This is a genomic window from Serratia sp. KG1D, assembly GCF_037150675.1.
Classification (GTDB): domain Bacteria; phylum Pseudomonadota; class Gammaproteobacteria; order Enterobacterales; family Enterobacteriaceae; genus Serratia; species Serratia nematodiphila.
The window spans coordinates 57,672-113,867 of record NZ_JBAGIH010000004.1 but is presented as its reverse complement, the minus strand read 5'-3'; the positions used below and the strand labels follow the sequence as shown (position 1 = coordinate 113,867).

The 56,196-nt window shown below is 60.1% G+C and carries 58 protein-coding genes and 3 tRNA genes (2 of these 61 running past the window's edge); 19 read left to right on the top strand and 42 right to left on the bottom strand.

What is annotated here, in order from left to right:
• Together tamB and tamA are read right to left on the bottom strand one after the other, a co-directional pair.
• On the bottom strand, positions 1-1,047 hold the 5' end (the start) of the coding sequence (tamB, locus tag WFM45_RS18630) for an autotransporter assembly complex protein TamB (protein WP_336956790.1). 2,772 nt of this gene lie to the left of the window's left edge; the window shows 1,047 of its 3,819 coding nt (coding positions 1-1,047); its start codon is at positions 1,045-1,047; the stop codon falls past the left edge of the window.
• Positions 1,044-2,762: an autotransporter assembly complex protein TamA gene (gene tamA, locus WFM45_RS18625; RefSeq protein WP_249339672.1), complete on the bottom strand. Its 1,719-nt coding sequence runs from the start codon at positions 2,760-2,762 to the stop codon at positions 1,044-1,046. The genes tamB and tamA overlap by 4 nt, the downstream gene beginning before the upstream one ends.
• 304 nt (positions 2,763-3,066) lie before the next feature.
• Here tamA and msrA point away from each other — a divergent pair, with 304 nt between their 5' ends.
• The gene (gene msrA / locus WFM45_RS18620) at positions 3,067-3,708 is read left to right on the top strand and encodes a peptide-methionine (S)-S-oxide reductase MsrA (protein ID WP_048325839.1); all 642 of its coding nucleotides are present in this window, start codon (positions 3,067-3,069) and stop codon (positions 3,706-3,708) included.
• A 180-nt stretch (positions 3,709-3,888) separates the two neighbouring features.
• Positions 3,889-5,220, top strand: a complete 1,332-nt coding sequence (locus tag WFM45_RS18615) for a hemolysin family protein (protein ID WP_004933603.1) — start codon at positions 3,889-3,891, stop codon at positions 5,218-5,220.
• A 69-nt stretch (positions 5,221-5,289) separates the two neighbouring features.
• On the opposite strand, the gene WFM45_RS18610 is transcribed toward WFM45_RS18615, so the two are convergent.
• Positions 5,290-5,496, bottom strand: a complete 207-nt coding sequence (locus WFM45_RS18610; protein WP_004933604.1) for a DUF1107 domain-containing protein — start codon at positions 5,494-5,496, stop codon at positions 5,290-5,292.
• 330 nt (positions 5,497-5,826) lie between these two features.
• On the opposite strand from WFM45_RS18610, the gene WFM45_RS18605 reads away from it, so the two are divergent.
• A complete protein-coding gene (locus tag WFM45_RS18605) occupies positions 5,827-6,384 on the top strand; it encodes a YtfJ family protein (protein ID WP_025159587.1) in 558 nt (185 codons plus the stop codon).
• Position 6,385: 1 nt separating this feature from the next.
• On the opposite strand, the gene cysQ is transcribed toward WFM45_RS18605, so the two are convergent.
• Positions 6,386-7,126 (bottom strand): 3'(2'),5'-bisphosphate nucleotidase CysQ, encoded by a 741-nt coding sequence (cysQ, locus tag WFM45_RS18600; RefSeq protein WP_031300142.1) that lies wholly within the window; start codon positions 7,124-7,126, stop codon positions 6,386-6,388.
• 255 nt (positions 7,127-7,381) lie between these two features.
• On the opposite strand from cysQ, the gene WFM45_RS18595 reads away from it, so the two are divergent.
• Entirely contained in the window at positions 7,382-9,334 is a 1,953-nt protein-coding gene (locus WFM45_RS18595) for a bifunctional 2',3'-cyclic-nucleotide 2'-phosphodiesterase/3'-nucleotidase (RefSeq protein WP_336956786.1), read from the top strand.
• Between the two features lie 98 nt (positions 9,335-9,432).
• Here WFM45_RS18595 and fklB read toward each other — a convergent pair whose 3' ends face one another.
• Positions 9,433-10,053, bottom strand: a complete 621-nt coding sequence (gene fklB / locus WFM45_RS18590) for an FKBP-type peptidyl-prolyl cis-trans isomerase (protein WP_004933618.1) — start codon at positions 10,051-10,053, stop codon at positions 9,433-9,435.
• 267 nt (positions 10,054-10,320) lie between these two features.
• On the opposite strand from fklB, the gene WFM45_RS18585 reads away from it, so the two are divergent.
• The gene (locus WFM45_RS18585; RefSeq protein ID WP_336956784.1) at positions 10,321-10,995 is read left to right on the top strand and encodes an OapA family protein; all 675 of its coding nucleotides are present in this window, start codon (positions 10,321-10,323) and stop codon (positions 10,993-10,995) included.
• Positions 10,996-10,998: 3 nt separating this feature from the next.
• Here WFM45_RS18585 and WFM45_RS18580 read toward each other — a convergent pair whose 3' ends face one another.
• The 5 genes from WFM45_RS18580 to rpsF form a co-directional block, all read right to left on the bottom strand.
• Entirely contained in the window at positions 10,999-11,352 is a 354-nt protein-coding gene (locus tag WFM45_RS18580; protein ID WP_015376398.1) for a DUF488 domain-containing protein, read from the bottom strand.
• A 110-nt stretch (positions 11,353-11,462) separates the two neighbouring features.
• Entirely contained in the window at positions 11,463-11,915 is a 453-nt protein-coding gene (rplI, locus tag WFM45_RS18575) for a 50S ribosomal protein L9 (RefSeq protein ID WP_004933629.1), read from the bottom strand.
• Positions 11,916-11,954: 39 nt separating this feature from the next.
• A complete protein-coding gene (gene rpsR, locus WFM45_RS18570) occupies positions 11,955-12,182 on the bottom strand; it encodes a 30S ribosomal protein S18 (protein ID WP_000135199.1) in 228 nt (75 codons plus the stop codon).
• 4 nt (positions 12,183-12,186) lie between these two features.
• On the bottom strand, positions 12,187-12,504 hold the full coding sequence (priB, locus tag WFM45_RS18565) for a primosomal replication protein N (protein ID WP_004933632.1): 318 nt from the start codon (positions 12,502-12,504) through the stop codon (positions 12,187-12,189).
• Positions 12,505-12,512: 8 nt separating this feature from the next.
• Positions 12,513-12,911 carry a 30S ribosomal protein S6 gene (gene rpsF / locus WFM45_RS18560; protein WP_004933634.1) on the bottom strand — a complete coding sequence of 133 codons (399 nt, stop codon included), beginning with the start codon at positions 12,909-12,911 and terminating at the stop codon, positions 12,513-12,515.
• A gap of 453 nt (positions 12,912-13,364) precedes the next feature.
• On the opposite strand from rpsF, the gene WFM45_RS18555 reads away from it, so the two are divergent.
• Positions 13,365-13,631, top strand: a complete 267-nt coding sequence (locus WFM45_RS18555) for a DUF1471 domain-containing protein (protein WP_004933636.1) — start codon at positions 13,365-13,367, stop codon at positions 13,629-13,631.
• Between the two features lie 99 nt (positions 13,632-13,730).
• Here the strand turns inward: WFM45_RS18555 and WFM45_RS18550 are convergent, their stop codons facing one another.
• Positions 13,731-14,093 (bottom strand): hypothetical protein, encoded by a 363-nt coding sequence (locus WFM45_RS18550; RefSeq protein ID WP_250602022.1) that lies wholly within the window; start codon positions 14,091-14,093, stop codon positions 13,731-13,733.
• 123 nt (positions 14,094-14,216) lie between these two features.
• A complete protein-coding gene (gene yjfP / locus WFM45_RS18545) occupies positions 14,217-14,969 on the bottom strand; it encodes an esterase (protein ID WP_336956779.1) in 753 nt (250 codons plus the stop codon).
• Between the two features lie 127 nt (positions 14,970-15,096).
• Between yjfP and bsmA the strand changes: the two genes are divergently transcribed.
• Together bsmA and WFM45_RS18535 are read left to right on the top strand one after the other, a co-directional pair.
• Positions 15,097-15,411 carry a biofilm peroxide resistance protein BsmA gene (gene bsmA, locus WFM45_RS18540; RefSeq protein ID WP_250602024.1) on the top strand — a complete coding sequence of 105 codons (315 nt, stop codon included), beginning with the start codon at positions 15,097-15,099 and terminating at the stop codon, positions 15,409-15,411.
• Between the two features lie 122 nt (positions 15,412-15,533).
• The gene (locus WFM45_RS18535; RefSeq protein WP_033633541.1) at positions 15,534-15,809 is read left to right on the top strand and encodes a DUF1471 domain-containing protein; all 276 of its coding nucleotides are present in this window, start codon (positions 15,534-15,536) and stop codon (positions 15,807-15,809) included.
• Here WFM45_RS18535 and WFM45_RS18530 read toward each other — a convergent pair.
• From WFM45_RS18530 to nnr, 16 genes are all read right to left on the bottom strand, one after another.
• The gene (locus tag WFM45_RS18530; protein ID WP_016929354.1) at positions 15,806-16,204 is read right to left on the bottom strand and encodes a DUF350 domain-containing protein; all 399 of its coding nucleotides are present in this window, start codon (positions 16,202-16,204) and stop codon (positions 15,806-15,808) included. The genes WFM45_RS18535 and WFM45_RS18530 overlap by 4 nt on opposite strands.
• A 66-nt stretch (positions 16,205-16,270) precedes the next feature.
• Complete coding sequence (locus WFM45_RS18525) at positions 16,271-17,899, bottom strand: isovaleryl-CoA dehydrogenase (protein WP_021504938.1); 1,629 nt, start codon at positions 17,897-17,899, stop codon at positions 16,271-16,273.
• A 116-nt stretch (positions 17,900-18,015) separates the two neighbouring features.
• Complete coding sequence (gene rlmB / locus WFM45_RS18520; protein ID WP_004933653.1) at positions 18,016-18,747, bottom strand: 23S rRNA (guanosine(2251)-2'-O)-methyltransferase RlmB; 732 nt, start codon at positions 18,745-18,747, stop codon at positions 18,016-18,018.
• A gap of 61 nt (positions 18,748-18,808) precedes the next feature.
• Positions 18,809-21,283 (bottom strand): ribonuclease R, encoded by a 2,475-nt coding sequence (gene rnr / locus WFM45_RS18515; protein WP_048325821.1) that lies wholly within the window; start codon positions 21,281-21,283, stop codon positions 18,809-18,811.
• Between the two features lie 59 nt (positions 21,284-21,342).
• Positions 21,343-21,768 (bottom strand): nitric oxide-sensing transcriptional repressor NsrR, encoded by a 426-nt coding sequence (gene nsrR, locus WFM45_RS18510; protein ID WP_015376391.1) that lies wholly within the window; start codon positions 21,766-21,768, stop codon positions 21,343-21,345.
• 233 nt (positions 21,769-22,001) lie between these two features.
• Positions 22,002-23,300, bottom strand: coding sequence for an adenylosuccinate synthase (locus WFM45_RS18505; protein WP_004933663.1), 1,299 nt, complete (start codon positions 23,298-23,300; stop codon positions 22,002-22,004).
• A gap of 98 nt (positions 23,301-23,398) precedes the next feature.
• The gene (locus WFM45_RS18500; RefSeq protein ID WP_004933666.1) at positions 23,399-23,599 is read right to left on the bottom strand and encodes a DUF2065 domain-containing protein; all 201 of its coding nucleotides are present in this window, start codon (positions 23,597-23,599) and stop codon (positions 23,399-23,401) included.
• Positions 23,600-23,662: 63 nt separating this feature from the next.
• The gene (hflC, locus tag WFM45_RS18495; RefSeq protein ID WP_004933669.1) at positions 23,663-24,667 is read right to left on the bottom strand and encodes a protease modulator HflC; all 1,005 of its coding nucleotides are present in this window, start codon (positions 24,665-24,667) and stop codon (positions 23,663-23,665) included.
• A 3-nt stretch (positions 24,668-24,670) separates the two neighbouring features.
• Positions 24,671-25,921 carry an FtsH protease activity modulator HflK gene (gene hflK / locus WFM45_RS18490; protein WP_016929360.1) on the bottom strand — a complete coding sequence of 417 codons (1,251 nt, stop codon included), beginning with the start codon at positions 25,919-25,921 and terminating at the stop codon, positions 24,671-24,673.
• A 68-nt stretch (positions 25,922-25,989) separates the two neighbouring features.
• Positions 25,990-27,270 carry a ribosome rescue GTPase HflX gene (gene hflX / locus WFM45_RS18485; protein ID WP_004933675.1) on the bottom strand — a complete coding sequence of 427 codons (1,281 nt, stop codon included), beginning with the start codon at positions 27,268-27,270 and terminating at the stop codon, positions 25,990-25,992.
• 98 nt (positions 27,271-27,368) lie between these two features.
• Positions 27,369-27,677, bottom strand: coding sequence for an RNA chaperone Hfq (gene hfq, locus WFM45_RS18480; RefSeq protein ID WP_004933678.1), 309 nt, complete (start codon positions 27,675-27,677; stop codon positions 27,369-27,371).
• A 114-nt stretch (positions 27,678-27,791) separates the two neighbouring features.
• Complete coding sequence (miaA, locus tag WFM45_RS18475) at positions 27,792-28,733, bottom strand: tRNA (adenosine(37)-N6)-dimethylallyltransferase MiaA (RefSeq protein ID WP_164123587.1); 942 nt, start codon at positions 28,731-28,733, stop codon at positions 27,792-27,794.
• The gene (mutL, locus tag WFM45_RS18470) at positions 28,726-30,609 is read right to left on the bottom strand and encodes a DNA mismatch repair endonuclease MutL (RefSeq protein WP_336956767.1); all 1,884 of its coding nucleotides are present in this window, start codon (positions 30,607-30,609) and stop codon (positions 28,726-28,728) included. The genes miaA and mutL overlap by 8 nt, the downstream gene beginning before the upstream one ends.
• Positions 30,610-30,631: 22 nt before the next feature.
• The gene (gene amiB / locus WFM45_RS18465) at positions 30,632-32,428 is read right to left on the bottom strand and encodes an N-acetylmuramoyl-L-alanine amidase AmiB (RefSeq protein WP_336956765.1); all 1,797 of its coding nucleotides are present in this window, start codon (positions 32,426-32,428) and stop codon (positions 30,632-30,634) included.
• A gap of 7 nt (positions 32,429-32,435) precedes the next feature.
• Positions 32,436-32,906 carry a tRNA (adenosine(37)-N6)-threonylcarbamoyltransferase complex ATPase subunit type 1 TsaE gene (gene tsaE, locus WFM45_RS18460; RefSeq protein ID WP_025305017.1) on the bottom strand — a complete coding sequence of 157 codons (471 nt, stop codon included), beginning with the start codon at positions 32,904-32,906 and terminating at the stop codon, positions 32,436-32,438.
• A 10-nt stretch (positions 32,907-32,916) separates the two neighbouring features.
• Positions 32,917-34,431 carry a bifunctional ADP-dependent NAD(P)H-hydrate dehydratase/NAD(P)H-hydrate epimerase gene (gene nnr, locus WFM45_RS18455; protein WP_033631607.1) on the bottom strand — a complete coding sequence of 505 codons (1,515 nt, stop codon included), beginning with the start codon at positions 34,429-34,431 and terminating at the stop codon, positions 32,917-32,919.
• Here nnr and queG point away from each other — a divergent pair.
• Positions 34,430-35,569, top strand: coding sequence for a tRNA epoxyqueuosine(34) reductase QueG (queG, locus tag WFM45_RS18450; RefSeq protein WP_099982771.1), 1,140 nt, complete (start codon positions 34,430-34,432; stop codon positions 35,567-35,569). The two genes, nnr and queG, sit on opposite strands and share 2 nt — an antisense overlap.
• Before the next feature lie 311 nt (positions 35,570-35,880).
• Here the strand turns inward: queG and WFM45_RS18445 are convergent.
• From WFM45_RS18445 to orn, 4 genes are all read right to left on the bottom strand, one after another.
• Positions 35,881-35,956, bottom strand: a tRNA-Gly gene (locus WFM45_RS18445).
• Positions 35,957-36,010: 54 nt separating this feature from the next.
• Positions 36,011-36,086 (bottom strand) — tRNA-Gly (locus WFM45_RS18440).
• A gap of 66 nt (positions 36,087-36,152) precedes the next feature.
• A tRNA-Gly gene (locus WFM45_RS18435) sits at positions 36,153-36,228 on the bottom strand.
• 192 nt (positions 36,229-36,420) lie between these two features.
• Positions 36,421-36,966: an oligoribonuclease gene (gene orn / locus WFM45_RS18430; protein ID WP_004929689.1), complete on the bottom strand. Its 546-nt coding sequence runs from the start codon at positions 36,964-36,966 to the stop codon at positions 36,421-36,423.
• 244 nt (positions 36,967-37,210) lie between these two features.
• Between orn and rsgA the strand changes: the two genes are divergently transcribed.
• From rsgA to mscM, 3 genes are all read left to right on the top strand, one after another.
• The gene (rsgA, locus tag WFM45_RS18425) at positions 37,211-38,260 is read left to right on the top strand and encodes a small ribosomal subunit biogenesis GTPase RsgA (protein WP_021504946.1); all 1,050 of its coding nucleotides are present in this window, start codon (positions 37,211-37,213) and stop codon (positions 38,258-38,260) included.
• Positions 38,261-38,336: 76 nt separating this feature from the next.
• Positions 38,337-39,230, top strand: coding sequence for an archaetidylserine decarboxylase (asd, locus tag WFM45_RS18420; RefSeq protein ID WP_336956758.1), 894 nt, complete (start codon positions 38,337-38,339; stop codon positions 39,228-39,230).
• Between the two features lie 13 nt (positions 39,231-39,243).
• Entirely contained in the window at positions 39,244-42,591 is a 3,348-nt protein-coding gene (gene mscM / locus WFM45_RS18415) for a miniconductance mechanosensitive channel MscM (RefSeq protein ID WP_033631604.1), read from the top strand.
• Between the two features lie 68 nt (positions 42,592-42,659).
• On the opposite strand, the gene epmA is transcribed toward mscM, so the two are convergent.
• On the bottom strand, positions 42,660-43,637 hold the full coding sequence (epmA, locus tag WFM45_RS18410) for an elongation factor P--(R)-beta-lysine ligase (protein ID WP_004929681.1): 978 nt from the start codon (positions 43,635-43,637) through the stop codon (positions 42,660-42,662).
• Between the two features lie 385 nt (positions 43,638-44,022).
• Here epmA and frdA point away from each other — a divergent pair, with 385 nt between their 5' ends.
• From frdA to blc, 5 genes are all read left to right on the top strand, one after another.
• Positions 44,023-45,819: a fumarate reductase (quinol) flavoprotein subunit gene (gene frdA, locus WFM45_RS18405; RefSeq protein ID WP_033631602.1), complete on the top strand. Its 1,797-nt coding sequence runs from the start codon at positions 44,023-44,025 to the stop codon at positions 45,817-45,819.
• Complete coding sequence (locus tag WFM45_RS18400; RefSeq protein WP_004929676.1) at positions 45,812-46,546, top strand: succinate dehydrogenase/fumarate reductase iron-sulfur subunit; 735 nt, start codon at positions 45,812-45,814, stop codon at positions 46,544-46,546. The genes frdA and WFM45_RS18400 overlap by 8 nt, the downstream gene beginning before the upstream one ends.
• Before the next feature lie 15 nt (positions 46,547-46,561).
• Positions 46,562-46,954, top strand: coding sequence for a fumarate reductase subunit FrdC (gene frdC / locus WFM45_RS18395; protein ID WP_033654886.1), 393 nt, complete (start codon positions 46,562-46,564; stop codon positions 46,952-46,954).
• 12 nt (positions 46,955-46,966) lie between these two features.
• Positions 46,967-47,326, top strand: a complete 360-nt coding sequence (gene frdD / locus WFM45_RS18390) for a fumarate reductase subunit FrdD (RefSeq protein ID WP_042783508.1) — start codon at positions 46,967-46,969, stop codon at positions 47,324-47,326.
• Between the two features lie 84 nt (positions 47,327-47,410).
• Entirely contained in the window at positions 47,411-47,944 is a 534-nt protein-coding gene (blc, locus tag WFM45_RS18385; RefSeq protein WP_336956755.1) for an outer membrane lipoprotein Blc, read from the top strand.
• Here the strand turns inward: blc and sugE are convergent.
• The 4 genes from sugE to efp all read right to left on the bottom strand — a co-directional run bounded on the left by sugE (position 47,938) and on the right by efp (position 49,468).
• Positions 47,938-48,255, bottom strand: a complete 318-nt coding sequence (gene sugE, locus WFM45_RS18380; RefSeq protein WP_004929669.1) for a quaternary ammonium compound efflux SMR transporter SugE — start codon at positions 48,253-48,255, stop codon at positions 47,938-47,940. The two genes, blc and sugE, sit on opposite strands and share 7 nt — an antisense overlap.
• 192 nt (positions 48,256-48,447) lie before the next feature.
• A complete protein-coding gene (locus tag WFM45_RS18375) occupies positions 48,448-48,579 on the bottom strand; it encodes an entericidin A/B family lipoprotein (protein WP_004929668.1) in 132 nt (43 codons plus the stop codon).
• 120 nt (positions 48,580-48,699) lie between these two features.
• The gene (locus tag WFM45_RS18370; protein ID WP_004929667.1) at positions 48,700-48,831 is read right to left on the bottom strand and encodes an entericidin A/B family lipoprotein; all 132 of its coding nucleotides are present in this window, start codon (positions 48,829-48,831) and stop codon (positions 48,700-48,702) included.
• A 70-nt stretch (positions 48,832-48,901) separates the two neighbouring features.
• Positions 48,902-49,468, bottom strand: coding sequence for an elongation factor P (gene efp, locus WFM45_RS18365; protein ID WP_004929666.1), 567 nt, complete (start codon positions 49,466-49,468; stop codon positions 48,902-48,904).
• A gap of 42 nt (positions 49,469-49,510) precedes the next feature.
• On the opposite strand from efp, the gene epmB reads away from it, so the two are divergent.
• A complete protein-coding gene (gene epmB / locus WFM45_RS18360) occupies positions 49,511-50,539 on the top strand; it encodes an EF-P beta-lysylation protein EpmB (RefSeq protein WP_004929665.1) in 1,029 nt (342 codons plus the stop codon).
• An 88-nt stretch (positions 50,540-50,627) separates the two neighbouring features.
• Here the strand turns inward: epmB and WFM45_RS18355 are convergent, their stop codons facing one another.
• The 5 genes from WFM45_RS18355 to WFM45_RS18335 form a co-directional block, all read right to left on the bottom strand.
• A complete protein-coding gene (locus WFM45_RS18355; protein ID WP_004929664.1) occupies positions 50,628-50,972 on the bottom strand; it encodes a DUF4156 domain-containing protein in 345 nt (114 codons plus the stop codon).
• A gap of 303 nt (positions 50,973-51,275) precedes the next feature.
• On the bottom strand, positions 51,276-52,883 hold the full coding sequence (locus WFM45_RS18350) for a methyl-accepting chemotaxis protein (protein WP_033631598.1): 1,608 nt from the start codon (positions 52,881-52,883) through the stop codon (positions 51,276-51,278).
• Between the two features lie 224 nt (positions 52,884-53,107).
• Positions 53,108-54,754, bottom strand: a complete 1,647-nt coding sequence (gene groL / locus WFM45_RS18345; RefSeq protein WP_004929662.1) for a chaperonin GroEL — start codon at positions 54,752-54,754, stop codon at positions 53,108-53,110.
• Positions 54,755-54,798: 44 nt separating this feature from the next.
• Positions 54,799-55,092 carry a co-chaperone GroES gene (locus tag WFM45_RS18340; RefSeq protein ID WP_004929661.1) on the bottom strand — a complete coding sequence of 98 codons (294 nt, stop codon included), beginning with the start codon at positions 55,090-55,092 and terminating at the stop codon, positions 54,799-54,801.
• A 189-nt stretch (positions 55,093-55,281) separates the two neighbouring features.
• Positions 55,282-55,770 (bottom strand): FxsA family protein, encoded by a 489-nt coding sequence (locus WFM45_RS18335; protein WP_004929660.1) that lies wholly within the window; start codon positions 55,768-55,770, stop codon positions 55,282-55,284.
• A gap of 368 nt (positions 55,771-56,138) precedes the next feature.
• On the opposite strand from WFM45_RS18335, the gene aspA reads away from it, so the two are divergent.
• Positions 56,139-56,196, top strand: the beginning of a protein-coding gene (gene aspA, locus WFM45_RS18330; protein WP_085337532.1) for an aspartate ammonia-lyase. Its footprint extends 1,379 nt past the window's final position; the window shows 58 of its 1,437 coding nt (coding positions 1-58); the start codon lies at positions 56,139-56,141; its stop codon lies off the right edge, out of view.

Genomic DNA, 56,196 nt, shown 5'->3' with positions numbered 1-56,196 from the left:
GACCGGGCCGGACAGGTTCAGCGCCACCTTCAGCTCATCGCGCAGCCCACCGCCGATGTTCAGCTTCACCTTCTCGCCCTTCAGCGGCTCGATATTCAACGCACTGTTGGCAGTCAGCGCCACCGGCCAGTCGCCGGTCAGGGTCGCTTGCCCCTGCACCGACAGCGTGCCCTGCGGCGACTTCACGTCGAAGTTGTCCAGCTGGATATGCTGATCCTGCGTGCTGGCCTGCAGCAACAGGCTCGTGATCAGCACGTCGGTATCGCCGGTCAAGCGCAGCTGTTCGCCGCTGATCTCTTTCACGGTGATATCCAGCGGCAAGCGGATGTCCGGCAGATCCGGCAACAGCGGTTTAGCGAACAGTTCCTTCAGCGTTTCGCCGAGCGGCTTCTCCTCCGGCTGCCGCGCCGGTTTCGCCGCGTCGGTGACCTGCTCGCCGACCTTTTTCGCCACCTCGACCGCCGGTTGCACTGCTTCCGGCAACGGATTTTGCGGCGTTTTCGGCAAGGCGATCAGCAACGAGCCGATCTTGGTCGGCATCAGCGTCAGCGCGCGCTCTTGCCACTGCGCGCCGGTGCGAAACTCGGCCAGAGAGATGGCGGTATCGTCGACGGTGACCTTGACGTTATTCAGCGCCAACAGGCGCAGGGTGATCGGATAAGGGGTGCTGAGATTGGTGGTCGGCTCACTGCTCTCCTCCACCGGCGCGGAGGGCGCCATCTCTTTGGTGTTCACCGCCACGTCCACGTCCTGAGCGGTCAAGGCGTTGACGCACAGCGAGCTGCGTTTAAAGCAGGAGAGATCGAGAGAGAGATGGAACTGCCCGGCGTTGACCGTCACGCCCGGCATCTGATACTTCACGCCCTTCAGCGTCAGATCGCGCCAGCCGCCGCTGACGCCGGCGATCTCCAACCCCGGCACCCAGCGCGCCGCGCCGTTGATGACCATATGCAAACCGGTGGTGGTTCCCACCAGGAAGGCCAGGCCGCCGATCAGCAACAGCAGAATGATCAGAAATCCGAGGCAAATCTTTTTAACCAGGCTCATAGTTCAGGCCCCAAACCGATGTAGAACTGCATCCCGTGGGTGTCCTTGTCCCCCACGGGCGCGGCGATATCCAGCTTCACCGGCCCCACCGGCGACTGCCAGCGCACGCCTACGCCGGCGCCGGTCTTGAAGTTGCTCTGCTTGATATCGTTCACCGCTTCACCGGAATCGACGAACATCGCCCCCCACCATTTGCCGGTCACGTTGTATTGGTACTCCAGCGAGCCGGTCAGCATCTTGGAGGCGCCGGTCAGCTTGCCGTCGTCACCGCGCGGCGAAATGTCTTTGTACTTGTAACCGCGAATGCTGCGGTCACCGCCGGCGAAGAAGCGCAGATCCGGCGGCACCTTGTCGAAGTCGTTGGTTTCGATCCAGCCCACCTGCCCGCGCGCTACAAAGCGATGCTTGTCGGCCAGGGTGCGGATCCAGACGTTCTGCGCCTGCATCAGCGCGAAGTCCACGCCGGAGCCCCAGGAGGTGTCGGACACGTCGATGGAATAGCGTTGGCTGTCGCCCCAGGTCGGCATCAGCCCGCCGCGCGAACGGGTGCGATTGAAGCTGACGCCGGGGTACAGCAGCATGGTGGTGTTGCTGACGTTGCCCTGGGTAAAGTTATCCCAGCGCCAGGTCAGGTTGATCGCCCGCTGCCAGCCGCTGGAGAGATCCCAGTTGCGCGAGGCCACCACTTTGGAGGTCACGGATTTGGTGTCGTTAAGATCGACGTTCTTGAGCCCGCCCTGCAACAGGTAATACTGCTCCAGCGGGTTCTTGAGCAGCGGGATCTTGTAAGTCAGATCCAGCTGCTGCTCCGGCGCCGACACGCTGGCGCTGGTTTCCAGGCTATGCCCGCGATCGTTGAGCCAGGGCTTTTTCCAGGTGCCTTTCACCCGCGGGCCGACGTCGGTGGAATAACCGATACCGGTTTCGACGGTGTTGCGCGTGCGCGGCGTCACCAGCGCGTCCAACGGCAAAATCTTGTTCTCTTTGGCATCGTTGAAATCAGGGGACACCACCACCGAGTTGAACCAGTTGGTGGCGGACAAACGGCGGTTCAGCTCGGCCAAATCCTCCGAACTGTAGTAATCCCCCTGATGAAAGGGCACCAGATTTTGCAGATAGTCTTCGCGAATTTGCGAACCGGTGAATTTCACCTTGCCGAAGCGGTAACGTTCGCCGCTGTTAAAATCGATATCCCAAAACGCCTTGTGCAGATCTTCGGCCACGCCGAGCTGGCTTTTGGTCATGTCGGCGTCGAAGTAGCCTTTGCGCAGCGCCAGGCCGGTCAGCGAGCCTTTGAAACTGTCATACTTGCCGTGGTTGAGGATCTCGCCGATGGTCGGCCGCCCCTTCTTTACCAGCGTCAGGTAGTCCTCATCGGTCTTTGCGCCGCCTTCCAGCACGATGTTGGCGCCGGCGATCCGCACCGGCTCGCCCGGATTGACCTTGGCATGCAGCACCGGGCGCGACATCCCCGGCCGATCGTCCAGCGTAAACTCGATGGTCGGCTGGTAATAGCCGAGCGCGCGCAGCCCCTGGCGCACCGCCTCGTCCACCCGTGCGCGGAAGCGGCCGTCGGTGCCGACCTCTTCAGGCGTGATCGACGACAGCCGCACCCGGACGTTTTTTTCCAACTCTCCGCTTAACCCCTCCACCTGCAGCCGCACGTTCGCCGCATAGGCTGCAGGTGCCGCAAGCAACACAGATATCAAGCACATGACCGGGTACTTTGGCACGTGTTCTCCTTATTGATTTTACTGTCCTGTTATGGTGTTCGCTCCGGGGCCAGGGCAGACTCCGCGCTATCATGACGGCAGCCCTCTTCAACCTTCTTCCGGACGCCGCCCGCCGCGCTTTGCCACCGCCGCGCAACAGGCGAATTCTTCACTTTTGGCGCTCAAAATACTGCGTTAAGCTTATACAAAATCCAACTTGCCGCTTATTGTGGGCAAAGACGCGGTGAGATACAACCGAACCGCCGCCATGTAGGGTCAATTCTTACTGTGACAACAGGAGTCAACCGTGGTGCCATTTTTTGATAAATCACAAACCGTCGATAAGGCAAGCGCGCTGCCTGGCCGCACCACGCCAATGCCTGTCGCAACGCTCAACGTCGTCACCGAACACTCGATGACTCAGGTGCCGGCCGGCATGGAGGTGGCGATTTTCGCCATGGGCTGTTTCTGGGGCGTTGAGCGCCTGTTCTGGCAACAGCCGGGCGTCTACAGCACCGCCGCCGGCTACAGCGGCGGCTACACGCCGAACCCGACCTACCGCGAAGTGTGCAGCGGCCAGACCGGCCACGCCGAAGTGGTGCGCGTGGTGTTCGATCCGCAGGTCGTCAGCTACAAACAGCTGCTGCAGCTGTTCTGGGAAAATCACGATCCGGCGCAGGGCATGCGCCAGGGCGGCGACGTCGGCACGCAGTACCGCTCGGCGATTTATACGCTGAGCCCAGAGCAGCAGGCAGAGGCGGAAAGCAGCCTGCAACGCTTCCAGCAGGCGATGGACGCGGCGGGCGACAAGCGCGCCATCACCACCGAGATCGCGCCGGCGCTGCCGTTCTATTACGCGGAAGACGATCATCAGCAGTACCTGTTCAAAAACCCGGAAGGCTACTGCGGGCTGGGCGGCATCGGCGTTTGCCTGCCGCCGCAGGGCTGATTTGATGCCGGCCGGCGGCACTTTTTTAACCGCTGGCGGCTCCTGTGGGGCAACTGCTATACTATGCGGGCCGCTTCTGCGGCCCGATAGCTTCCCTTCTGGTTGTTATCGCTGCTTTTTTTACTATGTACTACCCTTCCTCAAGAGCGCCGGCATCCCGTCGGCACGTATGGATAGATTATGTTAAACAGTATTTTACTGATTCTTTTTCTGATCGCGGTGAGTGCGTTCTTCTCACTGTCGGAAATCTCTCTGGCCGCCTCGCGCAAGATCAAACTGAAGCTGATGGCTGACGAAGGTAACGTCAACGCCGCCAGAGTGCTCAAGCTGCAAGAAACCCCTGGCATCTTTTTCACCGTGGTGCAGATCGGCCTGAACGCCGTGGCCATCCTCGGCGGTATCGTCGGCGACGCGGCTTTCTCGCCCACTTTCAAGGTGTTGTTCGATCGTTTCCTGTCGCCCGAATTGGCGGAACAGGTCAGCTTCATCTGCTCTTTCGTGCTGGTGACCAGCCTGTTTATCCTGTTCGCCGATTTGACCCCGAAGCGCATCGGTATGATTGCACCAGAGACGGTCGCCGTCCGGATCATCAACCCGATGCGTTTCTCCATCATGATCTTCCGCCCGCTGGTGTGGTTCTTCAACGGCATGGCCAACCTGATCTTCCGTATGTTCAAGCTGCCGATGGTGCGTAAAGACGACATCACCTCCGATGACATCTATGCGGTGGTGGAAGCCGGCGCCCTGGCGGGCGTACTGCGCAAGCAGGAGCACGAGCTGATTGAAAACGTGTTCGAACTGGAATCGCGCACCGTGCCGTCTTCGATGACCTCGCGCGAAAGCGTGGTGTACTTCGATCTGCGCGAAAGCGAAGAGAGCATCAAGGAGAAGGTCTCGACTCACCCGCACTCCAAGTTCCTGGTGTGCGACGGCCATATCGATCAGGTGGTCGGCTACGTCGATTCCAAAGACCTGCTGAACCGCGTGCTGGGCAACCAAAGCCTGGTGCTGAGCAGCGGCGTGCAGATCCGCTCGGCGCTGATCGTGCCGGACACGCTGACGCTGTCCGAAGCGCTGGAAAGCTTCAAAACCGCCGGCGAAGACTTCGCGGTGATCCTCAATGAATATGCGTTGGTGGTGGGCATCATCACCCTTAACGACGTGATGACCACGCTGATGGGCGATCTGGTCGGCCAGGGCCAGGAAGAGCAGATCGTGGCGCGCGACGAAAGTTCATGGCTGATTGAAGGCGGCACGCCGATCGACGACGTGATGCGCGTGCTGGACATCGACGAGTTCCCGCAGGCGGGCAACTACGAGACCATCGGCGGCTTTATGATGTATATGCTGCGCAAGATCCCGAAACGCACCGACTTCGTCAAATACGCCGGCTACAAGTTCGAAGTGGTGGATATCGACAGCTACAAGATAGACCAGCTGCTGGTCACCCGGCTGAGCGACAAGCCGGCGGCGGTGCTGCCGAAAGCGCCGGACGACACGCCTGCGGCCTGACGGCGGTAAGACAAAAACATCAGCGGCCCCATCGGGGCCGCATTTTTTTTACCGCTGTCAGCGAGGTGCTCACCCCATCTCGGTCTGCAACAGCAGCACCTGACGGTTAACTTCAGACATCACGCTGAAATGGCGCTTGTCGCGAATCTTCGGCGGCAGGATTTTCCCCTCGTCGAATTCAAATGCGCCCACGTCCTTGATATACAGCCTTCCGCGAAACAGGGTCTTAACGTACTTTGCCACTTTCAAAGGGTTATAACGCTGGAAGATTCTCATTCTTTTACGCTCCTCCCGTTGATCCATGCGCTCAGCGAGCCGCCAAAGGTGGCAGCCTCGAAATTCAGAACGCAACTTGATTGCATGTAGTAGACCCAGTAAAGACCAGAACGTTCACTTCTGCCCGGATATCTACGCTGGATTTACACTTTTTGACAGAATTGTATATGATAATTTATAACGTTTTCAGGATATCCCTTCAAAATCTGATGATTAGCGAACCAAGGGAAAATCTGCGATCCGGTTAACAGGACAGACCTCTTATCACATCCTATGCTTTAGGCTGTCGAAGTGCTGTCGCACAAATTCCCCCCATTACAAGGAGAAAGCATGAAAACAAGTCGCATGCTGATGGTATCCCTGCTGCTCGCCCCGCTTTTCGCTTCCGCGCACAACTTCCAGCTCCAGCAGCGCGTGGCGCCGGTCGGCGTCAGCGACAAAGGAGAGCTCAATTACGCTGACGGTAATTTTAGCTATCAGAACTGGAACAGCGCGCAGCTCAGTGGAAAAGTGCGAGTGATACAACATATTGCCGGCCGCAGCTCCGCCAAAGACATGAACGACCCACTGATTGAAGCGATCAAGAAGGCGAAGCTACCACACGATCGTTACCAAACGACGACAATCGTCAACACCGACGATGCCCTGATGGGCACCGCGATGTTCGTGCGCAGCAGTATTGAAGACAGCAAGAAGGAGTTCCCATGGTCGCAGTTTATCGTCGACAGCGACGGCAACGTGCGCAAAGCCTGGGATCTGCAGCCGAAAGGCTCCGCCATCGTGGTGCTGGATAAGCAAGGGCGCATCCAGTTCGCCAAAGACGGCGCGCTGACGCCGGAAGAGGTGCAGCAGGTGATGTCCAAGCTGCACCAGCTGTTGGCGAACTGACTCAGAACAGCGACACCCGGAAGCCGGGGTTGAGGAAAGATTCACGCGGGGTATAGAGCAATGGCTTACCCTGCCAATCGTGAATTTGCGCCCCGGCGGCCACCGCCACCGCATGCCCTGCGGCGGTATCCCAAATGTTGGTCGGCCCGAAGCGCGGATAGAGCTGCGCCTTGCCTTCCGCCACCAGACAGAACTTCAGCGAGGAACCGACTGACACGGTCTGGTGCTCGCCCAACTGCTGCAAATAATCTTTCAGTTCGTCATCGATATGCGAGCGGCTCACCACCACCAGCGGCGGATGCGCGTTGCTGACGCCGATCGCCTGCCGCACGCCCTTCTCTTCTTTCCAGGCCTTACCGCGCTCCGCCAGATACAACACGTCGATCGCCGGGGCGTACACCACCCCCATCACCGCCTGCCCGTCTTCAATCAGGGCGATATTGACCGTGAACTCGCCATTGCGATGTAAAAACTCTTTGGTGCCGTCCAACGGATCGACCAGCCAGTAGCGCGTCCAGCCGCGGCGCTCTTCCCACGCCGGCGGATCCTCTTCCGACAGCAGCGGCACCTCCGGCGTCAGGGCCGCCAGGCCGCGCTTGATGATGTGATGCGCCGCCAGATCGGCCGCCGTCACGGGTGAATCATCTTTTTTCTGTGCGACATCAAGCGGTTGTTCGCCGTCGTACACCGCCATGATCGCCGCCCCCGCCTCGCGGGACAGTTGGCAAATTCGCTCTAACATCATGCACCTCAACTCTGCATCTCCGTGGGAAATTTCCCTCTGTCTCTGCTAGCAGACTAGTTTTTTTTACGCCGAATATCCATCTCAACCGCCTAAGCCTCGGGAATTCCTCATTTCTTGTTGGGCACAACTGTGAGCTTCCCCGCGTTACCCGCCGCCATTTTCTGCCACACTTCACAGTTTACTGTGGCAAGCAGTGTTAATTACATTTCCCTCTGCGATAACACTCGAATAATGGAATGGAGAGAATCCCAAATGATGAAGCATCCACTGACGCTGTCCGCGCTTGCGCTGCTGGTGTGCGCCTCCGCGCAAGCGGCCACCGTCGATCTGCGCGTGCTGGAAACCACCGATCTGCACAGCAACATGATGGACTTCGATTACTACAAGGACACGCCGACCGACAAGTTCGGCCTGGTGCGCACCGCCAGCCTGATCCAACAGGCGCGCCAGCAGGCCGCCAACGCGGTGTTGGTGGACAACGGCGACATCATTCAGGGCAGCCCGCTCGGCGACTACATGGCGGCCAAGGGGCTGAAACCGGGCGACGTGCACCCGGTCTATAAGGCGATGAACACGCTGGACTACGTCGTCGGCAACATCGGCAACCATGAGTTCAACTATGGGCTGGACTACCTGAAGAACGCCATCGCCGGCGCCAAATTCCCGTATATCAACGCCAACGTCATCGATGCCAAAACGCAAAAACCGCTGTTCACGCCGTACATCATCGTCGATACGCCGGTGAAAGATCGCGACGGCAAGGCGCATACGCTGCGCATCGGCTACATCGGCTTCGTGCCGCCACAGATCCTGGTGTGGGACAAGGCCAACCTGCAGGGCAAAGTGACGGTGGACGACATCACCGCCACCGCCAAGCGCTACGTGCCGCAGATGCGTAAAGAGGGCGCCGATCTGGTGGTGGCGATCCCGCATTCCGGGCTGTCCAGCGAGCCTTACAAGGCGATGGCGGAAAACTCGGTCTATTACCTCAGCCAGGTGCCGGGCATCGACGCCATCATGTTCGGCCACGCCCATGCGGTGTTCCCGAGCAAGGACTTTGCCAACATCAAAGGCGCGGATATCGACAAAGGCCTGCTGAACGGCGTGCCGGCGGTGATGCCGGGCCAATGGGGCGACCATCTCGGCGTGGTCGATCTGCAGCTCAACAACGATGGCGGCAGCTGGAAAGTGACCGCCGCCAACGCGGAAGCACGGCCGATCTACGACAAAGAGAACAAGAAATCGCTGGCGGCGGAAGACGCCGCGCTGGTGAAGGTGTTGGCGGACGATCACAAGGGCACGCGCGAGTTCGTCAGCCAGCCGATCGGTAAATCCGACGGCAACATGTACAGCTATCTGGCGCTGGTGCAGGACGATCCGACGGTGCAAATCGTCAACAATGCGCAGAAGGCCTACGTCGAACATTACATCCAGGGCGACCCGGATCTGGCCGATCTGCCGGTGCTGTCGGCGGCGGCGCCGTTCAAGGTCGGCGGCCGCAAGAACGATCCCGCCAGCTTCGTCGAAGTGGAAAAAGGCCAGCTCACCTTCCGCAACGCCGCCGATCTCTATCTCTACCCCAATACGTTGGTGGTGGTGAAGGCGAGCGGCAAAGAGGTGAAAGAGTGGCTGGAGTGCTCCGCCGGCCAGTTCAACCAGATCGACGTCAACAGCGCCAAGCCGCAGGGCTTGATCAACTGGGACGGCTTCCGCACCTATAACTTCGACGTGATCGACGGCGTCAACTACCAGATCGACGTCAGCCAGCCGGCGCGCTACGACGGCGAATGCCAACTGATCAACGACAAGGCGGAGCGTATCAAGCAGCTGACCTTCAACGGCAAGCCGATCGATCCGAACGCCACCTTCCTGGTCGCCACCAACAACTACCGCGCCTACGGCGGCAAATTTGCCGGCACCGGCGACAAACATATCGCCTTCGCTTCGCCGGATGAAAACCGCTCGGTGCTGGCGGCCTACATCAACGCCGAAACCCAGCGGCATGGCGCGGTGCGCCCTCAGGCGGACAACAACTGGCGTTTGGCGAACTTCAGCAGCCAGCAGCCGCTGGATATCCGCTTCGAGACCTCGCCTTCGGACAAAGCGACAAGGTTTATCAAAGAGCACACCCAATATCCGATGAGCGCCGCAGGCAGCGACAGCATCGGCTTCGCGGTTTATCGCATCGATTTAAGCGGTAAGTAACACGGTTTATGGCCGGCGCGCCCGGCCATTCATCGCTCGCCTGCGCGGCGCATAAAATAAGGGCGCCACGAAGGCGCCCAGAACAATCCTCGGTGGGATTACAGAATTTCCAGCAGCTCGACGTCGAACACCAGCGCGCTGAACGGCGGGATGGACGCGCCTGCGCCACGCTCGCCGTAGGCCAGGTTGTGCGGGATATACAGCTGCCATTTGGAACCGACCGGCATCAGGGTCAGCGCTTCGATCCAGCCTGGGATCACGCCGCTGACCGGGAATTCCGCCGGCTGGCCGCGCTCAACCGAGCTGTCGAACACGTCGCCGTTGATCAGACGGCCAGTGTAGTGCACGCGCACGCGATCCTGACGGGACGGAATTGGGCCGTTGCCCTGCTCCAGTACGGAGAACTGCAGGCCAGACTCGGTCAGCGTCACGTCATCGCGCTTGGCGTTGTCGTCCAGGAATTTCTGGCCTTCAACCGCCATCGCCTGCTGGCGCTCGCGGCGCACCGCGTCCGCACGCTCGTGGATTTCACGCAGCGCACGGTGCACCACGTCTACCGGAACCGCCGGGGCATTCCCTTCCAGCGCGTCACGCAAACCCGCCAGCAAAGCTTCCGGTTGCAAACCTTCCAGCCCGGACTCTTGCAGCTGCTGGCCGACCTGTAAACCAATCCCGTAACTTGCTTGCGCTTCAACGCTGTCAAAAGAAGGGGTTGTCATGGGGTTTTCCTTAAGTCTGTAAAAAGTCGAAAGCGCAGCATAACAGCGCGTCAATGCCGGGTAAAATCTTGTGTGGAGAATGATGACTTTTGTCGTAGAAAAAGAAACAATAACCTTCTGTTAACGCCCGCAGCCGCAAACTCCGGCTCTGCCGCTCAGCCGCCTTTCACTTCAATCAGTTAGCGGACTATACTGAAAGCAGGATATCGGGCAGGCGACGCGTTTGCCGCGCCGCACTGATTATTACGCCGTCGAAGAGAGGTCACCATGGGCAGAATCGCGCCCAGGAGAAGGAAAACCACCCGCATCTACCAGCCGCTGCTGCGCACCTGGCTGAACATCAGCCAGCGCCTGAAACCGGGCGCCGCACCCACGGCTGAAAGCGCGGAACCGCCATCGGAGCCGCCGTCGGCCAACGACAAAATGCAGCGGGTCAAAGCGCTGCTGATTAAAGTCTGGCATCTGCCGGACGGTTTCCATTGGATGGAACCGCTGCCCTACTTTCATCGCCGCTGGGTGCTGATCTTCGGCATCATTCTGCTGCTGGCGTTGCTATGGCCCTACTCGCCCGAAAGACAGCCGTTCCCGGTCTCTCAGCAGGAAACCAGCGTGCCGCTGCAGGCCGAGCTGCAAAACGGCGGTAGCGCCGCCACGCCTGCCAACGAACCGACGCCGGCGGGCAACTGGCAGCGTTATCAGATCCAGCCCGGCCAGACCCTGGCCCAACTGTTTCGCGACAACAATCTGCCGGTGAATGAAGTGTTCGCCATGGCGCAGGTGGAAGGCGGCGACAAGCCGCTGAGCAACATGAAAGCCGGCCAGGAAGTGCGCATCGAACGCGACGCCAACGGTGTGATTAGCGCGCTGTCGGTCACCACGGCAGACAACAGCCAGGCGCTGTTCCGCCGCCAGGCCGACGGCAGCTACCGCCGGGAACGCTAATCTCTACAGCTGCGCCAGCAGAAACTCGCGCAGCACCACGCCCTGATTGTGCTCGGTATCTTTGCTGCCATACAGCAACGTCAGCGTTTGCCCCTGCCGTAACAGCGCCACCAGCGGCTGCCAGGCGTCGTTGGCCGCCAGCTGTTGGCGATAGCGCGTCTCAAAGGCTTCCCACTGGTCGGTATGCTGATGGAACCACTTGCGCAGCTCGTCATCCGGCGCCACCTGTTTCAACCACTGCACGCCCGTCAACCGCTCTTTGCTGATGCCGCGCGGCCATAGCCGGTCTATCAGATAACAGTGTTCCGGCGCCGGCGCGCTGAAATCGTAAACCCGCTGTAGCGTAATCGTTGCCATCGCACGCTCTCCTTTTCATCCCGTCTTCAAGCGTAGCGCGTTTTGCCGGGCGCAGAAAAGCAAAACGCCAGCGCGAGGCTGGCGTTTTAACCGGTTAACAGCAGCGTAAATTACGCTTCTGCAACCACAACTACATTCAGCTGTGCGAACACGTCGCTGTGTACCTGGAAGTGCACTTCGTGCTCGCCAGTGGTACGCAGAACGCCGTTCGGCAGACGAACTTCGCTCTTGGCAACTTCAACGCCTGCCGCAGTCACTGCGTCAGCGATGTCGCGGGTGCCGATAGAGCCGAACAGTTTACCTTCGTCGCCAGATTTGGAAGCGATGGTGACTGAACCCAGTTCGTTGATCTTGGTTGCGCGAGCTTCAGCAGCAGCCAGAACGTCAGCCAGTTTGGCTTCCAGTTCAGCACGGCGTGCTTCGAAGAACTCAACGTTTTTCTTGGTAGCAGGAACAGCTTTGCCCTGTGGTACCAGGAAGTTACGAGCGTAGCCCGCTTTAACGTTAACTTGATCACCCAGGCTGCCCAGGTTTGCTACTTTATCAAGCAGAATAACTTGCATTACCTTATCCTCTCAAAGTCGTTAATGGACAGTGGCCGATTACTGATGACGATCAGTGTACGGCAACAAAGACAGGTAGCGCGCGCGCTTGATAGCACGGGCCAGCTGGCGCTGATATTTTGCACGAGTACCGGTGATACGGCTCGGTACAATTTTACCACTTTCGGTGATGTAGTTTTTCAGCGTAGCGATGTCTTTATAGTCAATCTCTTGAACGCCTTCCGCGGTGAAACGGCAGAACTTGCGACGACGGAAATAACGTGCCATTTGGCTAGTCTCCAGAATCTATCAATTCAATCTGCTCGGCATGCAGAACCAATTTGCTCAGCCCGTTGCGCCCTTGATGGCAGCTTACAAAGCCTTGCACGGTAATCTGACTGCCGACCGTTAATCTTTGAGTTAGTGCTTGTGACTGTTGTCCGCTGACAACCACGGGCATTCGGCACCATGCTTGTCTGCTGAATCCGGCTTCCGTCTGCTGCGAACGGTGCTCTAGCACAAATTGGCAGTGCGGTATCCCGGAAGGACTCACTTTTCGAACCGGCGCCTTGCACACAGTGCCCGACAAAACCAGACGATTAGCCGTCACGGCGGCAATTACTCTTCAGAATCCCCAGCATCTGCATCATCTGCGGTTTCGTTAGCGAAATCTTCGCGGCGATCGCCACGACGTTCGTCTTTCGCTTTAACCATCGGAGATGCTTCGGTTACCGCGTGCTTAACGCGCATAACCATGCTGCGGATAACGGCGTCGTTGAAGCGGAAGTTAGTTTCCAGCTCATCGATCGCTTCCTGCGGCGCTTCAACGTTCAGCAGAACGTAGTGAGCTTTGTGCAGTTTGTTGATCGGATAAGCCAGCTGACGGCGGCCCCAGTCTTCCAGACGGTGAATCTGACCTTGCGCGTTAGTGATGGTAGCACTGTAACGCTCGATCATGCCCGGAACCTGTTCGCTTTGGTCAGGATGGACCATAAAAACGATTTCGTAATGACGCATCGAATTGCTCCTTACGGATTATTCAGCCTCCTGTCAGGGTCAACCGCGGCCCATGGAAGCAAGGAACGTGTTTAGTGTGCGGCTGAAAAATGACGCGTAATCATACTGACGCAGGGCGGGAAACTCAAGGACTGCGTGGGTTTTATTCGCGTTAATACGACGCGCTATGGGAAATAGCACGATTTGCTCGTGAGTGAACCTATGTACGCCGATCCATCAGTTTCAAAAATCTTTCAATGAAATCAGCGTTGAGTCACAAATCTATTTCACTTTTTTTGAAGGATGCCTTCAAAACACCCCGCTTTTTAATCGCCGGCAACGGACTAAAATTAACCATATCCGCCGCAGACAGCGCGACGAAAAAGATCCCAGGTTATTCAATGCAGATAAATGACTTTTTGCCGCAGCGACACTCGCTGTCAGGCCGTAACGGCAAAAAGTAAGAGAGGCACTATGAAACGCATTATTCTCGCGACGGCGCTGGCCGCCCTGTTCTCCGCCAATGTGATGGCCGCGACGGAGATCACCTCGCACCAGGCCGATCAACGCCAAAGCGTCGGCTTCGTCACCCTGAACCAGAATGTGGTTTCGCCGGACGACGCCAGCAGCCAGGTCAGTAAAATCGCCGACCAACGCGGCGCAAGCTCTTATCGCATCATCGCCCTGCACGAACCGGGCGACAACAGCACGATGCACGTCAGCGCCGAGCTGTACCGCTAAAGAGACGTGCCACGCCAGGGAAATCCCAGGGCTTCATCAGAAAGCCCGTTCAGTCCGCACCGGAGCGCCGCCCGTTGGGCGCTCCGCTTCCCCCGCCAATCAGAGCTTGAGCAACGCCGGCGTGTTGAGCGCCTTGCCCGGATTGTGCAACTGCAACGCCATCCGCAGATAGTGGGTGCGCATTTGCAGCAGATCGGCACTTTCCGCCAGGGTCGCCCGCTGTTCGAACGAGAGTGCTCCCGGCGCCGCAGTGTGAGTGGCAGCCGCTTTCGGCACGCAGGCGAACAGCGCCGTCATGTTTTGCACCGTCTGCGCGGTAATGCGCGACAGCGGATGCGCCTTGTTTTGCCGCACCTTGTCGTCGGCTGCCTCCAGCATCTCGCTGAAGGCCGCTGAGTTAAGCTCGGCGCGCGCTTTTATCGTTCCCATTAAGCCGGCCGCACTGCCGATGCTTTTTATCATGCCCTCTGCTCCTTGCTGCCCTGAAAGAATTCACGCTGACATTCTCCTCCGACATGCATGAAACAATGCCCGAAACAGCAGGCACAGAGCGCTGCAATTCCATGCATCGTGCCCGGCGGCGCATCACAGCTCGCGGCGGAAAAAGTCGACCGTGGCGGACAGCGCCAACGGCGTGATGCGGTGCTTCACCCCCGGCTCGACGAGCGACGTCAAACGGCCATCCGCGCCTTGCCGCCGCAGTTCGGCCGCCAAACGCAGGCTGTCCGCCGCCGGCACCACGTCGTCCGTCTCGCCGTGCCACAGCAACAACGGCCGCCCGGCTATCGTCTCCAAACACCCTTCCAGCTCATATTCCGCCAGCACGGCGGTGCGCGCGGCAAACGCCGCCGGCGAGAGCGCCTCACCCTCTTCGCCCAACGGCAGATACAGCGTTTGCGCCAGTGAACGGTAATAGCCGGAGCCCATCAGGCTGGCGGCAGCCCGGATCCACGGAAAGCGCGCGAAGGCGCCAAGCGCGGTCATGCCGCCCATTGAGGCGCCGGCAACGCCGATGCGGCCGTCGGCAATCAGGCCAAGCCGCTCAAAATGTGCCTTGATCTGCGGCAGCTCGTCGATATTGCTGCGCAGGATCTCCCAGAACGCCGCCAGGCGCCGCGTCTCATCGCCGTCGAACCGCTCGCCGTGCCGATCGGCATCCGGCAGCACCGCCCGAAAACCGGCGCGCGCCAGCGCATAGGCGAAGTAGGCGTACACCTCTTTCGACGAGGTATAACCATGGCAGAAGAACACCGTCGGCAGCGGCCGATGATACTGCCCCGCCGGCACCGCATGGATCACCGCAATATCGCCCGCCCGCTCGTCATGAATTTCGATCATCCGTTCATCCTCAACTCACCTGTTGGCATTCATCATGACAAACTTGCGCCAGCCAGCGTTAGCTCAATCTGTTCCAGCTTATATTGCGTTACACTGAAGCCATCGCACCGGCTCTTTCGAGGTTCCCATGACGATTGCCCGCACACTCATTACCCTGACGCTGGCCGCACAGCTTTCCGCCTGCGGCATCATGACCACCACGCCGAAACCGCCGCCGCCGCCCACCGCACAGGCGCAGGCGCAGGAGATCGTTCGCGCGCAGACCGCCGAGCTGGTGAAAATCGGCACCGTCACCGCCGTGGTGCGCGGCAGCCCGATGGACGTGGAAGCGGAGATCCAGCGCAAGGCCACCGCCGCCGGCGCCCGTTATTATGTGATCATCATGAACAGCGAAACCGTCGTGCCGGGCCAATGGTATTCCCAGGCGATCCTGTATCGCTAAGGCGGGGATTTTTTAAGCAGATTTACACTGGCTTTGCACAGGCTGAAGCAGGGTGTTGCACACTGAGGGACAGCATGCCGCATGTTGCGGGTGCGATTCAGGATCTGACGAAGGGGAACGCCATGAAACGCTCCACCGCACTCACCTCCCTCTTGCTTTCCATGGGGTTGCTCAGCACCGGCGCACAGTCCGCCGAGCTGGCGCCCGCCGATCGCGTGACGCCGCTCAGTGAAATCGCCGAGATCACCTTCAGCGATCTGCCCGGCTCGCCGCAGGAAGCGGAACTGGCCATCGCCCGCACCGCCGGTCAACACGGCGCCAGCTATTACCGCATCCTGCGGATGGAAGAACAGGCGCACCCGCTTGGCTGGCGCGCCTCGGCCATCTTATACCTTTAGTAGCTCATGCACGCCGCATTCAACACGCCGCCGCTAACGGAGACGCCCCCCAGGAAAATCCCGGCGGCCAGATGATTCGCTTCGATCTTTTCGCTGATACGCGGCATGTAGATCTTCACGGCCGCGAACAGCAGCAGTTGCACCACCAGCGCCACCACGCCCCACAGCAGGTAATCCAGCAGGCTGATCGAGTTGATCGCCGCGCTGGCCAGCGGGATCACATACCCCAGGCAAGCGCCGATAAAGGCAAAGGCGGCGGATTGATTATCGGCCTTGATCAACGCCCATTCGTCATGCGGGGTGATGCGGGTATAGACGAACAGAAACACCAAAATCATGGCGAAACCGCTGAAGAAGTAAGAGGCGAACGCCGCCAACGCGCTGAGAATATCCATGTGCATTTTCCTGTCAGAGTGAGGCTGAATTAAAAAGGTTTTCGCCGCCGCGCGCCACCCTTTTCCCTAACCGCCGATGGCGCGGTTCAGCAGCAGTTCGCACACCTCGGCCGACAGCAGGCTCTCGCCGCGGTGATCCAGCGTCAGGTGGCACCAGGCGTCGGCGATCTGCGGGCTGGCATGCTGCAGCAGTTGCGCGGCGCAGCACAGGTCGAACAGCTGCTGGGTCAGCAGCCGCCCCATCTCTTCACGCGGTTGCCGGGCGCGCTGCTGCCACTGCCGCCAGGCATGATCGAACAACCGATTCTGGCCGCGCACCGGCTGCAGCTCGAACTGCAACATCTCGAGCGCGCCCGGCAGTTTATGCAGACTGCGCAAAACGTCCAGACACATGATGTTGCCGGAGCCCTCCCAGATGCTGTTCACCGGCATTTCACGGTACAGGCGCGGCAGCTCGCTCTCTTCGCAGTAGCCGATGCCGCCCAGCACCTCCATCGCCTCGGCGATGAACGGCATGCCCTGACGGCAGATGCTGTATTTGGCCGCCGGCGTCAGCAGGCGGCTGTAGATCAGCTCGCCCTCATTGCTGCGGCTTTCCCAGGCGCGAGCCAGCCGGAACAGCAACGCGGTATGCCCTTCCAGCCGCAGCGCCATGCGCGCCAGAACCTGGCGCATCAGCGGTTGTTCGATCAACAGCTTACCAAATGCCTGCCGCTGCAGCGCATGATACAGCGCCACCGACAGCCCGCGGCGCATCAGGCCGTGGCTGCCCAGCGAGCAGTCGAAACGGGTCAGGCCGCCCATTTTCAGGATATGCCGCACGCCGTCGCCCTCATCGCCCAGCAGCCAGGCGGTGGCGTCCTGAAACTCCACCTCGCTGCTGGCGTTGGAGCGGTTGCCCAGCTTGTCTTTCAGCCGTTCCAGGCGAATGGCGTTGCGGCTGCCGTCCGGCAAAATGCGCGGCAGGAAGAAGCAGGACAGCCCGCCTTCGGCCTGCGCCAGCACCAGGTGCGCATCACTCTGCGGCACCGAGAAGAACCACTTGTGCCCCACCAGCCGGTAGGCTTCGCCCGGCCCGCGCGCGCCGAGCGGCGTGGCGGTGGTGGTATTGCTCAAAACATCGGAGCCGCCCTGCTTCTCCGTCATGCCCATGCCGATCAGCAGGCCGCGCTTTTGCCCGCCCGGCAGCAGGTGAGCGTCATAACGATCCGACAGCAGCGGCGTCAGCCAGGAGCGAAACTCGGCCGGTAACGCCTGCTGCAGCAGCGGTGTGGCGCCGAAGGTCATGGTCACCGGGCACAGCGTGCCGGCCTCGACCTGCGCATGCAGCATAAAGCGCGCGGCGCGCGCCACGAAGGAACCGATGCGCGCATCCTCCTGCCAGGGCAGGTTGTGCACCCGGTTGGCGATCAGCCCCTGCATCAGGATATGCCAGGCCGGGTGAAAGCGGACGTCGTCCAGTCGCTGGCCGGTGGCGTCGTAGCGCAGCAGCTCCGGCGGGTTGGCGTTGGCCAGCCGCCCCAGCTCCAGCGACTCCTGCGTGCCGAGCTGCTGGCCCAGCGAAGCCAATACCTCGGCGTCCCAACCGCCTTGCTCGCGCTGCAACGCTTCGCGCAGCGGCGTATCGGAGAGAAACAGGTTGCTGTTGCCCAGCGGCTTGGGTTGGTTAAAAACGGTGTGCGTAGTCCAGACCATGAGAGTGCTCCCTGAAAAAAGCGTCAGGAGTAAGTATGGTCGGCGCAGAGATTTCTGCCGCAGGCGGGATCACAAGAGGGGGAATTAACGGGGGCACAGCGCCCCCGTCAGGAGAATCAGCCGCGCTGACGCACCGCTTCGAACAGGCAGATGCCGGTGGCGACCGACACGTTCAGCGAAGAGACGGTACCGGCCATCGGGATGCTGATCAGCTCGTCGCAGTGTTCGCGGGTCAGGCGGCGCATGCCTTCGCCTTCCGCGCCCATCACCAGCGCCATCGGGCCGGTCATTTTGCTTTGATACAGCGTATGGTCGGCTTCGCCGGCGGTGCCCACCACCCAGACATTCATCTCTTGCAGCAGACGCAGCGTGCGCGCCAGGTTGGTCACGCGGATCAACGGCACGTTTTCGGCGGCGCCGCAGGCCACTTTCTTGGCGGTGGCGTTCAACTGGGCGGAACGGTCACGCGGCACGATCACCGCGTGCACGCCGGCCGCGTCGGCGCTGCGCAGGCAGGCACCGAGGTTATGCGGGTCGGTCACGCCGTCCAGCACCAGCAGGAACGGCGTCTCCACGCTTTCCAGCAGGCCCGGCAGATCGTTCTCCTGATACTGGCGCCCTTCGCGCACCCGGGCGATGATCCCCTGGTGCACCGCGCCTTCAACCTTGTCATCCAGCCATTGGCGGTTCGCCACCTGGATCACGATGCCGGTCGCTTCCAGCTCGGCGATCAGCGGTTGCAGGCGGCGATCTTCGCGGCCTTTCAGGATAAACACTTCCAGGAAGCGTTGCGGGTCGCGCTCTAACAGGGCTTTGACGGCGTGGATGCCGTAAATAATTTCGCTCATGATGCTCTTTTAAATTCGTGCGGCCGGCGATAACCGGCCGATGGTAACGATGTGCGGCAGGTTAGGCCTGCTCGGCACCTTTCTTCTTGGCTGCGCGTTTGGCTTTGGTCGCCGCCGCGATTTTCCGCGTTTTGTCAGACGCTTTCTTGGCCTTCTTCTTCGCCTTCTTCACCTTGTCGGCGGGCTTGGCGTCATCCTGCTTGCGGAAGGCGCTGTCCGGTTCGAAGTTGGCCGGCGGTTTGCCGCCGCGGCGCTTGCCGCGCCCCGCATTGCCGCTGTCGCGCAGCGTACGCTGGCCGCCCTTCTTGGCGCGATCGCGCTCGGTTTTCCCTTCACCGCGCGCTTTGCGGGTGCTGGATACCAGCGCGAAGTCGATCTTGCGCTCGTCCATATGCACCGCATCCACGCGGATCTCCACCGTATCCCCCAGGCGATAGACCGTGCCGGAAGACTCGCCGATCAGGCGCTGGCCGATATTATCGTAGCGATAGTAATCATTATCCAGAGTTGATACGTGCACCAGCCCGTCGATAAACAGATCGTTCAGGCGCACGAAGAAGCCGAAGCCGGTCACGCTGGAGATGATGCCGCTGAACACTTCACCGACGTGATCCTGCATGAAGTCGCACTTCAGCCAGTCGGCGACGTTGCGCGTCGCTTCGTCCGCGCGGCGCTCGGTCATCGAGCAGTGTTCGCCCAGCTGCAGCATCTCTTCGAATTCGCTGTGCCAGCCGCCGGTCGGCGTCCAGCGCTCTTTCGGCTCGCCGTGTTCCTTGGCCAGCTGGTATTTGATCGCGCGGTGCAGCGCCAGATCCGGATAACGGCGGATCGGCGAGGTGAAGTGGCCGTAAGAGGCCAGCGCCAGGCCGAAGTGGCCGCGGTTTTCCGGATCGTAAATCGCCTGCTTCATCGAGCGCAGCAACATGGTTTGCAGCATTTCGTGGTCAGGGCGCTCGGACACCTCATCCATCAGCACCGCATAGTCCTTCGGCTGCGGCTTATTACCGCCGCCCAGCGTCAGCCCCAGTTCGCTCAGCACGCTGCGCAGCGCGGAGATGTGATCGTCGCTTGGACGATCGTGCACGCGGTACAGCGCTGGCTCGTTGCGTTTCTCGACGAAGCGCGCGGCCGCCACGTTGGCCATGATCATGCACTCTTCGATCAGCTTGTGGGCGTCGTTGCGCACCGTCGGCTCTACGCGCTCGATGCGACGCTCGGCGTTGAAGATGAATTTGGCTTCTTCGGTTTCGAACGCGATGCCGCCGCGCTCGGCGCGCGCCTTATCCAGCACCTTGTACATGGCGTGCAGCTCTTCCAGGTGCTTGACCAGCGGATGGTAATGCTCGCGCAGCTCCTGATCGCCCTGCAGAATGTGCCACACCTTGTTGTAGGTCAGGCGGGCGTGAGAGCTCATTACCGCCTCGTAGAACTTGGCCGTGGACAGGCGCCCCTGGGCGGAGATGGTCATCTCGCACACCATGCACAGGCGATCGACCTGCGGGTTCAGGGAGCACAGCCCGTTGGACAGCACTTCCGGCAGCATCGGGATCACCTGCGACGGGAAGTACACCGAGTTGCCGCGGCTGCGCGCTTCATCGTCCAGCGCGGTGCGCGGACGCACGTAGTAGCTGACGTCGGCGATCGCCACCCACAGGCGCCAACCGCCGCCGCGTTTTTTCTCGCAGTACACGGCGTCATCGAAGTCGCGCGCGTCTTCACCATCGATGGTGACCAACGGCAGCTTGCGCAGATCGACGCGGCCCTTCTTGGCCGCTTCCGGCACCTGTTCGCTGAGATCGGCCACCTGTTTTTCCACCTGCGGCGGCCAGGTATGCGGGATCTCATGGGTGCGCAGCGCGATATCCACCGCCATGCTGGTGCCCATCTTGTCGCCGAGGATCTCAACGATCTTGCCAACCGCCTTGGTGCGGCGAGTCGGACGCTGAGTCAGCTCCACCACCACCATAAAGCCCATGCGCGCGCCGCTGACGCTGTCCGCCGGGATCAGAATATCGAAGCTCAGACGGCTATCGTCCGGCACCACGAAGCCGGTACCGGCGTCCATGAAGAAGCGGCCGACAATCTGGCTGGTTTTCGGCACCAGCACGCGCACGATGCGCGCTTCGCGGCGCCCTTTACGGTCCGCGCCCAAGGCCTGCGCCAGCACCACGTCACCGTGGATCGCCATTTTCATCTGTTCGGCGGACAGGTACAGATCGTCTTTGCTGCCTTCGACGCGCAGGAAGCCGTAGCCGTCGCGGTGGCCGATCACCGTGCCGCGCAGCAGATCCAAACGTTCCGGCAGCGCGTAGCACTGGCGGCGGGTAAACACTAACTGACCATCGCGCTCCATGGCGCGCAGGCGGCGGCGCAGCGCTTCCAGCTGTTCTTCACCGCTGAGACCCAATTCGTTGCCCAGTTCTTCGCGGCTGGCCGGCGTTTCTCTTTTCGCCAAATGGGCCAGGATATATTCACGGCTGGGGATAGGGGATTCGTATTTTTCTGCTTCTCGTTCCAGGAATGGATCTTGTGACATTGCGGTTCCTCCGTTGTCATCAGCAGGATGACGTTGAGCCTTGTCTTCTCAACGTCGTTTTATTCGACAAGCAATAGCTTGTAGAGCGGCGGATTGTCTTCGACCATGTCGGCCAACGTATGCTTATCCAGCTCTTCAAGGAAATTCTGTACGCCCTGTTGGAGCACCTGCTTCAATCGGCAGGCAGGGGTGATGTGGCAAAACTCGCTGCTGCAGTTAACCAGCGCGAGCGGCTCCAGCGCCCGCACCACGTCGCCGAGGCGAATGCTCTCGGCCGGTTTGCCCAAACGGATGCCGCCATGCTTACCGCGCACCGCCGTGACAAAACCTACCCGGCTCAACTGATTGATGATCTTCACCATATGGTTGCGAGACACGCCATAAACCTCGGTCACTTCCGAGATGCTGGTCATCTTGTCCTGCGGCAACGAGGCCATGTAGATCAACGCCCGCAGGCCATAATCAGTAAAACTTGTTAACTGCACATCTTACCTCTGGGTATCACTTTACCCGTCTGATACGCCGCTTTTCGGCGCTATTCAAAAGATTACTCATTGGATAATAAACCAGCCGGAGAGTTCGTCGCTAATTATTTAGCGAATCCCGCGCCCTAAGGCGGGTTTATGAAAGGATTTTTTGACGTGAAACCGCAATCGGAGGGAGTCAGGATAAAAACAAACCGGGACGCGCCCGGTTTGTTTAATGCCGCAAAGCCTGATTATGCGTCGAACGGGTCGCGCAGGATCATGGTTTCGCTGCGATCCGGGCCGGTAGAGATGATGTCTACCGGTACGCCGGTCACTTCTTCGATGCGCTTGATGTAGTTCAGCGCAGCCTGAGGCAGCTTGCTGTGCTCTTTCACGCCAAAGGTGGTTTCGCTCCAGCCCGGCATGGTTTCGTAGATAGGCTCGATGCCTTCCCAGCCTTCAGCCGCCAGCGGAGTGGTGTCCACTTCGCGGCCGTCCGGCATGCGGTAGCCCACGCAGATCTTCACTTCTTTCAGGCCGTCCAGGACGTCCAGTTTGGTCAGGCAGAAGCCGGACAGGGAGTTGATCTGCACGGCGCGGCGCACCGCTACCGCGTCCAGCCAGCCGGTACGACGACGACGGCCGGTGGTGGCGCCGAACTCGTTACCCTGCTTGCACAGGTACTCGCCGGTTTCATCGAACAATTCAGTTGGGAACGGACCTGCACCCACGCGAGTGGAGTAGGCTTTCACGATGCCCAGCACGTAGTCCACATAACGCGGGCCGATGCCGGAACCGGTAGCCACGCCGCCGGCGGTGGTGTTGGAAGAGGTGACGTACGGGTAAGTACCGTGGTCGATATCCAGCAGGGTGCCCTGAGCGCCTTCGAACATGATCAGGTCGCCACGCTTGCGCGCGCCGTCCAGCAGTTCGGAAACGTCAACCACCATGGCGGTCAGGATGTCGGCGATAGACAGCACGTAGTCCAGCGTCGCCTGATAATCGACGGCGTCAACTTTGTAGTAGTTGACCAGCTGGAAGTTGTGGTAATCGACGATCTCTTTCAGCTTAACGGCGAAGGTTTCTTTGTTGAACAGATCGCCGACGCGCAGGCCGCGACGAGCCACTTTATCTTCGTAAGCCGGGCCGATGCCGCGACCGGTGGTGCCGATCGCTTTCGCGCCGCGCGCTTTCTCACGCGCGTTATCCAACGCAACGTGATAAGGCAGGATCAACGGGCAAGCTTCGGAGAGTAACAGACGTTCGCGTACCGGGATGCCACGCGCTTCGAGTTCACCCATTTCTTTCATCAACGCGTCCGGCGCCAGAACAACACCGTTGCCGATGATGCTGGTGACGTTTTCACGCAGAATACCTGAAGGAATTAAATGAAGAACGGTTTTTTCACCGTTGATTACCAGAGTGTGGCCAGCGTTATGGCCACCTTGGTAGCGCACAACATATTGAGCCCGTTCAGTCAGCAGGTCTACAACCTTGCCTTTACCTTCGTCACCCCATTGGGTGCCCAGTACGACGACGTTCTTACCCATTTTTCAAAATCACCGATTGCTTAAAAATGGATTCTACCACCGTAATTTTCGATTTTCAGCACTTTTAGCATACGATTGCATAAATTTTGGGCTAGACTTTAAAGACCCGTGCGGCCGCTCAACATATAGTAGATCACGCAGCCCGCAACCACTATTCCACCGCCAAATCGCCGCAGCGTTGCGTCCGGCAACTGCGACATCGCCACAATCATTTTGCGCCAGGCCTGCGGAAACAGCATCGGCCCCAATCCTTCCAGCACCAGAACCAGCCCGAGCGCCAGCCAAATCGTTGAGTTCATGCATCCCCCAAAAACGAGAAAGGGCCCGCGTAAACGGGCCCTCGTTCAGATTGCCACCCGCGCTTATTTGCGCAGGGTATCAGGCGACTTCATGTAGCGGAAGAAATCGCTGTCCGGGCTCAGTACCAGCACGTCCTGATTGTCCTTGAAGCTGGCTTCATAGGCGCGCAGGCTGCGGATAAAGGCATAGAAGTCCGGATCCTGGCTGAACGCATTGGCGAACAGCTTGGCTGCTTCGGCATCGCCTTCACCGCGGGTGATACGCGCCTGACGCTCTGCTTCCGCCAGGGTACGGGTCACTTCGTAATCCGCGCTGGCGCGCAGCTTCTCGGCTTCTTCCTGGCCCTGCGAGCGCAGACGACGGGCTACCGCTTCACGCTCGGCGCGCATACGCTGGTAGATGGCGTCGGACACTTCGGCCGGCAGGTTGATCTGCTTGATACGCACGTCGATCACTTCGATGCCCAGCGCCGCCATGCTGTTCGGGTTCACCTGCGGCTGTTTGCCGGTGGTTTCCCGCTCAACGCGCGCCGCCGCAGAGGCGATAGCGTCATCGGCTTCGGTGGTCGCCACTTCTTCGCCGTCGCCCACTGTGCCGGTGTTCAGCGCGTCACGCACGTCAGACATCAGCTTGCCGCGCGAGTCGGTCACGATGTCTTTCACGTCCAGGCGGCCGATTTCGGAACGCAGACGGTCGCTGAACTTGCGTTTCAGCAGCACTTCGGCCTGGGAGACGTCGCCGCCGCCGGTCGCCAGATAGTAACGGCTGAAATCGCTGATGCGCCATTTCAGATAGGAGTCGACGATCAGGTCTTTCTTCTCGCTGGTCACGAAGCGATCGGCCTGGTTGTCCATGGTCTGGATGCGCGCATCCAGGTTCTTCACGGTCTCAATGAACGGGATCTTGAGGTGCAGACCCGGCGCATACACCAGCGGCTTGTTTTCGCCATCGCGCAGAACCTTGCCGAAGCGCAGCACGATGCCGCGCTGGCCTTCCTGCACCACGAACAGCGAAGCGTACAGCACCACCAGCACCGCGAGGACAATAACTACAAAAGACTTACGCATTGATTACTCTCTCCCTACGCGAGTGGTGTCGTCACGCTGCGCATTCGCCCGGCGCTGATCCATAACCGATCCGCCACTGGTGCGCGGAGTGCTGCTGTTGGCAGCCGGCGCAGGATTCGGATTGAGGCGAATCAGGCTGGTATCCTTGTTGCCGCTCTCCGTCGCCGCGCCTTGGCCGCGCAGCATCTGATCCAGCGGCAGCACCATCAGGTTGTTGCCTTTGTCGCTCACCAACACCTTACGGGTATGGCCCAGCACTTTTTCCATGGTTTCGATATACAGACGCTCGCGGGTGATCTGCGGTGCGGACTTGTATTCCGGCAACAGCTTGGCAAAGCGCGCCACCTCACCCTGAGCTTCCAGGACGGTGCGATCCTTATAAGCCTTGGAGTCTTCCAGCAGACGCTGCGCCTGGCCGTTCGCACGCGGCTGAACTTCGTTGGCGTAAGCTTCCGCTTCACGGATGTATTGCTGCTCGTTCTCACGCGCGGCGATCGCATCGTCGAACGACGCCTTCACCTCTTCCGGCGGACGCGCCGCCTGGAAGTTGACGTCCAGCAGCGTGATGCCCATGTTGTAAGGACGAATGGTCTCTTCCAGCATGCGCTGCGTATCGTTACGCACCACGGTACGGCCTTCGGTCAGGATGCGGTCCATCGAGTATTTGCCGATCACGCCGCGCAGGGCGCTGTCGGTCGCCTGGCTCAGGCTGTCGTCGGCATTGACGACGCTGAACAGGTACGCTTCCGGGTTGGTCACGCGGTACTGCACGTTCATTTCCACGCGCACCACGTTTTCATCGGAGGTCAGCATCACGCCGGACGCTGCCAATTCGCGCACCGACTCCACGTTCACCGGACGCACGTCGTCGATGAAGGTCGGCTTCCAGTTCAGGCCCGGCTGCACCAGATGGCTGAACTTACCGAAACGCGTCACGACGCCGCGCTCGGCTTCCTTGATGGTGTAGAAACCGCTGGCGGCCCAGATCACCACCACGGCAACCGCCGCGATACCGATAATGCGGCCGCTGAAGCCCGGACCAGAGGTGCCGGTGCCGCCGCTATTGCTGTTGGAGCCTTTGCCCCCGCCGAAACCGCTCAATTTCTTGCTCAGTTTGCGGAAGATATCGTCCAAATCAGGTGGCCCTTGATCACGACCGCCTTTGTTGTTACCGCCAGAGTTGCCGCCATTGTTATTGCTGCTCCCCCACGGGTCGCGGTCCTGTCCGTTATTACCGGGCTGATTCCACGCCATGTTTTAGCTCCATATTCTGTGATTGGGTACTTCAGGCTTTCGCGAAGCATAAATGTAACAGGATATGATCATACGATAAAGTCAATCAGGTCCTGTTCTTGCTTGCAGAGACGACGCCATTCGACGATCGGCATTCGCACCACCACGCCAATGCTGCCGTCTTCTTCGTTCCACTCTTTTTCAATCGCCTGAAGCTGGTAAAAACGGCTGCGAAGACGGCCTGCCCGTGGCGGTAAGCGCAATTCGTAATGCGCGATCTCCCCCGATAAGCGCTCCGTCAACGCCTGATACAGCAACGGAATACCCTCTCCGCTGGCGGCGGACAGCCACACCCGGATCGGCAGGTTTTCGTCGTTGCGGTCGATACGCGGCACAAAATCGTCCAGCATATCTATTTTGTTCATCACTAACAGTGTAGGGATTTCATCCGAATCTATCTCCGCCAGCACGGTGTTCACCGCTTCGATGTTCTCATCGACGCGCGGATCTGCGGCATCGATGACGTGCAGCAGCAGAGATGCCTGGCGCGTTTCCTGCAGCGTCGCCTTGAAGGCGGCCACCAGATCGTGCGGCAGGTGCCGGATAAAGCCTACGGTATCCGCCAACACGGTATCCCCCACGTCCGGCACGTCAATGCGCCGCAACGTAGGATCCAGGGTGGCAAATAGCTGGTCCGCCGCATACACCTCGGCAGACGTTATTCGGTTAAACAGGGTGGATTTGCCGGCGTTGGTATAGCCCACCAGCGATACGGTCGGCACATCGGCGCGGGTCCGCGCGCGTCGGCCTTGTTCACGCTGCTTTTCTACCCGCTCAAGGCGGCGCAGAATCAAGCTGATGCGATCGCGCAACAGGCGACGGTCGGTCTCAAGCTGGGTTTCCCCCGGCCCACGCAGGCCAATCCCCCCTTTTTGCCGCTCCAGGTGCGTCCAGCCGCGTACCAGACGCGTGGCGATGTGACGCAACTGCGCCAGCTCCACCTGCAGCTTACCTTCATGGGTACGGGCACGCTGGGCAAAGATGTCTAAAATCAGCCCGGTGCGATCGATCACCCGGCATTCGCACAGGCGCTCGAGGTTTCTTTCCTGCGCCGGGGAAAGGGAATGATCAAACAGGACAACAGACGCGCCGCTGGCTTTCACCGCATCTGCAATTTCTTCGGCCTTTCCTTCGCCGACAAAGTACTTCGGATGCGGGGCTTTGCGGCTACCAGTCACCACTTGCAAAGCTTCGACACCGGCTGAGGAGACCAGCGATTCGAACTCGTTGAGGTCTTCCGTATCTTTGTCTTGCGAGAAATAGATATGAACCAGTACGGCCTGCTCACCGGCTTCATAACGGTCAAACAAGCGTGCAACCTCTCAAACGGACACTCACCGTGAGTTTGGGGGACATAAACAGCCCGCGGCTGCTTATGCTCCCCGTCATGGTTGACTTGCAACGCGCTTTATTCAGCGTCATCGCTTTCCTGCTGCGGCTGTTGCTGCGCAGACGGATTGTTGCCATGGTGATAGTTGCTTGAACCGCCGCTCGGGTTGTTGCTGTGATGCGAAACCGGGCGTGACGGGACAACGGTAGAGATAGCGTGCTTGTACACCATCTGGCTAACCGTGTTCTTCAACAGGATGACAAACTGGTCAAAAGACTCAATCTGGCCTTGCAGCTTAATACCATTCACCAAATAAATAGAAACCGGAACACGTTCACGACGCAATGCGTTCAGGAACGGATCTTGCAAAGATTGCCCCTTAGCCATTCTATCTTTTCCTTATTTGCTTGTTGTTTGTAACTAAGAACCTGTCGGCTCTAAAATAAACGACGTAAAAAATTTGCGCGCTGAATACTCAGCAATTGTACACAATCACTCAACCTATGCACTAACAACCTGTGTCACCGAGTCCAAAGCCTCTCCCGGCTTTTCACTGTCCAACCAATGGACCGACTCCCAACCCCGTAACCAGGTCATTTGGCGTTTAGCCAACTGACGTGTTGCGCAAATACCACGATAAACCATCTCATCGTAACTAATTTCACCAGACAAATATGACCACATCTGGCGGTAACCGACACAGCGAATGGAGGGCAAGTCCGTATGCAAATCACCCCGTGCGAAAAGTGCACGCGCTTCCGTCTCAAAACCCGCCGCCAACATTTGATGGTACCGCAGCTCGATGCGTTGATGGATCAACTCACGGCTGGTCGGCGCTATCGCAAATTGGTGAACTTGATACGGCAACGATTCACCCGAAATTTGAGTCAGTTCCGTTAAAGTTTTACCCGAAATAAAAAAAACTTCCAGTGCTCTGGACAGTCTCTGCGGATCATTCGGATGAATTCTCAATGCCGCGACCGGATCGATCGCCTGTAACTGACGGTGCAACGCCTCCCAGCCCTGCTCCGCCGCTTGCCGTTCGATGCGCTCGCGCACCGCGGGATCGGCGGACGGCAACGGCGACAATCCTTCCAGCAACGCCTTGAAATACAACATGGTGCCGCCCACCAACAGCGGAATGCGGCCGGCGGCGGTGATGTCGGCCATCTCTTTCAGCGCATCGGCGCGAAACTCCGCGGCCGAGTAAACTTCGGCGGGATCGCGAATATCGATCAGCCGATGCGGCGCCTGCGCCAATTCTTCGGCGCTCGGCTTGGCGGTGCCGATATCCATGCCGCGATAAATCAGCGCGGAATCGACGCTGATCAGCTCCACCGGCAGGCGTTCGCGCAGCGCGATCGCCAGCGCGGTCTTGCCCGAGGCGGTTGGCCCCATGATGAAAATAGCCGGGGGACGTGGTGTCATTTCAGTGTCAGTCATGCTTGAGGGCCGCCAGTGCGGCCTGTAAATCAACGGGTTGTAAAAGTCCGCTCGGTGGCGATTTGACCAGCTGCGGGCAAAGTCGTTCAACGTCGGTCAGCAATTGTATCGCTTGCGAGGTGTTCCACTGTTCATGTTCGCTGCCAAGGCGGCGAGCGAGCCAGGTAGCCAGCACCGCGGGCGACATCTCCTGATGTTCGGCCAGATAGCCTAACAGTTCGGGTATCAGTTTTTGTAAATTTTGTTGGCGTAATGGTAAAGGCACTGCGCGCAACGTCACACGGCCATGATCCGTCTGCAGATCCAGCCCCATCGCCGCCAACAGCGCCTGATGCCGCGCGATGGCCGCCGCTTCGCTCTTCTCCAACGTCAGCTTGACTGGGATCAGCAGCGGCTGCGGCCGCAGCCCTTCTGCCGGCGGATTGAGCTGCGCCTGGCGCAGCCAGCGTTCCGCCACCGTCAGGTTAAGCAACGCCGGCTGCTGGCGCTGTTCAATCAACGCATAACACGGCGGATGGATCATCAACACCCGGCCAAAACTGTGCTGGCCGCCCGCCAACGGCGTTTCCGCTGCGGCTTTCGCCGGCGGGAACAGCGGCGGCTTGCTCGGGGTTTCCGGCGCGGCCTCGGCCGGCGGCTCGGCTACGGGCTGCATCAGTTTACCGTACAGCTCGCCTTCGCGTTTCTGATAGCCGCCCGCCGCTTGCCGGCTCGGCTGCGGCGCCCGCTCGCGGGCGGCGCCGGCCGGTGGCGGCGTTTCACGGCGCGGCGCCGGCTGAGAAAAATGGTTACCGCCGGCGGCGACGCGGTTTTCCTGCTGCCAGACCGGCGCGGGCGCTTCGTCGGGCGTTTCCGTCAGCGGCAACGACGGTGTCTGCCCGGCCTGTTGCAGCACGGTGGTCACCGCCTGGTAGATAAAATCGTGTACCAGCCGCGCCTGATGGAAACGCACCTCGTGCTTGGCGGGATGAACGTTGACGTCCACCTGGTGCGGATCCACCTCCAGATACAGCACGTAAGCGGGCTGCTGATCGTCCTTCAACTGATCCTGATAGGCCTGACGAATGGCGTGATTGATCAAACGATCGCGCATCATGCGGCTGTTGACGTAACAATACTGCATTTCACCCAGCTGGCGCGCCCCGTCCGGATCCGCCACCCAACCGCGGATGCTCAGATCGCCATGCTGCCAGTCGATGTTCAGCGCATGCTGCAAAAACGCCGGGCCGCAGATGCTGCCCAAACGGCGTTCGTGCTGGCTCTCTTCCTTCGCCACCCGGTATTGGCGGATCAGTTTGCCGTTGTGGCTGAGGTTGATCGCCACATCGAAACGCGCCAGCGCGATGCGCCGCACCACTTCATCGATATGGCCAAATTCGGTTTTCTCGGTGCGCATGAACTTGCGGCGCGCCGGCGTGTTGTAAAACAGATCCAGCACTTCCAGCGTGCTGCCGACCGGGTGCGCGGCGGGTTTGACCGTCACCGCCTGCTCGCGCCCTTCGGCATAGGCTTGCCACGCCTCGCTTTGTTCGGCGGTACGCGACGTCAGGGTCAAACGGGAAACCGAGCTGATACTGGCCAGCGCTTCGCCGCGAAAGCCGAGGCTGACGATCGCCTCCAGGTCGTCGAGCGTGCTGATTTTACTGGTGGCGTGCCGCGCCAGCGCCAGCGCCAGATCGTCCTTGCCGATGCCGCAGCCGTTATCGCGAATGCGGATCAGCTTGGCACCGCCGCGTTCGATATCGATATCGATGCGCGTCGCACCGGCGTCCAGACTGTTTTCCACCAGCTCTTTGACCACCGACGCGGGGCGTTCAACCACCTCTCCGGCGGCGATCTGGTTGGCGAGCTGTGGCGGTAACACCTGGATAGGCATGCTGACTCCTGTAGCGGTGGCGCTAGGCCTGCGGAATGGTCAGCGTCCGATCCAGCGGCGCGACGTCCGACTTCAGATTATTGACCCGTTTCAGATCGCCGACGCTGACCCCATAACGAGAAGCGATAGAGGACAGCGTGTCCCCACGGGCCACTTTATGTTTAGACGGCTTCTTCGCCGGCGTTTTCGCCTTGGCGACGGCGGTGACGGCGGCGGTTTTACCCGCCGGCACCTTCAGGCGTTGCCCGACCCACACGCCGTCTTTCTTCAGTTTGTTCAGATCCCGCAGGGCCGCCATGGTGGTGCCGTAGCTGTCGGCGATGCCGGACAGCGTCTCCGCCTGCTTCACCACGTGGATCTGGGTCTTGCCGCTAACGCTGCGGCTTGCGCCGGCCGGGCTGACGATAGGCTCCGGCTGGCGCACGTCTGGTGTTGAGGTGTTAACCGCCGCTGCGACGTCCAGCGGTCGGTTTTCCACCTTTGGGTCGGCTTGCAGCGGATGCGCCAGGAAGTAGCTGCGCAGGCCGTTATGAATGGCCCTGGCAATCTTCTCCTGATACGCGCTACTGCCCAGCAGCCGCTCCTCCGTGCTATTACTGATAAATCCTGTTTCCACCAGCAGCGATGGAATATCCGGCGAACGCAGCACGCCCAGGCTGGCGTGTTCCGGCCGGCGTTTATGCAACGATCCGACGCTCTGCAGCTGCTGCAGCACCTTCACCGCCACGTCGTACCCGACGCGCTGCGAGTGGCCGAACTGCAGATCCAACACCGCCTGGCTCAGATAAGGGTCGGCCTGGCTATTGGCCAGCAAATCGCCGGCGCCGCCGAGCAGCTCAGACTGCTTCTCATGCTGTTCCAGCCAGCCGGCCATTTCGCTGTTGGCACGGCGGTTGGACAGCACCCAGACGGAAGCGCCGCTGGCGCTGCGGTTTGGCGCGGCGTCGGCGTGGATGGAGACCAGCACGTTGGCGCCCTGTTTACGCGCAACGTCGGAACGCCCCATCACCGAGATAAAATAGTCGCCGTTACGCGTCAGCACCGGTTTGAACTGCGGATCGGCGTCCAGCATCGCCTGCAGGCGGCGCGCGATGGCGATGGTGACATTCTTTTCTTTCAACCCGCTCGGGCCAATGGCTCCCGGATCCTGGCCGCCGTGGCCGGCGTCGATCGCCACCACCACCCGATCGCCGGAACCGGCGGAAACGCGGCTGCTGCGCGGCGTGACCTCAGTGGCGGTGCCTGCGACCACAGTCTGTTTTTGGGTGAAGGGATTCGATCCCGTCGGCGCTTTGCGCAGCGGCGGCTCCGGCGCTTCACGCACCGCAACCGGCGCCTGACGCGGCGGTTGACTGACGGCGACCGGCGGAGGCGTTTGCACCGGCGCTTTACGCGCCACGATATTGGCGCCGCCTTCGGCCGAAATGGTGAATACCACGGTATGCACGCCGCCGTTCTGGCGAGTGGAAACGCGGGTTTTGGCGCGCTGGGTCAGATCAAACACCAGGCGCACGCTCTGAGCGTCTTTCGGCGCGCTGGAGCGAATGCTCTTCACCAGGTTTTGCCCGCTAAAGTTGAGCGGCAGGCCGCCGACTTTGCCCTTCTGGTTAACGTCCAGCACCACCCGTTCCGGGCCGTGCAGCGGGAAAAACGCATAGTCCGGCGGGCCATTGAAGCTCACCGACACCGTCGCTTCGCGTTGGGCGTTCGACACTTTGATATCGGACAGCGAGGACGCCGCCAGCGCGTTCAACGCGCCGAGCGGCCCCAGCACGGCGATCAGCATGATGACCGCAAATTTTTTCAACACCTGCGTCATTGCAGCATCATCCCTGTGATCCATGAATGCGGTCTAACAACTGGCTGCCGTATGCAGAAATCGCCTCGATCTTCGCCTCTCGCCCCTCGCCCTGATAGCTGAGGTGCAGCGCCAGATCCGGCTCCGGCAGCACGCCGGTGCCCTGCTGCGGCCATTCGACCAGGCAGATGGCGTCTTGCGCGAAGTAATCGCGAATGCCCATGAATTCAAGCTCTTCCGGATCGGCCAGGCGATACAGATCGAAGTGATACACCGCCAGCGGCTGCAAGGCATAGGGTTCCACCAGCGTGTAGGTCGGGCTTTTGACGTTGCCCTGATGCCCCAACGCCTGCAGGAAACCACGGCTGAAGGTGGTTTTACCGGCGCCCAGGTCGCCGTAGAGATAGATGACGCTGGCGCGATCGCAGGCCTTGGCCAAAGTGGTGCCCAAAGCGACAGTCGCTGCCTCGTCCGGCAGAGGTAAAACGAGTTCTTTCATTCGATAAAGTCTATTTTGCCCACTCAGGATTAACGAAATGAAGGATGTCCGGCAGTAAATCGGTCGCCAACATGCCTCTTGTTCCTTGTCTTTCCGCTACGCGATCGCCGGCCGCGCCATGCACGACGCAGCCCGCACAGGCGGCATCATACAGCGGGAGCTTTTGCGCCAGCAAACCGCCGATGATGCCCGACAGCACATCGCCCATGCCGCCGGAGGCCATGCCGGCATTGCCGACGTCGGCGATCGCCATCTGCCCCTGCTCATCGGCGATCAGCGTACCGGCGCCTTTCAGCACCGCCACGCCGCCGTAGCGCGCCGTCAGCTTGCGCACGGCAAGTAAGCGATCACTCTCGATGTCGGCAGTGCTGCAGCTCAACAGCCGCGCCGCCTCTCCAGGATGCGGAGTCATCACGCGATTCTGCCGTTTCTCGGGATTTAATGCCAGCAAGTTCAGCGCATCGGCGTCCCACAAGGCTGGTTTATCGCTGGTTTGCAGCACGTTCAAGGCGTTTTTGCCCCACTCAGCCTGGCCCAGCCCCGGGCCAATCACCAGCACATCCGCCCATTGCATCGCCTGCCGCAGCGTCGCCTCGTCCAGCGCCTGCGCCATCAGCTCCGGCCTGGCCGCCAGCAGCGGCGCAACATGATCAATGTGAGTAAGCACTCGCACTAATCCAGCCCCGCTGCGCAGCGCCGCCTCCGCCGCCATGCGAATGGCGCCACCGAAACCGCTATCGCCGCCCACCAACAGCAGGCGGCCATGCTCGCCCTTATGCGCGCAGGGGCGGCGCGGATGCAGCCAGCGCGGCAACACCTCGGCGGTAAGCCGCTGAATCTGCTCCGGTTGCTTCGCCAACCAACCCGATAAGCCTAGCGCATTCTGATGAAGTTGCCCGACCCAGTCGCGCGCCTGGCCAGTCAGCAGCCCCGGTTTGAGGCCGATGAACGTGACGGTGTGCGCGGCACGCACCACCGCTCCTGGCGCCGCGCCGCTTTCCGCCAACAAGCCGGACGGAACATCGAGCGCCACCACCGGCGCCGAATGGCGGTTGGCGGCCTCGATCAGCGCGTCGTAAGGCGCACGCGGCGCGCTGCCAAGGCCAGTGCCCAGCAGGCCGTCGATAATGAGCGAAACAGACGCCGGCCAGCGGCTGTTCGCCGGCAGAATGTCGCCGCCTGCAGCTTGCCAGGCCTCGCGAGCCACTGCGGCTTCCGGTGGCAAAGGGCGTGCGCCTTCGCAGGCGATCAGCGTCACCTGCACGCCTGCCGCCTTCGCCAGGCGCGCCACCACATAGCCGTCGCCGCCGTTGTTGCCGTGGCCACACAGCACCAGCCAGTGGTCGCGGGAGGGATACGCGTTGCGCGCCAGCGCGTAGGCCGCCTGACCGGCGCGCTGCATCAAATCGTAAAGAGAAATACCGAGCGAGGCCGCCGCCGCGGGTTCCGAGCGACGGATCCAATCCGCAGGCCAGACAGAGTGTGGTAAACTGTCAGCGTATGCTTTTTCACTGTGGCCCGTCATGACGCACCCCCTCGATCTCCATCAACTCGCCCAACATATCAAGCTATGGGGGCAATCGCTAGGATTCCAGCAGGTTGGCATCTGCGATACCGATCTGAGCCTTGAAGAGCCGAAGCTGCAGGCCTGGCTCGACAAGCAGTACCACGGCGAGATGGAATGGATGGCGCGCCACGGCATGTTGCGCGCACGCCCTCACGAACTGTTGCCGGGCACGCTGCGAGTGATCAGCGTGCGCATGAACTACCTGCCGGCCAAGGCGGCGTTCGCCAGCACCTTGCAGAATTCGCAACTGGGCTACGTCAGCCGCTACGCGCTGGGGCGTGACTATCACAAGCTGTTGCGCCAGCGCCTGAAAAAACTGGGCGATCAGATCCAGGAATACTGCGGCGAGTTGAATTTCCGCCCCTTTGTCGATTCTGCGCCGGTGATGGAGCGCGCGCTGGCCGCCAAGGCGGGCATTGGCTGGGTTGGTAAACACTCACTAATTCTCAACCGTGAAGCCGGGTCGTGGTTTTTCCTCGGCGAGTTGCTGATCGATTTGCCGCTGCCGGTGGATCAGCCGCAGGAAGAACAGTGCGGCCGCTGCGTCGCCTGCATCACCACTTGCCCGACCGGCGCCATCGTCGCCCCCTATACCGTCGACGCCCGGCGCTGCATCTCCTACCTGACCATCGAGCTGGAAGGCTCGATCCCGGAAGAATTTCGCCCGCTGCTCGGCAACCGCATCTACGGCTGCGACGACTGCCAGCTGATCTGCCCGTGGAATCGCTTTTCGCAGCTCACTGACGAAGACGATTTCAGCCCGCGCGCCGCACTGCATGCGCCGCAGCTGATCGATCTGTTCAACTGGACAGAAGAAAAATTCCTGCGCATCACCGAAGGCTCGGCGATACGCCGCATCGGCCACCTGCGCTGGTTGCGCAATATCGCCGTGGCGCTGGGCAATGCGCCTTATGAGGACGGCGTCGTGCTCGCGCTGCGCACGCGTTTGGGCCAGGACAGCATGCTGGACGAACATATCCACTGGGCGCTGGCGCAACAGCTTGCTCGCCGTGAAGCGCAGGGCATCGAGGTGCAGACGGCACAGAAAAAACGGCTGATACGGGCTGTGGAAAAAGGTTTGCCGAGGGACGCCTGACGGCGTGCGCCGCGCGGCCGTATCACCGGCATCCTTACTCTGTGGATTTGTGCATAAAAATAAAAACACGTTGTCTTTCAACTGCAACAAAAAGAGCAAGTGATCGGCATAACGTTTTGGGATAAATAAATAAGCATATAAATCAAATAGATAAATATTTAATTTGTATGACGTTGATTTTTCAGGCAGGCGAGTTTATGTGCAGAGGCTGTGGATAACTCTGTTCACAACATTTTTACCGGGCGTGTAAAACGGGACAAAAATCCGCGCCGGATAAGGCGTTGGACTTGAGTTTGAAACGAAGAGAAAATTGGAGCGGGAAACGAGACTCGAACTCGCGACCCCGACCTTGGCAAGGTCGTGCTCTACCAACTGAGCTATTCCCGCATAGAGATGCTTTCGGCATCCGGTCACCAAACACTGGCGTGACCTTTGAATTTTTGGAGCGGGAAACGAGGCTCGAACTCGCGACCTCAACCTTGGCAAGGTTGCGCTCTACCAACTGAGCTATTCCCGCGTCGCATAGGTACTGCTTGATACTGCTTTATTTATTCATCATGCCGCATCGCGACATTGTTGAATTTGGAGCGGGAAACGAGACTCGAACTCGCGACCCCGACCTTGGCAAGGTCGTGCTCTACCAACTGAGCTATTCCCGCCCGGCGTATCGATGGTGGAACGTTACGAAATTCTTCATCGGTACGGGGTGCGCATTATACGAGAAATCCTTTTTGCCGCAAGCCCCTGAAAGCAAAAAAACGCGATTTTTGTTTGATTGCCGATTAAAGCGCCAGATTGGCGAATTAAGCGGCTAAAAACGGCGTGTTTTCCCCGCAGGGGCCGCCATCGCCTTAAAGCTGAATGAAATGTTCGCGGTAATAAGCCAGTTCGGCCACCGATTCGCGGATGTCATCCAGCGCCTGATGGGTGCCCTGCTTCTTAAAGCCGCCGAGAATTTCCGGCTTCCAACGGCGCGCCAGTTCCTTCAGCGTGCTGACGTCCAGATAGCGGTAATGGAAGTAGGCCTCCAGCTCCGGCATGTAGCGGAACAGGAAACGGCGATCCTGGCCCACGCTGTTGCCGCAGATCGGCGATTTGCCGGCCGGCACCCATTGCTGCAGGAAGGCGATGGTTTCCAGCTCGGCGGCGCGATCGTCCTGGCGGCTGGCTTTCACCCGCTCCACCAGCCCGCTGCCGGTATGAGTGCGCACGTTCCACTCGTCCATCAAGGCCAGCTGCTCGTCGGATTGGTGCACGGCGATCACCGGCCCTTCCGCCAGGATGTTCAGGTTGGCGTCGGTGACCAGCGTGGCGATCTCGATAATGCGGTCACGCTCGGGATCCAGCCCGGTCATCTCCAAATCGATCCAAATCAGGTTATTTTCGTTTCCTGTCATGATGTTTCCTGCCTAAAAGCCGAGAGAAAAACGCTGTGCGGACGAGACGACGGGCACCGCCGGTGGCGACGCGCCGCAGCCGGCGGCTAACAACGGTTATTTAATATAAAATAGCGTGTATCATAGTCTTTTTGGTCGCCTTGGGCGACATATACCCTGACGGGTTCAAGGCTGCGCCGGGGGCAACTCCCCGCCGCGGCTGTGCATATACGTAAAGGTATAAAACCGATTCAAGTGAGGCGCAGTGAGTAAGAATAAACTGTCCAAAGGTCAGCAACGCCGCGTGCAGGCGAACCATCAGCGCCGTTTGAAGCGCGCCGATAACAAACCGGAACCGGATGATTCCCAGCTGGGCGAGCCGCAGGAAGGCGTCGTCATCAGCCGTTTCGGCATGCACGCCGACGTTGAGGCGCCGGATGGCACTCAGCACCGCTGCAACATCCGCCGCACGCTGCGTTCGCTGGTCACCGGCGATCGCGTGGTGTGGCGCCCCGGCCTGGGCACTCATGAAGGGGTGAAGGGCATCGTGGAAGCGGTGCACGAGCGCACCTCGGTGCTGACGCGCCCGGACTTCTATGACGGCGTGAAGCCGATCGCCGCCAATATCAATCAGATCGTCATCGTGTCGGCGATCCTGCCCGAGCTGTCGCTGAACATCATCGACCGCTATCTGGTGGCCTGCGAAACGCTCGAAGTCGAGCCGCTGATCGTGCTCAACAAAATTGACCTGCTGGACGCCGAAGCGCGCAAGCTGGTCGACGGCATGATGGATATCTATCGCAAGATTGGCTACCGGGTGCTGGAAGTCTCCAGCCAAACGCGGGAAGGCATGGCGGAATTCGAACAGGCGCTGGCCGGGCGCATCAGCATCTTCGCCGGCCAGTCGGGGGTCGGCAAATCCAGCCTGCTGAACGCGCTGCTGCCGCCGTCTGAAGAGCAAATTCTGGTAAATCAGGTTTCCGACGTCTCGGGCCTCGGGCAACATACCACCACCGCCGCGCGGCTGTACCACTTCCAGCACGGCGGCGACGTGATCGACTCCCCAGGAGTGCGCGAGTTTGGCCTGTGGCACCTGGAGCCGGAACAAATTACCCGCGGCTTTGTCGAATTCCGTGATTATTTAGGCGGTTGCAAATTCCGCGACTGCCGCCACGATACCGATCCCGGCTGCGCTATCCGCGCGGCGATGGAGAAAGGCGATATCGCGCAAGAGCGTTTCGACAACTACCACCGCATTCTGGAAAGCATGGCGCAGGTGAAGGTTCGCAAGAACTTCACGGACGCCGCAGACTGACACTGACGGGCGGGCATTGACGACGGCGGAGCCCTCGTTACAATGCGCGCCCTTTACCCTGATTCACGAGGTTAACGTGCTGGATAGCATCAAGATTAAACTGCAATATTGGCTGCCGAAGCTGGCGCTGACCCGCCTGGCGGGCTGGGGCGCCGACAAACGTGCCGGCTGGCTGACCCAACTGGTGGTCAAAACCTTCGCCCGCTACTACCGCGTGGACATGCAGGAAGCGCAAAACCCGGACCTGGCGTCTTACGCCACCTTCAACGATTTCTTCGTGCGCCCGCTGCGCGATGGCGCGCGCCCGATCGTCGCCGACGCCAACTGGCTGGCGCTGCCCGCCGATGGCGCCATCAGCCAGCTCGGCCCGATCCGCGAGGACCAAATCTTCCAGGCCAAAGGCCACCACTATAGCCTGGAAGCGCTGCTGGCCGGCAACTACCTGTTGGCCGAGCCGTTCCGCAACGGCCTGTTCGCCACCACCTACCTGGCGCCGCGCGACTATCACCGCGTGCACATGCCGTGCGCCGGCGTGCTGCGCGAAATGATCTATGTGCCGGGCGATCTGTTCTCGGTCAACCCGCTCACCGCCGCCAACGTGCCTAACCTGTTCGCACGCAACGAGCGCGTGATCTGCGTCTTCGACACCGACATCGGGCCGATGGTGCAAATCCTGGTCGGCGCCACCATCGTCGGCAGTATAGAAACCGTCTGGGCCGGCACCGTCACGCCGCCGCGCGAAGGCATCATCAAACGCTGGACCTACCCGGCCGCCGGCGAAGAAGGCGCCATCGCGCTGGAAAAAGGCGCCGAGATGGGCCGTTTCAAACTCGGCTCCACGGTGATCAACCTGTTTACCGCAGGCAGCGTGCAGTTCGCGCCGCAGCTGTATAACGGCACCGTCACCCGCATGGGTGAAGCCTTCGCCGAAATCCCGGCCGCCGCTGAAACACCACAGACCCCGCTCTAAAGGAATCGACGCCGTGCGCCTTTTCATCACGCTTTTGCTCGGTTGCCTGCTGTGGCAACCGGCGCTGGCCGCCCCCGTGCCGACCGAGACCCAGCTCAAACAGGAGCTGAAGCAGGCGGAAAGCAGCAAAAACGCGCCGAATCAGGCGGAAACCACCGAGGCGCTGCAAAGCGCCCTCAACTGGCTGACGGAGCGCAAAGAGTCGCAGACTCGCTCCGAGCAGTATCAGAGAGTGATCGACGATTTCCCGAAGATGACGCAGGAACTGCGCCGTCAGTTGGTGCTGGAAAGCAACAAGATCCTGCCGAACGGCGACGATCTGCCGGCCGCCGAGCTGGAACAGCAGATCCTGCAAACCAGCAGCCTGCTGCTGGAACAGGCGCGCCTGCTGCAGCAAGAGCAGGATCGCACGCGGGAAATCAGCGATTCGCTCGGCCAGTTGCCGCAGCAGCAGACCGACGCTCGCCGTGCGCTGACGGAAGTGCAGCGCCGCCTGCAGGCGCAGCCCGCCAACCCGACCACGCCGTACGCGCAGGCCGCCCTGGCCCTGCTGCAGACCGAAGCGGCGGCGCGCAAAGCCAAAGTGGACGAGCTGGAGCTGGCGCAACTGTCGGCCAACAACCGGCAGGAGCTGGCGCGCATGCGCGCCGAGGTCTATAAAAAGCGCCACGAGAAAATAGACGTGCAGCTGCAGGCGCTGCGCAACAACCTCAATGCCCAGCGCCAACGCGAAGCGGAACTGGCGCTGGAAAAAACCGAGCAGTTGGCCGAGCAGAATGGCGACTTGCCAAGAAGCATCAGCCAGCAGTTGCAGATCAACCGCGAACTGTCCGCCGCGCTGAACAGCCAGGCGCAGCGCATGGATCTGATTTCGTCGCAGCAGCGGCAGGCGGCGGCGCAGACGCTGCAGGTGCGCCAGGCGCTGAGCACCATCATCGAACAGGCCCAATGGCTCGGCTCGTCGTCGGCGCTGGGGGAAACCCTGCGCGCCCAGGTGGCGACGCTGCCGGAAATGCCCAAGCCGCAACAGCTGGACGGCGACATGGCCCAGCTGCGCGTGCAGCGCCTGCAGTTTGAAAACCAGCTGGAAAAACTGTCGCAGCGCGAATTCAAGCGCGACGACGGCAGCGCGCTGACCAGCCAGGAGCAGCGCATCGTCGATGCCCAGCTGCGCACCCAGCGCGAGCTGCTGAACTCGCTGCTGTCCGGTTGCGACACCCAAATCCTCGAGCTGACCAAGCTGAAGGTGGCCAACACCCAGCTGATCGAAGCGTTGAACGAAATTCGCGACGCCACCCACCGCTATCTGTTCTGGGTGCCGGACGTCAATCCGATCAACTTCTCTTATCCGCTCAACGTGGCGCACGATCTAACGCGCGTCCTGTCGTTGGACACGCTGTCGCAGCTCGGCGGCGCCTTCATGATGATGGTGACCAGCCGCGAAACGCTGATCCCGATCTTCGGCGCCCTGCTGCTGGTGATTTTCAGCATCAGCTCGCGCAAGCACTATCACGCTTTCCTCGAGCGCGCCAGCAGCCGCGTCGGCAAGGTGACGCAGGACGAATTCTTCCTCACGGTGCGCACCGTGTTCTGGTCGATTCTGGTGGCGATGCCGCTGCCGGTGCTATGGGCCGCGCTCGGTTACGGCCTGCAAAGCGCCTGGAACTACCCGGTGGCGGAAGCGATCGGCAAAGGGGTGACCGCCACGCTGCCGATCCTGTGGATCTGCATGATCTGCGCCGCCTTCGCCCACCCGCAGGGGCTGTTCATCGTGCACTTCCGCTGGCCGGCGAAGCAGGTTTCGCGCGCCATGCGCTACTACAAGATGTCGATCTGGCTGATCGTGCCGCTGATCATGGCGCTGATCACCTTCGATAGCCTGAAAGAGCGCGAGTTCGCCAACACCCTGGGGCGGCTGTGCTTTATCCTGCTGTGTCTGGCGCTGGCGCTGGTCACCCACAGCCTGAAACGCGCCGGCATTCCGCTGTATCTGGATAAAAACGGCTCCGGCGACAACATGCTCAACAGCGCCTTCTGGGGGCTGCTGCTGTCGGCGCCGCTGCTGGCGGCGCTGGCCTCGACCGTCGGTTACCTCACCACCGCGCAGGCGCTGTTGGCGCGCCTGGAGACCTCGGTGGCGATCTGGTTCCTGTTGCTGGTCATCTACCACATCATCCGCCGCTGGATGCTGATCCAACGGCGGCGCATCGCCTTCGATCGCGCCAAACAGCGCCGCGCCGACATCCTGGCCCAGCGCGCCCGCGGCGAAGACGAAACCTCGCACACCCCGAACAGCACCGAAGGCGCCATCGATCCGGACGATTCGGACTTCGATCTGGACACCATCAGCGCCCAGTCGCTGCGGCTGGTGCGGTCGATCCTGACGCTGATCGCGCTGGTGTCGGTGATCGTGCTGTGGTCCGAGATCCACTCCGCGTTCGCCTTCCTGGAAAACATCTCGCTGTGGGACGTGACTTCGACGGTCAACGGCGTAGAGACCGCCCATCCGATCACCCTCGGCGCGGTGCTGATCGCCATTCTGGTGCTGATCATCACCATGCAGCTGGTGCGCAACCTGCCGGCGCTGCTGGAGCTGGCGGTGCTGCAGCACCTGGATCTGTCGCCGGGCACCGGCTACGCCATCACCACCATCACCAAGTACTTGCTGCTGCTGTTCGGCGCGGTGCTCAGCTTCGCCTGGATCGGCATCGAATGGTCAAAACTGCAGTGGGTGGTTACCGCGCTCAGTCTGGGGTTGGGCTTCGGCATGCAGGAGATCTTCTCCAACTTCATCTCCGGCCTGATCATCCTGTTCGAGAAACCGATCCGCATCGGCGACACCGTGACGATCCGCAACCTGACCGGCACCGTCACCAAGATCAATACCCGCGCCACCACCATTTCGGACTGGGATCGCAAAGAGATCATCGTGCCGAACAAAGCGTTCATCACCGAACAGTTCGTCAACTGGTCGCTGTCGGACACCCTGACCCGTGTGGTGCTGACCGTACCGGCGCCGGGCGAAGCCAACAGCGAGGAGGTGACCAAGATCCTGATGAACGCCGCCGAGCGCTGTTCGCTGGTGCTGGATAATCCGGCGCCGGAGGTTTACCTGGTCGATCTGCAACAGGGCATCCAGATCTTCGAGATGCGTATTTACGCCGCCGAGATGGGCCACCGCATGCCGCTGCGCCACGAGATCCACCAGCTGATCCTGGCGGGCTATCGCGAGCACGGCATCACGCTGCCGTACCCGCCGTTCCAGGTGCGCACCGAGACGCTGTCGCGGTTGACCAACAACGGCCGTACGCCGCCGTCTACGCCGGCGCCGAACACCAAGCGCGATGCCGGGGGGCTGTAAGCGCTTCTCGCGATAAAAAAAGGGTCGGCAAATGCCGACCCTTTTTGCTTTTTTCACCGCCTGAAACGTCAGGCGATCCCGACCGGAAAGGCTAATACGTCGCTCAGGCTCTCGGCGCCCAGCGCCAGCATCACCAGACGATCCACGCCCAGCGCTACGCCGGAACATTCCGGCATGCCGTGCTGCAATGCCGCCAACAGGTTGTAGTCGATCGGTTGCTGCGGCAGACCGCGCTCCGCGCGTTTGCGGTTGTCCTGCTCGAAGCGCTGCTGTTGTTCACGGCCGTCGGTCAGCTCGCGGAAACCGTTCGCCAGCTCAATGCCCTTGAAGTACACCTCAAAACGCTCCGCCACGCGGTGGTCTTCGGTGCTGATCTCCGCCAACGCCGCCTGGCTGGCCGGGAAGTGGTAAACGAACGCCGGCTTTTCACGGCCGATATGCGGTTCCACGCCCACGGTGAACAGCAGCTGCAGCAGCGTATCGCGATCTTCTTCGGTATCGGCGATGTTGCTCAGATCGAGTTTGGCCGCCGCTTCGCGCAGCTGCGCCTTCTCCGCCGACAGCGGATCGATGTCCAGATGGCGCAGGAACGCCTGCTGATAAGACAGGGTCTCCGCGCTCTCGCAGTCCAGCACCTGTTGCAGCAGATCGTCCACCTCATTCATCAGGCGGTACATGTCGTAGTGCGGACGGTACCACTCCAGCATGGTGAATTCGGGGTTGTGATGCCGCCCGGCTTCTTCATTGCGGAAGCTGCGCCCCATTTGGTAGATCGGGCCGCTGCCCGCCGCCAGCAGGCGCTTCATGTGATATTCCGGGCTGGTCATCATGTATAGCGTCAGGCCCTCTGCCGCCCCCGGCCCGACGAAACGCGTCTCGAACGGGAACAGGTGAACGTCGGTGACCGTCGCCTGGCTCATGGTGGGCGTCTCAACTTCCAGCACGCCACGATCGGCGAAGAAACGCCGGATCTCAGCCAGAATCGCTGCGCGTTTCAACAAATTGGCGATGGGTGCACTAGGCTGCCAGCTTGCCGTTTCGCTCATGGTAATTAACTCCGAAATCAAACAGGGGATGCAGTCTACTCGCATCCTTGCAGCCAAACAAATTCTTCACGATGCGCAACCGGCCATAACGCCAATTTCCGATAAATAGGCGGCAAAAGCGCGTTAAAAAGGGTAAAGCACGCCGAACGCGCGAAAAGGCAGGCAAGCCTGTTGGGCAAGCGTTAATCGACAAAACAATCGATCACATCAAATTTCGACTACTTAACTTTAGGTATAGTTAATTCCCCATTATTGGTGGGAGATATCTATCCTTAACCTTTAAGCAACATTAATCGGTTCAATTAGTTAGCACCCGAAGAGTTCGCTAAATTTTAAGCATAGATATTTAACTTGCCGTTCTTAACAAGAACATTGGAGGAATGCAGTGCAAACCTTTAACGCCGATCTTGCCATTATTGGGGCCGGGGGCGCTGGTTTACGTGCAGCAATAGCCGCAGCGGAAGCCAATCCCCAACTGAAAATCGCGCTGATCTCTAAGGTCTACCCGATGCGCAGCCACACGGTCGCCGCCGAGGGGGGCTCCGCCGCCGTCACTCAGGATCACGATACCTTCGACTACCACTTCCACGACACCGTCGCCGGCGGCGACTGGCTGTGCGAGCAGGACGTGGTCGATCACTTCGTGCATCAGTGCCCGCGCGAGATGACCCAGCTCGAACAATGGGGCTGCCCGTGGAGCCGCAAACCGGACGGTTCGGTCAACGTGCGGCGTTTCGGCGGCATGAAGATCGAACGCACCTGGTTCGCCGCCGACAAGACCGGCTTCCACATGCTGCACACCCTGTTCCAGACCTCGCTGAAATACCCGCAAATTCAACGCTTCGACGAGCACTTCGTGCTGGATATCCTGGTGGATGACGGCCAGGCGCGCGGCCTGGTGGCGCTCAACATGATGGAAGGCACCCGCGTGCAGATCCGCGCCAACGCGGTGGTGATGGCCACCGGCGGCGCCGGGCGCGTTTACCGCTACAACACCAACGGCGGCATCGTCACCGGCGACGGCATGGGCATGGCGTTCCACCACGGCGTACCGCTGCGCGACATGGAGTTCGTGCAGTATCACCCAACCGGCCTGCCCGGTTCCGGCATCCTGATGACCGAGGGCTGCCGCGGCGAAGGCGGCATCCTGGTGAACAAAGACGGCTACCGCTACCTGCAAGACTACGGCATGGGCCCGGAAACCCCGCTGGGCGAGCCGAAGAACAAATACATGGAGCTGGGCCCGCGCGACAAAGTGTCGCAGGCTTTCTGGCACGAATGGCGCGCCGGCCGCACCATCGCCACCCCACGCGGCGACGTGGTCTACCTCGATCTGCGCCACCTGGGCGAGAAAAAGCTGCTGGAACGGCTGCCGTTCATCTGCGAACTGGCCAAGGCCTATGTCGGCGTCGATCCGGTGAAAGATCCGATCCCGGTGCGCCCTACCGCGCACTACACCATGGGCGGCATTGAAACCGACCAGAACTGCGAAACCCGCATCAAGGGGCTGTTCGCGGTCGGCGAATGTTCCTCCGTCGGCCTGCACGGCGCCAACCGTCTCGGCTCCAACTCGCTGGCGGAACTGGTGGTATTCGGCCGCGTCGCTGGTGAGCACGCGGCGCGCCGCGCGCTGGAAACCGCGCCGGCCAACGGCGCCGCGCTGGATGCGCAAACCCGCGACGTCGAAACCCGCCTGAGCAACCTGATGAAGCAGGAAGGCAACGAAAACTGGGCGAAGATCCGCGACGAAATGGGGCTGTCGATGGAAGAAGGCTGCGGCATCTACCGCACGCCGGAGCTGATGCAAAAAACCATCGATAAGCTGGCCGAGCTGAAAGAGCGCTTCAAACGCGTCAAAATCACCGACAACACCAGCGTGTTCAATACCGATCTGCTGTACACCATCGAGCTGGGCTACGGCCTGGACGTCGCCGAATGCATGGCGCACTCCGCATTTAACCGCAAAGAGTCGCGTGGCGCCCACCAGCGCCTGGACGAAGGCTGCACCGAGCGTGACGACGTCAACTTCCTCAAGCATACGCTGGCGTTCCATAACCCGCAGGGCGCGCCGCGTCTCGAATACAGCGACGTGAAAATCACCAAGCTGCCGCCGGCCAAACGCGTCTACGGCGCAGAAGCCGAAGCGCAGGAGAAAAAGAATAAGGAGCAGGCAAATGGCTGAGATGCAAACCCTGAAGATCGACGTCATGCGCTATAACCCGGAAAGTGACGCCGAGCCGCATTTCGTCACTTACGCCGTGCCTTATGATGAACAGACCTCGCTGCTCGATGCGCTGGGCTACATCAAGGATAACCTGGCGCCAGACCTCTCCTACCGCTGGTCTTGCCGCATGGCGATCTGCGGCTCCTGCGGCATGATGGTCAACCGCGTGCCGAAGCTGGCGTGCAAAACCTTCCTGCGCGACTACGTCGGCGGCATGAAGGTCGAAGCGCTGGGCAACTTCCCGATCGAGCGCGATCTGGTGGTGGACATGACCCACTTCATCGAAAGCCTGGAGGCGATCAAACCGTACATCATCGGCAACGATCGCAAACCGGAGGATGGCCCGAACGTGCAGACCCCGGCGCAGATGGCCAAATACCACCAGTTCTCCGGCTGCATCAACTGCGGCCTGTGCTACGCCGCGTGCCCGCAGTTCGGCCTCAACCCCGAGTTTATCGGCCCGGCGGCGATCACGCTGGCGCACCGCTATAACCTGGACAACCGCGACCACGGCAAGAAACAGCGCATGCCGCAGCTCAACGGCCAAAACGGCGTCTGGAGCTGCACCTTCGTCGGCTATTGCTCTGAAGTCTGCCCGAAACACGTCGATCCCGCCGCCGCCATCCAGCAGGGCAAGGTGGAGAGCGCCAAAGACTTCATGATCGCCATGCTGAAGCCGCAATAAGGGAGAAAAATTGCCATGACAACTCAACGTAAGCCCTATGTGCGCACCATGACGCCCACCTGGTGGCAAAAGCTCGGCTTCTACCGTTTCTACATGCTGCGCGAAGGCACCTCGGTGCTGGCGGTGTGGTTCAGCATCGTGCTGCTCTACGGCGTGTTCGCGCTGAAGGGCGGCGCCGAGAGCTGGGCCAGCTTCGTCGGTTTCTTGCAGAATCCGCTGGTGCTGTTGATCAACGTCGTCGCCCTGCTGGCGGCGGCGCTGCATACCAAAACCTGGTTCGATCTGGCGCCGAAGGCCGCCAATATCGTGGTCAACAGCGAGAAAATGGGGCCGGGCCCCATCGTGAAAGGGCTGTGGGCCGTCACCATCGTCGTCAGCGTGGTCATCCTGGCCGTGGCCCTGATCTAATCCGGAGGAAACATGATAAATCAAGCACCTAAACGTTCCGACGAGCCGGTTTTCTGGGGATTGTTCGGCGCCGGCGGTATGTGGGGGGCGATCGTCGCGCCGGCCATCGTGCTGCTGATCGGCATTCTGCTGCCGCTGGGGCTGTTCCCCGGTGAGGCGCTGGGTTACGAGCGCGTGCTGGCGTTCTGCCAGAGCCTGATCGGCCGCCTGTTCCTGCTGCTGATGATCATTCTGCCGCTGTGGTGCGGCCTGCACCGCATCCACCATGCGATGCACGATCTGAAGATCCACGTGCCGGCCGGCAAGTGGGTGTTCTACGGTCTGGCGGCGATCCTTAGCGTGGTCACCGTCATCGGCGTCGTCACGCTGTAAACCGCTCAGGCGGCCAACGCCCGTTGGCCGCCCTTTTCTCATCGGCTACACTGTCTACTCGCCCCCGGTAAACAGGAGTCACCGATGCGTTTATGGTCAAAGCTTAGCGTCATGCTTTCCGCCCTGCTCTCCGTCGCTTGCAGCGTCTCCCCGCCTAAAGACATCAAGGTCGTGACCCCTTTCGACAGCCAGCGCTATCTCGGCACCTGGTATGAGATTGCACGTCTGGATCATCGCTTTGAACGCGGTTTGCAGCAGGTGACCGCCCACTACAGCCCGCGCGCCGACGGCGGACTGAAAGTCATCAATCGCGGCTTTAATCCGCAGAAACAGCAATGGCAAGAAAGCGAAGGCAAAGCCTACTTTATCGGTTCACCGCAGGTCGCGGCGCTGAAAGTGTCGTTCTTCGGCCCCTTCTACGGCGGCTATAACGTGATTGCCCTGGACCCGGACTACCGCTACGCGCTGGTTTGCGGCTCGAACCGCGACTATCTGTGGATCCTGTCGCGCACGCCGACGCTTGACGCCGCCGTGCGCGACCGTTTATTGCAGACAGCCAAAGGCTACGGTTTCGCCACCGACAAGCTGATCTGGGTGCAGCAGTCCGCCGATCAGTGACTGCTGAACTTCAACCCGAGGATGCCGACCACGATCAGGCACAGGCTGATGATGCGCGCGATATTGGTCGATTCCCCCAACAGCACCATGCCCATGATGGCCGCGCCCACCGCGCCGATGCCGGTCCACACCGCGTAGGCGGTGCCGGCGGGCAGCGTTTTCATGGCGTTGGCCAACAGCAACATGCTGACCACCATCGCGGCGATGGTGATAATGCTCGGCGTCAGCCGGGTAAAACCGTGGGTGTATTTCAGACCGATAGCCCAAACCACTTCGAGCAAACCGGCGATAAGCAGAATAATCCAGGCCATGAGACGGCCTCCCTACCACTGGGGTCGTCCCCGATAAAATGACGCGTAAACGGGTCGTCCCGTTCAGCGAGGTGATGCATGACGGGTAACCTCACCCGCACTGCGGCAGGATAGCAGCAGCGTTAACGCTCAGGCAAGGGATAGAAATGTGGCGGCTCTCCGCAGCCGGAACGCCGCCGGGTGGAATGCGGATTATTCCGCGCTGCGCTGAATAGCCTTGCCGCCGGCCTGAATGTCTTCACCCACACCGCGGGTGGTATTGCAGGCGGTCAGCGAGCTCAAAATCATCAAAGAGAAGATCGCGATAATACTTTTCTTCAGCATAAGAAAGTCCTTATTTGTCGTTGATGAAAAAGTACGGCTTTCTAAGCGTAGTCAAAATTGACGGAGGGTGTGGGATCGTGACCGGCTTTGTGGCGCAAATACATCGGGTTAAAGGCAGGATCAGCTGGCCGTGCGGGAGATGGCGCCGCCGAGATGCTGAACGTCTTCGCCGAAACCGCGAAACGTATTGCAACTGCTGAGGGAGAAAAGGAACAACAGGGAGAGCACGGCCAACAGCGTTTTCTTGAACATGCGGATTTTCTGCCAACGAACGAGGATGGGATAAAACAGAGGAACCGCGGGGGTTCCTCTGTTTTGAAACTTACTTAACGCGAGAGACGTATTCGCCAGAGCGAGTGTCAACCTTGATCACTTCGCCGATCTGGACGAACAACGGCACTTTTACCACGGCGCCGGTGCTCAGGGTCGCCGGCTTGCCGCCAGTCCCTGCGGTATCGCCTTTCAGGCCAGGATCGGTATCGGTGATTTCCGCTTCGATAAAGTTCGGCGGCTGAACGGCGATTGGACGGCCATCCCACAGGGTGATGATGCACTCTGCGTTATCCTGCAGCCATTTGGCCGCGTCGCCGACGGTTTTGCCGTCAACCTGATGCTGTTCGAAAGACTCAGGGTGCATGAAGTGGTAGAACTCACCGTCGCTGTACAGGTAGTTCATGTTGGTGTCCATCACGTCTGCGCCTTCGCAAGAATCGGTAGACTTGAAGGTTTTTTCCACGCGGGTGCCGGTCAGCAGACGGCGCATTTTCACGCGTGCAAACGCCTGGCCTTTGCCCGGCTTAACGAACTCACTGGCTTCGACGGCGTAAGGTTCGCCCTCGAACATGATTTTAAGACCCGGACGGAAATCGTTGCTAGAATAAGTCGCCATGATGGCCCTCTGAATATTTGAACTGGTAGCTTAGCCAAAAAAATGGCACACATTATAACCCAAAGTACGGCACATAGAGAAGATTGGTTGCATCAACTCGCCGATGTTATTACCGATCCCGATGAATTACTGCAGCTTTTGTCACTGAATACGCACCCGGAACTGCCGCAGGGGCGCGATGCCCGCCGGCTGTTTGCCCTGCGCGTGCCGCGCGCCTTCGCTGCGCGCATGCGCCCCGGCGATGCCAACGACCCGCTGCTGCGCCAGGTGCTGACCGCCAGAGAGGAGTTCATCAACGCCCCTGGGTTCACTACCGATCCGCTCGATGAGCAGCGCAGCGTGGTGCCGGGCCTGCTGCACAAATACCGCAATCGCGCGCTGCTGCTGGTCAAAGGCGGCTGTGCGGTCAACTGCCGTTACTGCTTCCGCCGCCACTTCCCCTATCAGGATAATCAGGGCAACAAGAACAACTGGCGGCAGGCGCTGGATTATATCCGCCAACACCCGGAACTGGACGAGATCATTTTTTCCGGCGGCGATCCGCTGATGGCCAAAGACAGCGAGCTGGAGTGGCTGGTCGGCGAGCTGGAGACCATCCCGCACCTGAAACGCCTGCGCATTCACACCCGTCTGCCGGTGGTGATCCCGGCGCGCATTACGCCGGCGCTGTGCCGCCTGCTGTCGGCCTCGCGCCTGCAGGTTCTGATGGTCACGCATATCAACCACGCCAACGAAATCGACCGCGAGCTGCAGAGCGCCATGGCTCAGCTGCGCCTCGCCGGCGTCACGCTGCTCAATCAAAGCGTGCTGCTGCGCGACGTCAACGATGACGCCGACACGCTGGCCGCGCTCAGCAACGCGCTGTTCGACGCCGGCATCCTGCCCTACTACATTCACGTGCTGGACAAGGTGCAGGGCGCGGCGCACTTCATGGTCAGCGACGATGAAGCGCGCGTCATCATGCAGGCGCTGCTGAGCAAGGTGTCCGGTTATCTGGTGCCGCGCCTGACGCGTGAAGTGGGCGGCGAACCGAGCAAAACACCGATCGACCTGCGCCTGATGCAGGAGTGATGCGCGCCACATGGCCTGATGGAACGAAAAGAGGAATGCCGTGGCATTCCTCTTTTTTTATCTCTGTGCGGCGTTTGGCCTCAGCGCCTTACGGGCACTTGTAAACCTGGCCGACCATTTTGCTGTCCAGCGGCGCGAAGCTGGAGAGCAGGTTCTGGCTTGGGCTGTTGGCGCCGTAGATCACGTTGCCGCCCATTGCCGCCGCCTTGTTGCGCAGATCGTTGGCCGCACCGCGCATGGAGCTGCCCTCACCGCCGTTGCCGGACAGCCAGTTGCTCTGGGTGCCGGTCACTTCCCCCAGCAGCTGGCATTCCGCCGCCGGCTTGCTGTCGGTGAACTTGATCTGCTGACCCGCAGCGGTCAGTTCATGAGTGGTGCTGCAACCCGCCAGCAGCACCGCTGCCGAAAGACCCAGTAAGGCTTTAATCCGCATCTTGTTCCCCATTCGATGTTGAGAATTACGCAAAATCTTCTACCCGTCACCTTTCAAGCTGTAGCGTTGTTGACTGCACTCGCTCACCCCAGTTACTTACTCAAGTAAGCGCCTGGGGACTCACGAGCTGGCCGCCTAGCTACAACTTGAAATTCATAGGGTATATCAGAAAGCGATGCCATCTCTTAAGCATCCGTTGCCGCGCGAGCGGGCCAACGTCTTGAGCGACAGCTGATGACTAACCAGTTTACCAGTTAAATCGCCCCGGGCGGCAAAAATATCATCAAATACAGAGCGGCGGCATTATACCCAGCCGGCACCGGCCGCCGAAGCCGACGCTGCCGGCTCTCCCGCCAGTTGGAATACCGCCACCGCCTGCGCCAGCAGGGCCGCCTGCTCCTCCACGCCGACGGCGGTGGTCGCCACCTCTTCCACCAGCGCGGCATTCTGCTGGGTTACCTGATCCATCTGGGTCACCGCCACCCCGACCTGCTCAACGCCCTTGCTTTGCTCTTGCGACGCGTACGAGATGTTATCCATCAGCGACGTCACCTGGTTCACCGAGCCGACGATGGCATTCATCGTCTCGCCCGCCTGTTCCACCAGCCGCACGCCGGCGGCGATATCGCCGGTGACGCCGTCGACCAGGCTGCTGATCTCCTTGGCCGAAGTCGCGCAGCGCTGCGCCAGGTTGCGCACTTCGCCGGCCACCACCGCAAAACCCCGCCCCTGCTCCCCGGCGCGCGCGGCCTCGACGGCGGCGTTCAGCGCCAGAATGTTGGTCTGGAAGGCGATGCCGTCGATCACGCTGGTAATATCCCCCACCTGACGCGCGCTGTCGTTGATCGCCCGCATCTTGTCGACCGCGCTGGCCATCAGCGTTTCGCCGTTGCGGGCAATGCCGGCGGTCTGATTGACCATCCCGGCGGCCTGGTTGGCGTTATCGGCGTTTTGCCGCACCGTAGCGGTGATCTGTTCCATGCTGGCGGCGGTTTCCGTCAGCGCGCTGGCCTGTTCTTCTGTGCGGCTGGAAAGATCGGCGTTGCCGACGGCGATCTCATGCGTGCCGTGGTTGATCGACTCCACACCGTCACGCACCTGCTGCACGGTGGCGCTCAGCTCCTGCTGCATCGCCTGCAGGCTGGCGAACAGCATGCCAATCTCATCGTTGCTGCGCGCCACGATCTTGCTGCGCAGATCGCCACGCCCAACCTTTTGCAAATGTTCGGCAATCTGGCGCAGCGGCAGGATCAGGCGCCGGCGGAAATCACGCTGTACGGCGACCAGCAGCAGCAGGATCGCCGCCAGGGTGCCGCTCAGCAGGCGGGCGAACACTTTCTGAGTCTGCTCCGCCTCCTCCACCGCCAGACGGTGGGCGGCCACCGTGGCCCGCATGTAGTCGGCAAACTGGCCGTCCAACCGTTGGCGCACCTGACGCTTCTCGGCCGCCATGGCGTGCAGCCGTTCAATCAACGATGCCTGCGGCGTCTCGGCCAGCAGCGTCAACTCTTGCTTCAGCACTCTCTGCTGCGCCAGGTAGACCTTTTTCATCGCCTCGCCCAGCTCCGGGCGCGATACCGTCAGGCCCGGCGTATCCCAGAACAGATTGAAAGCAACATCGGCGCCGCGCAGCTCGCCGCGCGCCTCATCAATGCCCTGCTGAATATCGGCTCTGCTGGTCTGCGCCATACGCTCGAACGCCAGGTTGTCGATCAGCGTCTGCGTTTGCAGCAAGGAACGCCAGCTGCGGTTCAGCGCCGCTTCCTCGTCGGAGAAAGTGCTCATCCTGCCGATGCTGTTGCCGTTTTGCTGCATGAAATAGAAGGCGATGGCGCCGGTTCCCATGGGCATCAAGCCCAGCAGCAACAGCATCAACATCAGCCAGGTGGCTATTTTCATATTTTTCAGCATAAGTCGTCTCCGTTGACAGTCACCCCGGCGGGGGAAAATTCCCCGCCCGGTAGGGGCTATATCGGTACGAAACGACAACGGTTTAGGGTAAAAGCAAAATAATGCAATAATTCATTCAGTGAACTAATAATGCGCTAAACAAACATTCTTTTTATTGATTTTTAAGATAAAAAAACCCCGGTCGTTTGACCGGGGTTCTCAGCACACAAGCGTGTGGGGAATGATTACATCATGCCGCCCATACCGCCCATGCCACCCATGCCGCCTGCTGCGCCCAGATCCGGTGCGTCAGCCTTCGGCAGGTCGGTGACCATGCATTCGGTGGTGATCATCAGGCCAGCCACAGAAGCCGCGTACTGCAGAGCAGAACGGGTCACTTTGGTTGGATCCAGGATACCCATCGCGATCATGTCGCCGTATTCTTCAGAGTAAGCGTTGTAGCCGTAGCTGCCTTCGCCCGCTTTCACCTGGTTGGCGATAACGGAAGCTTCTTCACCGGCGTTAACCACGATCTGACGCAGAGGGGCTTCCATTGCGCGCAGCGCAACTTTGATACCCACGTTCTGGTCTTCGTTGTCGCCTTTCAGCGCGGCGATTTTGCCTGCAACGCGGATCAGCGCGACGCCGCCGCCGGCAACCACGCCTTCTTCCACTGCGGCGCGGGTTGCGTGCAGGGCGTCTTCAACGCGGGCTTTCTTCTCTTTCATTTCAACTTCAGTCGCTGCGCCAACCTTGATAACGGCAACGCCGCCGGCCAGTTTCGCTACGCGCTCCTGCAGTTTTTCACGATCGTAGTCAGAGGTCGCTTCTTCGATCTGCTGACGGATCTGAGCAACGCGGCCCTGGATGGTCGCTTCGTCGCCCACGCCATCGATGATGATGGTGGTGTCTTTGTTGATGACAACGCGTTTCGCCTGACCCAGGTCTTCCAGGGTGGCTTTTTCCAGCTCCAGACCGATCTCTTCAGAGATAACGGTACCGGCAGTCAGGGTCGCGATGTCCTGCAGCATGGCTTTACGACGGTCGCCGAAGCCAGGCGCCTTAACGGCAGCCACTTTCACGATGCCGCGCATGGTGTTGACCACCAGGGTCGCCAGCGCTTCACCTTCAACGTCTTCAGCGATGATCAGCAGCGGTTTGCCTGCTTTGGCAACGGCTTCCAGCACCGGCAGCATTTCGCGGATGTTGGAGATCTTCTTGTCAGCCAGCAGGATGAACGGGCTTTCCAGCTCAACAGAACCGGTTTCCGGCTTGTTGATGAAGTATGGGGACAGGTAACCGCGGTCGAACTGCATACCTTCAACCACGTCCAGCTCGTCTTGCAGGCCGGTGCCTTCTTCAACGGTGATAACGCCTTCTTTGCCCACTTTCTCCATCGCTTCCGCGATCAGTTTACCCACGGTTTCGTCGGAGTTGGCGGAGATGGTGCCCACCTGAGCGATAGCTTTGGAATCGGAGCAAGGTACGGACAGTTTTTTCAGTTCTTCAACCGCAGCGACAACCGCTTTGTCGATGCCGCGCTTCAGATCCATCGGGTTCATGCCGGCAGCAACCGCTTTCAGGCCTTCGGTGATGATGGATTGAGCCAGTACGGTTGCCGTGGTGGTGCCGTCGCCCGCCGCGTCGTTCGCTTTGGAGGCCACTTCTTTCACCATCTGTGCGCCCATGTTCTCGAACTTGTCTTCCAGCTCGATTTCACGCGCAACGGAAACGCCGTCTTTGGTGATGGTCGGTGCGCCGAAAGATTTATCCAGCACTACGTTGCGGCCTTTCGGGCCCAGGGTCACTTTTACTGCATCAGCGAGAACATTCACGCCGCGGAGCATTTTCACGCGAGCGTCATTGCCGAATTTTACGTCTTTAGCTGCCATTGGTATTTCCCTTCAACTCGTTCAGTTCAGAAGATAAAGCGCAATTACGCTTCAACAATTGCCAGAATGTCGCTTTCGGACATGATCAACACTTCTTCATTGTCGATCTTCTCTGCTTTCACGCCGTAGCCGTCGTTGAAAATCACGATATCGCCAACTTTCACATCCAGCGGTTGGATGTTGCCGTTTTCCAGCACACGCCCTTTACCCACTGCAACCACTTCACCGCGAGTGGATTTACCCGCAGCAGAGCCAGTCAGGACGATGCCGCCAGCAGATTTTGATTCAACTTCTTTGCGCTTGACGATAACGCGGTCATGCAATGGACGAATACTCATTGAACGCTCTCCTGTAAGAAGGTCTCTATCAGATTTAGGGTTGTACACCGGATGGTTGTTATTACCGGCCTCGTGGCATTTGAGATGGGGGCGTTCCAGCCTCCTTCAAGGGGGCTAACGAAAAAAATTTCGCATTTTTGGTTCGGCGAGTGCCGCAGAGATGAAAAACGCGGCCTGGGCCGCGTTTGCTTAACGATCGTGAGGTTTGCGATCCTCGTCCGGGCGGTGTTCCAGCACCGGGCGCTCGTCGTCCTTGCGCTGGAATTCGCCGTCAAAGGTGTTGCCGTTGGCGGCGTCGCCGCCCGTCCAACCGCCGGGGCGATACACCGACAGATGCGGCATCAGCTTCAGCGTCAGCGATTTTTGCACCGGCGGCAGCAGCAGCAGCAGGCCGAGGAAGTCGGTGAAGAAGCCCGGAATCAGCAGCAGGAAGCCCGCCAGCACCAGCGAAACGCTTTTCACCATTTCCGCCGCCGGGCTTTCGCCGGCCGCCAGTTTTTGCTGCATCTGCACGAAGGTTTTCATGCCCTGATTGCGCACCAGCGAAATGCCGACGCAGGAGCTGAACACCACCAGCAACAGGGTGACAGCCACGCCGAGCACGGCGGCGACTTTGATAAAGATGGATATTTCTATGTAAGCCAGCAGAAATATCAGCAGTAGCGGTAACCAGCGCACCTGGTTCTCCTATCGGTAGGTAAAGCACGGCCGCCACGGGGGCGACAGCGCGAAAAAAGAGGCCGTAAACGACCGACACCATTACAATGAGGGCATCCCCCCACCATTTCAACCGAGAGCCGGTTTTTATTGCTAAAGTTCACAAACGTGAAAGAAGTCACAGAACCGGAAAAGGGCATATCCTTAAACACCATAAGGTGATCTGGATTCAGTCATTTCTTATCAACCAGCATATGATCTGGGCAGCAACGGGCGATTTGGTTAATCGTTTCACGCCCCAAGCCTTCGGCAATATTAATTTAGGCTGTGCCCTTTAGCCTTGACCTGACAAATTATTAATTCGGCAGCAACACATAGAGAAGGTTCTCATGTCAAACAACATTCGTATCGAAGAAGACCTGTTAGGAACACGTGAAGTCCCCGCAG

Coding starts and splice junctions, on each gene's coding strand:
- tamA (WP_249339672.1), bottom strand. CDS start 2,762: ATGTGCTTGATATCTGTGTTGCTTGCGGCACCTGCAGCCTATGCGGCG.
- WFM45_RS18615 (WP_004933603.1), top strand. CDS start 3,889: ATGTTAAACAGTATTTTACTGATTCTTTTTCTGATCGCGGTGAGTGCG.
- WFM45_RS18610 (WP_004933604.1), bottom strand. CDS start 5,496: ATGAGAATCTTCCAGCGTTATAACCCTTTGAAAGTGGCAAAGTACGTT.
- WFM45_RS18605 (WP_025159587.1), top strand. CDS start 5,827: ATGAAAACAAGTCGCATGCTGATGGTATCCCTGCTGCTCGCCCCGCTT.
- cysQ (WP_031300142.1), bottom strand. CDS start 7,126: ATGTTAGAGCGAATTTGCCAACTGTCCCGCGAGGCGGGGGCGGCGATC.
- WFM45_RS18595 (WP_336956786.1), top strand. CDS start 7,382: ATGATGAAGCATCCACTGACGCTGTCCGCGCTTGCGCTGCTGGTGTGC.
- fklB (WP_004933618.1), bottom strand. CDS start 10,053: ATGACAACCCCTTCTTTTGACAGCGTTGAAGCGCAAGCAAGTTACGGG.
- WFM45_RS18585 (WP_336956784.1), top strand. CDS start 10,321: ATGGGCAGAATCGCGCCCAGGAGAAGGAAAACCACCCGCATCTACCAG.
- WFM45_RS18580 (WP_015376398.1), bottom strand. CDS start 11,352: ATGGCAACGATTACGCTACAGCGGGTTTACGATTTCAGCGCGCCGGCG.
- rplI (WP_004933629.1), bottom strand. CDS start 11,915: ATGCAAGTTATTCTGCTTGATAAAGTAGCAAACCTGGGCAGCCTGGGT.
- rpsR (WP_000135199.1), bottom strand. CDS start 12,182: ATGGCACGTTATTTCCGTCGTCGCAAGTTCTGCCGTTTCACCGCGGAA.
- rpsF (WP_004933634.1), bottom strand. CDS start 12,911: ATGCGTCATTACGAAATCGTTTTTATGGTCCATCCTGACCAAAGCGAA.
- WFM45_RS18555 (WP_004933636.1), top strand. CDS start 13,365: ATGAAACGCATTATTCTCGCGACGGCGCTGGCCGCCCTGTTCTCCGCC.
- WFM45_RS18550 (WP_250602022.1), bottom strand. CDS start 14,093: ATGATAAAAAGCATCGGCAGTGCGGCCGGCTTAATGGGAACGATAAAA.
- yjfP (WP_336956779.1), bottom strand. CDS start 14,969: ATGATCGAAATTCATGACGAGCGGGCGGGCGATATTGCGGTGATCCAT.
- bsmA (WP_250602024.1), top strand. CDS start 15,097: ATGACGATTGCCCGCACACTCATTACCCTGACGCTGGCCGCACAGCTT.
- WFM45_RS18535 (WP_033633541.1), top strand. CDS start 15,534: ATGAAACGCTCCACCGCACTCACCTCCCTCTTGCTTTCCATGGGGTTG.
- WFM45_RS18530 (WP_016929354.1), bottom strand. CDS start 16,204: ATGGATATTCTCAGCGCGTTGGCGGCGTTCGCCTCTTACTTCTTCAGC.
- WFM45_RS18525 (WP_021504938.1), bottom strand. CDS start 17,899: ATGGTCTGGACTACGCACACCGTTTTTAACCAACCCAAGCCGCTGGGC.
- rlmB (WP_004933653.1), bottom strand. CDS start 18,747: ATGAGCGAAATTATTTACGGCATCCACGCCGTCAAAGCCCTGTTAGAG.
- rnr (WP_048325821.1), bottom strand. CDS start 21,283: ATGTCACAAGATCCATTCCTGGAACGAGAAGCAGAAAAATACGAATCC.
- WFM45_RS18505 (WP_004933663.1), bottom strand. CDS start 23,300: ATGGGTAAGAACGTCGTCGTACTGGGCACCCAATGGGGTGACGAAGGT.
- WFM45_RS18500 (WP_004933666.1), bottom strand. CDS start 23,599: ATGAACTCAACGATTTGGCTGGCGCTCGGGCTGGTTCTGGTGCTGGAA.
- hflC (WP_004933669.1), bottom strand. CDS start 24,667: ATGCGTAAGTCTTTTGTAGTTATTGTCCTCGCGGTGCTGGTGGTGCTG.
- hflK (WP_016929360.1), bottom strand. CDS start 25,921: ATGGCGTGGAATCAGCCCGGTAATAACGGACAGGACCGCGACCCGTGG.
- hfq (WP_004933678.1), bottom strand. CDS start 27,677: ATGGCTAAGGGGCAATCTTTGCAAGATCCGTTCCTGAACGCATTGCGT.
- miaA (WP_164123587.1), bottom strand. CDS start 28,733: ATGACTGACACTGAAATGACACCACGTCCCCCGGCTATTTTCATCATG.
- mutL (WP_336956767.1), bottom strand. CDS start 30,609: ATGCCTATCCAGGTGTTACCGCCACAGCTCGCCAACCAGATCGCCGCC.
- amiB (WP_336956765.1), bottom strand. CDS start 32,428: ATGACGCAGGTGTTGAAAAAATTTGCGGTCATCATGCTGATCGCCGTG.
- tsaE (WP_025305017.1), bottom strand. CDS start 32,906: ATGAAAGAACTCGTTTTACCTCTGCCGGACGAGGCAGCGACTGTCGCT.
- queG (WP_099982771.1), top strand. CDS start 34,430: ATGACGCACCCCCTCGATCTCCATCAACTCGCCCAACATATCAAGCTA.
- nnr (WP_033631607.1), bottom strand. CDS start 34,431: ATGACGGGCCACAGTGAAAAAGCATACGCTGACAGTTTACCACACTCT.
- orn (WP_004929689.1), bottom strand. CDS start 36,966: ATGACAGGAAACGAAAATAACCTGATTTGGATCGATTTGGAGATGACC.
- epmA (WP_004929681.1), bottom strand. CDS start 43,637: ATGAGCGAAACGGCAAGCTGGCAGCCTAGTGCACCCATCGCCAATTTG.
- WFM45_RS18400 (WP_004929676.1), top strand. CDS start 45,812: ATGGCTGAGATGCAAACCCTGAAGATCGACGTCATGCGCTATAACCCG.
- frdC (WP_033654886.1), top strand. CDS start 46,562: ATGACAACTCAACGTAAGCCCTATGTGCGCACCATGACGCCCACCTGG.
- frdD (WP_042783508.1), top strand. CDS start 46,967: ATGATAAATCAAGCACCTAAACGTTCCGACGAGCCGGTTTTCTGGGGA.
- blc (WP_336956755.1), top strand. CDS start 47,411: ATGCGTTTATGGTCAAAGCTTAGCGTCATGCTTTCCGCCCTGCTCTCC.
- sugE (WP_004929669.1), bottom strand. CDS start 48,255: ATGGCCTGGATTATTCTGCTTATCGCCGGTTTGCTCGAAGTGGTTTGG.
- WFM45_RS18375 (WP_004929668.1), bottom strand. CDS start 48,579: ATGCTGAAGAAAAGTATTATCGCGATCTTCTCTTTGATGATTTTGAGC.
- WFM45_RS18370 (WP_004929667.1), bottom strand. CDS start 48,831: ATGTTCAAGAAAACGCTGTTGGCCGTGCTCTCCCTGTTGTTCCTTTTC.
- efp (WP_004929666.1), bottom strand. CDS start 49,468: ATGGCGACTTATTCTAGCAACGATTTCCGTCCGGGTCTTAAAATCATG.
- epmB (WP_004929665.1), top strand. CDS start 49,511: ATGGCACACATTATAACCCAAAGTACGGCACATAGAGAAGATTGGTTG.
- WFM45_RS18355 (WP_004929664.1), bottom strand. CDS start 50,972: ATGCGGATTAAAGCCTTACTGGGTCTTTCGGCAGCGGTGCTGCTGGCG.
- WFM45_RS18350 (WP_033631598.1), bottom strand. CDS start 52,883: ATGCTGAAAAATATGAAAATAGCCACCTGGCTGATGTTGATGCTGTTG.
- groL (WP_004929662.1), bottom strand. CDS start 54,754: ATGGCAGCTAAAGACGTAAAATTCGGCAATGACGCTCGCGTGAAAATG.
- WFM45_RS18340 (WP_004929661.1), bottom strand. CDS start 55,092: ATGAGTATTCGTCCATTGCATGACCGCGTTATCGTCAAGCGCAAAGAA.